General features: G+C 34.1%; 50 protein-coding genes and 1 tRNA gene (1 of these 51 only partly in view). 20 read left to right on the top strand and 31 right to left on the bottom strand.

Going from position 1 to position 57,671, the window contains the following annotated elements; all coding sequences use genetic code 11:
• Both ABDW27_RS03365 and ABDW27_RS03360 read left to right on the top strand, forming a co-directional pair.
• Window positions 1–142, top strand: the 3' portion of a protein-coding gene (locus tag ABDW27_RS03365) for a hypothetical protein (protein ID WP_056253946.1). The gene continues 134 nt to the left of window position 1, outside the view; the window shows 142 of its 276 coding nt (coding positions 135–276); its start codon lies beyond the left edge, outside the window; the stop codon is at window positions 140–142.
• Window positions 129–449: a hypothetical protein gene (locus ABDW27_RS03360; protein ID WP_256871169.1), complete on the top strand. Its 321-nt coding sequence runs from the start codon at window positions 129–131 to the stop codon at window positions 447–449. Before ABDW27_RS03365 ends, ABDW27_RS03360 begins: the two co-directional genes overlap by 14 nt.
• A gap of 40 nt (window positions 450–489) precedes the next feature.
• Here ABDW27_RS03360 and ABDW27_RS03355 read toward each other — a convergent pair whose 3' ends face one another.
• The 5 genes from ABDW27_RS03355 to ABDW27_RS03335 form a co-directional block, all read right to left on the bottom strand.
• Window positions 490–1,797: a site-specific integrase gene (locus ABDW27_RS03355; protein ID WP_179005354.1), complete on the bottom strand. Its 1,308-nt coding sequence runs from the start codon at window positions 1,795–1,797 to the stop codon at window positions 490–492.
• 292 nt (window positions 1,798–2,089) lie between these two features.
• Window positions 2,090–2,170, bottom strand: a tRNA-Tyr gene (locus tag ABDW27_RS03350).
• Between the two features lie 776 nt (window positions 2,171–2,946).
• Window positions 2,947–3,708: a DUF4369 domain-containing protein gene (locus ABDW27_RS03345; RefSeq protein ID WP_343694640.1), complete on the bottom strand. Its 762-nt coding sequence runs from the start codon at window positions 3,706–3,708 to the stop codon at window positions 2,947–2,949.
• A 260-nt stretch (window positions 3,709–3,968) separates the two neighbouring features.
• The gene (locus tag ABDW27_RS03340) at window positions 3,969–4,409 is read right to left on the bottom strand and encodes a KTSC domain-containing protein (RefSeq protein WP_179005358.1); all 441 of its coding nucleotides are present in this window, start codon (window positions 4,407–4,409) and stop codon (window positions 3,969–3,971) included.
• A gap of 357 nt (window positions 4,410–4,766) precedes the next feature.
• Window positions 4,767–5,012 (bottom strand): hypothetical protein, encoded by a 246-nt coding sequence (locus tag ABDW27_RS03335; RefSeq protein ID WP_343694639.1) that lies wholly within the window; start codon window positions 5,010–5,012, stop codon window positions 4,767–4,769.
• Window positions 5,013–5,098: 86 nt separating this feature from the next.
• Here ABDW27_RS03335 and ABDW27_RS03330 point away from each other — a divergent pair, with 86 nt between their 5' ends.
• From ABDW27_RS03330 to ABDW27_RS03290, 9 genes are all read left to right on the top strand, one after another.
• Window positions 5,099–5,641, top strand: a complete 543-nt coding sequence (locus ABDW27_RS03330) for a hypothetical protein (RefSeq protein WP_343694638.1) — start codon at window positions 5,099–5,101, stop codon at window positions 5,639–5,641.
• On the top strand, window positions 5,641–5,781 hold the full coding sequence (locus ABDW27_RS03325) for a hypothetical protein (protein ID WP_343694637.1): 141 nt from the start codon (window positions 5,641–5,643) through the stop codon (window positions 5,779–5,781). The genes ABDW27_RS03330 and ABDW27_RS03325 overlap by 1 nt, the downstream gene beginning before the upstream one ends.
• Window positions 5,782–5,865: 84 nt before the next feature.
• Window positions 5,866–6,102: a hypothetical protein gene (locus ABDW27_RS03320; protein ID WP_343694636.1), complete on the top strand. Its 237-nt coding sequence runs from the start codon at window positions 5,866–5,868 to the stop codon at window positions 6,100–6,102.
• On the top strand, window positions 6,089–6,469 hold the full coding sequence (locus ABDW27_RS03315) for a YchJ family metal-binding protein (RefSeq protein ID WP_343694635.1): 381 nt from the start codon (window positions 6,089–6,091) through the stop codon (window positions 6,467–6,469). The genes ABDW27_RS03320 and ABDW27_RS03315 overlap by 14 nt, the downstream gene beginning before the upstream one ends.
• A gap of 106 nt (window positions 6,470–6,575) precedes the next feature.
• On the top strand, window positions 6,576–7,694 hold the full coding sequence (locus ABDW27_RS03310; RefSeq protein WP_343694634.1) for a VWA domain-containing protein: 1,119 nt from the start codon (window positions 6,576–6,578) through the stop codon (window positions 7,692–7,694).
• A gap of 148 nt (window positions 7,695–7,842) precedes the next feature.
• Complete coding sequence (locus ABDW27_RS03305) at window positions 7,843–9,306, top strand: AAA family ATPase (protein ID WP_343694633.1); 1,464 nt, start codon at window positions 7,843–7,845, stop codon at window positions 9,304–9,306.
• Between the two features lie 172 nt (window positions 9,307–9,478).
• Complete coding sequence (locus ABDW27_RS03300; RefSeq protein WP_343694632.1) at window positions 9,479–10,330, top strand: DMT family transporter; 852 nt, start codon at window positions 9,479–9,481, stop codon at window positions 10,328–10,330.
• Between the two features lie 443 nt (window positions 10,331–10,773).
• Window positions 10,774–12,060: a Glu/Leu/Phe/Val dehydrogenase gene (locus tag ABDW27_RS03295; RefSeq protein ID WP_343694631.1), complete on the top strand. Its 1,287-nt coding sequence runs from the start codon at window positions 10,774–10,776 to the stop codon at window positions 12,058–12,060.
• Window positions 12,061–12,166: 106 nt separating this feature from the next.
• Window positions 12,167–13,390 carry a sterol desaturase family protein gene (locus tag ABDW27_RS03290; protein WP_343694630.1) on the top strand — a complete coding sequence of 408 codons (1,224 nt, stop codon included), beginning with the start codon at window positions 12,167–12,169 and terminating at the stop codon, window positions 13,388–13,390.
• Between the two features lie 222 nt (window positions 13,391–13,612).
• Here ABDW27_RS03290 and ABDW27_RS03285 read toward each other — a convergent pair whose 3' ends face one another.
• Window positions 13,613–15,211, bottom strand: coding sequence for a DUF6377 domain-containing protein (locus ABDW27_RS03285; protein ID WP_343694629.1), 1,599 nt, complete (start codon window positions 15,209–15,211; stop codon window positions 13,613–13,615).
• A gap of 474 nt (window positions 15,212–15,685) precedes the next feature.
• Here ABDW27_RS03285 and ABDW27_RS03280 point away from each other — a divergent pair, with 474 nt between their 5' ends.
• From ABDW27_RS03280 to ABDW27_RS03255, 6 genes are all read left to right on the top strand, one after another.
• Window positions 15,686–16,207, top strand: coding sequence for a DUF5004 domain-containing protein (locus tag ABDW27_RS03280; RefSeq protein WP_057123513.1), 522 nt, complete (start codon window positions 15,686–15,688; stop codon window positions 16,205–16,207).
• A gap of 8 nt (window positions 16,208–16,215) precedes the next feature.
• A complete protein-coding gene (locus tag ABDW27_RS03275) occupies window positions 16,216–17,298 on the top strand; it encodes a hypothetical protein (protein WP_343694628.1) in 1,083 nt (360 codons plus the stop codon).
• 28 nt (window positions 17,299–17,326) lie between these two features.
• Window positions 17,327–20,326 carry a TonB-dependent receptor gene (locus ABDW27_RS03270; protein WP_343694627.1) on the top strand — a complete coding sequence of 1,000 codons (3,000 nt, stop codon included), beginning with the start codon at window positions 17,327–17,329 and terminating at the stop codon, window positions 20,324–20,326.
• 24 nt (window positions 20,327–20,350) lie between these two features.
• The gene (locus ABDW27_RS03265) at window positions 20,351–21,865 is read left to right on the top strand and encodes a RagB/SusD family nutrient uptake outer membrane protein (RefSeq protein ID WP_343694626.1); all 1,515 of its coding nucleotides are present in this window, start codon (window positions 20,351–20,353) and stop codon (window positions 21,863–21,865) included.
• Between the two features lie 281 nt (window positions 21,866–22,146).
• Window positions 22,147–23,391: a glycoside hydrolase family 71/99-like protein gene (locus tag ABDW27_RS03260; RefSeq protein ID WP_343694625.1), complete on the top strand. Its 1,245-nt coding sequence runs from the start codon at window positions 22,147–22,149 to the stop codon at window positions 23,389–23,391.
• Window positions 23,392–23,416: 25 nt separating this feature from the next.
• On the top strand, window positions 23,417–25,441 hold the full coding sequence (locus tag ABDW27_RS03255; RefSeq protein ID WP_343694624.1) for a glycoside hydrolase family 97 protein: 2,025 nt from the start codon (window positions 23,417–23,419) through the stop codon (window positions 25,439–25,441).
• Between the two features lie 374 nt (window positions 25,442–25,815).
• Here the strand turns inward: ABDW27_RS03255 and ABDW27_RS03250 are convergent, their stop codons facing one another.
• Window positions 25,816–26,730 carry a hypothetical protein gene (locus tag ABDW27_RS03250; RefSeq protein ID WP_343694623.1) on the bottom strand — a complete coding sequence of 305 codons (915 nt, stop codon included), beginning with the start codon at window positions 26,728–26,730 and terminating at the stop codon, window positions 25,816–25,818.
• Window positions 26,731–26,950: 220 nt separating this feature from the next.
• Here ABDW27_RS03250 and ABDW27_RS03245 point away from each other — a divergent pair, with 220 nt between their 5' ends.
• Window positions 26,951–28,135 (top strand): hypothetical protein, encoded by a 1,185-nt coding sequence (locus ABDW27_RS03245; RefSeq protein ID WP_343694622.1) that lies wholly within the window; start codon window positions 26,951–26,953, stop codon window positions 28,133–28,135.
• A gap of 20 nt (window positions 28,136–28,155) precedes the next feature.
• Here ABDW27_RS03245 and ABDW27_RS03240 read toward each other — a convergent pair whose 3' ends face one another.
• Both ABDW27_RS03240 and ABDW27_RS03235 read right to left on the bottom strand, forming a co-directional pair.
• Window positions 28,156–28,590 carry a DUF6526 family protein gene (locus tag ABDW27_RS03240; RefSeq protein WP_343694621.1) on the bottom strand — a complete coding sequence of 145 codons (435 nt, stop codon included), beginning with the start codon at window positions 28,588–28,590 and terminating at the stop codon, window positions 28,156–28,158.
• 365 nt (window positions 28,591–28,955) lie between these two features.
• Window positions 28,956–29,438, bottom strand: coding sequence for a DNA-deoxyinosine glycosylase (locus tag ABDW27_RS03235; RefSeq protein ID WP_343694620.1), 483 nt, complete (start codon window positions 29,436–29,438; stop codon window positions 28,956–28,958).
• Window positions 29,439–29,620: 182 nt separating this feature from the next.
• Here ABDW27_RS03235 and ABDW27_RS03230 point away from each other — a divergent pair, with 182 nt between their 5' ends.
• Together ABDW27_RS03230 and ABDW27_RS03225 are read left to right on the top strand one after the other, a co-directional pair.
• Window positions 29,621–30,643 carry an AraC family transcriptional regulator gene (locus ABDW27_RS03230; RefSeq protein ID WP_343694619.1) on the top strand — a complete coding sequence of 341 codons (1,023 nt, stop codon included), beginning with the start codon at window positions 29,621–29,623 and terminating at the stop codon, window positions 30,641–30,643.
• A gap of 579 nt (window positions 30,644–31,222) precedes the next feature.
• On the top strand, window positions 31,223–32,170 hold the full coding sequence (locus ABDW27_RS03225; RefSeq protein WP_343694618.1) for a bifunctional helix-turn-helix transcriptional regulator/GNAT family N-acetyltransferase: 948 nt from the start codon (window positions 31,223–31,225) through the stop codon (window positions 32,168–32,170).
• 85 nt (window positions 32,171–32,255) lie between these two features.
• Here ABDW27_RS03225 and ABDW27_RS03220 read toward each other — a convergent pair whose 3' ends face one another.
• The 22 genes from ABDW27_RS03220 to ABDW27_RS03115 all read right to left on the bottom strand — a co-directional run bounded on the left by ABDW27_RS03220 (window position 32,256) and on the right by ABDW27_RS03115 (window position 57,606).
• Window positions 32,256–33,455, bottom strand: a complete 1,200-nt coding sequence (locus tag ABDW27_RS03220) for an FAD-binding oxidoreductase (RefSeq protein ID WP_343694617.1) — start codon at window positions 33,453–33,455, stop codon at window positions 32,256–32,258.
• Window positions 33,452–33,943 (bottom strand): low affinity iron permease family protein, encoded by a 492-nt coding sequence (locus ABDW27_RS03215; RefSeq protein WP_343694616.1) that lies wholly within the window; start codon window positions 33,941–33,943, stop codon window positions 33,452–33,454. The genes ABDW27_RS03220 and ABDW27_RS03215 overlap by 4 nt, the downstream gene beginning before the upstream one ends.
• 10 nt (window positions 33,944–33,953) lie before the next feature.
• Window positions 33,954–36,773 (bottom strand): AsmA family protein, encoded by a 2,820-nt coding sequence (locus ABDW27_RS03210; RefSeq protein ID WP_343694615.1) that lies wholly within the window; start codon window positions 36,771–36,773, stop codon window positions 33,954–33,956.
• 18 nt (window positions 36,774–36,791) lie between these two features.
• Entirely contained in the window at window positions 36,792–37,598 is an 807-nt protein-coding gene (locus ABDW27_RS03205; protein WP_343694614.1) for an MlaD family protein, read from the bottom strand.
• 22 nt (window positions 37,599–37,620) lie between these two features.
• Window positions 37,621–38,400 (bottom strand): ATP-binding cassette domain-containing protein, encoded by a 780-nt coding sequence (locus ABDW27_RS03200; protein ID WP_343694613.1) that lies wholly within the window; start codon window positions 38,398–38,400, stop codon window positions 37,621–37,623.
• Window positions 38,401–38,402: 2 nt separating this feature from the next.
• Window positions 38,403–39,161 carry an ABC transporter permease gene (locus ABDW27_RS03195; protein ID WP_343694612.1) on the bottom strand — a complete coding sequence of 253 codons (759 nt, stop codon included), beginning with the start codon at window positions 39,159–39,161 and terminating at the stop codon, window positions 38,403–38,405.
• Window positions 39,162–39,453: 292 nt separating this feature from the next.
• Entirely contained in the window at window positions 39,454–40,698 is a 1,245-nt protein-coding gene (fabF, locus tag ABDW27_RS03190; RefSeq protein ID WP_343694611.1) for a beta-ketoacyl-ACP synthase II, read from the bottom strand.
• Window positions 40,698–41,255: a TetR/AcrR family transcriptional regulator gene (locus ABDW27_RS03185; protein ID WP_343694610.1), complete on the bottom strand. Its 558-nt coding sequence runs from the start codon at window positions 41,253–41,255 to the stop codon at window positions 40,698–40,700. The genes fabF and ABDW27_RS03185 overlap by 1 nt, the downstream gene beginning before the upstream one ends.
• A 223-nt stretch (window positions 41,256–41,478) precedes the next feature.
• Window positions 41,479–43,749 (bottom strand): glycosyltransferase, encoded by a 2,271-nt coding sequence (locus ABDW27_RS03180; protein WP_343694609.1) that lies wholly within the window; start codon window positions 43,747–43,749, stop codon window positions 41,479–41,481.
• Complete coding sequence (locus ABDW27_RS03175; RefSeq protein ID WP_343694608.1) at window positions 43,730–44,809, bottom strand: pesticidal protein Cry7Aa; 1,080 nt, start codon at window positions 44,807–44,809, stop codon at window positions 43,730–43,732. The genes ABDW27_RS03180 and ABDW27_RS03175 overlap by 20 nt, the downstream gene beginning before the upstream one ends.
• A gap of 336 nt (window positions 44,810–45,145) precedes the next feature.
• On the bottom strand, window positions 45,146–45,619 hold the full coding sequence (locus ABDW27_RS03170; RefSeq protein WP_343694607.1) for a DUF1440 domain-containing protein: 474 nt from the start codon (window positions 45,617–45,619) through the stop codon (window positions 45,146–45,148).
• A gap of 14 nt (window positions 45,620–45,633) precedes the next feature.
• Window positions 45,634–46,143 carry a DinB family protein gene (locus ABDW27_RS03165; RefSeq protein ID WP_343694606.1) on the bottom strand — a complete coding sequence of 170 codons (510 nt, stop codon included), beginning with the start codon at window positions 46,141–46,143 and terminating at the stop codon, window positions 45,634–45,636.
• A 20-nt stretch (window positions 46,144–46,163) separates the two neighbouring features.
• Window positions 46,164–46,538, bottom strand: coding sequence for a VOC family protein (locus ABDW27_RS03160; RefSeq protein ID WP_343694605.1), 375 nt, complete (start codon window positions 46,536–46,538; stop codon window positions 46,164–46,166).
• 77 nt (window positions 46,539–46,615) lie between these two features.
• Window positions 46,616–46,825 carry a hypothetical protein gene (locus ABDW27_RS03155; protein ID WP_343694604.1) on the bottom strand — a complete coding sequence of 70 codons (210 nt, stop codon included), beginning with the start codon at window positions 46,823–46,825 and terminating at the stop codon, window positions 46,616–46,618.
• Between the two features lie 11 nt (window positions 46,826–46,836).
• Window positions 46,837–47,217 carry a DoxX family protein gene (locus ABDW27_RS03150; protein ID WP_343694603.1) on the bottom strand — a complete coding sequence of 127 codons (381 nt, stop codon included), beginning with the start codon at window positions 47,215–47,217 and terminating at the stop codon, window positions 46,837–46,839.
• Between the two features lie 369 nt (window positions 47,218–47,586).
• Entirely contained in the window at window positions 47,587–48,318 is a 732-nt protein-coding gene (locus ABDW27_RS03145) for a GNAT family N-acetyltransferase (RefSeq protein ID WP_343694602.1), read from the bottom strand.
• Between the two features lie 71 nt (window positions 48,319–48,389).
• Window positions 48,390–48,995: a Crp/Fnr family transcriptional regulator gene (locus tag ABDW27_RS03140; RefSeq protein ID WP_343694601.1), complete on the bottom strand. Its 606-nt coding sequence runs from the start codon at window positions 48,993–48,995 to the stop codon at window positions 48,390–48,392.
• Window positions 48,996–49,390: 395 nt separating this feature from the next.
• Complete coding sequence (locus ABDW27_RS03135; protein ID WP_343694600.1) at window positions 49,391–50,809, bottom strand: TolC family protein; 1,419 nt, start codon at window positions 50,807–50,809, stop codon at window positions 49,391–49,393.
• Between the two features lie 128 nt (window positions 50,810–50,937).
• The gene (locus ABDW27_RS03130; protein ID WP_343694599.1) at window positions 50,938–54,102 is read right to left on the bottom strand and encodes an efflux RND transporter permease subunit; all 3,165 of its coding nucleotides are present in this window, start codon (window positions 54,100–54,102) and stop codon (window positions 50,938–50,940) included.
• A 12-nt stretch (window positions 54,103–54,114) separates the two neighbouring features.
• Window positions 54,115–55,332, bottom strand: a complete 1,218-nt coding sequence (locus ABDW27_RS03125) for an efflux RND transporter periplasmic adaptor subunit (RefSeq protein WP_343694598.1) — start codon at window positions 55,330–55,332, stop codon at window positions 54,115–54,117.
• A gap of 240 nt (window positions 55,333–55,572) precedes the next feature.
• A complete protein-coding gene (locus ABDW27_RS03120) occupies window positions 55,573–56,166 on the bottom strand; it encodes a TetR/AcrR family transcriptional regulator (RefSeq protein WP_343694597.1) in 594 nt (197 codons plus the stop codon).
• Between the two features lie 516 nt (window positions 56,167–56,682).
• Complete coding sequence (locus ABDW27_RS03115) at window positions 56,683–57,606, bottom strand: SMP-30/gluconolactonase/LRE family protein (protein ID WP_343694596.1); 924 nt, start codon at window positions 57,604–57,606, stop codon at window positions 56,683–56,685.
• Window positions 57,607–57,671: the final 65 nt, after the last annotated feature.

The raw sequence follows: 57,671 nt of genomic DNA, 5'->3' as shown, positions 1-57,671 counted from the left end.
TGTCCGCAGGATGCTCGACATTTCTGCCGGATCTGTTCAGACTCTTAGAACATCACAAAAAGTACGTTTTAAGAAAGTGCTTGGATCCTATTATTACAATAGAGAAGATATTCAAAAACTTTTTAGGGATGAAAAAGACTAAGAAATTAAAAGAAAGCAATATCATGGAATATCTTTCAGTTTATATTGCTGATCCAAAGCTTAATGTGTGGCATTTGTCAATTTTAACGGCAATATTAGGATTGGGTTACAGACAGGGGCAGGGTAGGAGGATACAAGTCAGCCGAAGTAAAATTATGGAAATGGCGCATGTAAATACACTACCCACTTATCACAAATATTTTAAACAGCTGCAGGAATTAGGTTATATTAAATACAGCCCGTCTTATCATCCGGGTTATAAAAGTGTAGTTAAACTATATAAAAAGAGGCTATCTCAGAATTGTTGAGATAGCCTCTTTGATTTTAATTACCATCTGAAAGCAAGTTTCAAGAAGTTATGTTGTATTTCTTTTTAATTGCCTGGATTTCTTTTTCAAGTCTTCCGAGAACCGCTAAGTCCGGTTTTGAAATCTTGGAAGCGTTTTTGTTCAGCTTTTTATTCAGAATTGACATTTCACGACCGATTGTAGCCTGCTCAGTTATAGCATATGCCTCAGTCTGTTTTACCGATGCATGACCCAGCAGTTCTTTAACTACATTAATAGGGACGTTGTTATTTAATGTCACAGTGCTTCCAAATGTACGGCGGGCCATATGCGTGTTTAATGTAAAAGGAAAGCCACACAAGACTGCCACCTCTTTTAGATACTCATTCATTTTCTGGTTGGATGAAACAGGAAGCACGGTTCCGCGCTGGATACACAGCGGGTGCTCTTTATATTTTTCAACTATTTTCAGTGCTTGGGGAAGAAGAGGGACATTAAATGATGAGTTTGTTTTCTGCCTTTCGGACATAATCCATAGATTTCCATCAATGCCTTCTTTGATATCCGTTTTCTTTAATTGATAAGCGTCTATGTAAGCCAGGCCAGTGTAGCATTGGAAGACAAATACATCCCTTACTACGTTGAGCCTGTCAGTTGTGAAATAATGACTTTCAAGTTCGTACAATTCCTGTGCGGTGAGTGGTTTTTTTACCAGTTTCGTTTTACGTCCCTTAAAGTTCTTAAATGGGTCCTTGGTGATTAACTCCTTATCAATGGCGCGGATTACAATCTTTTTGAAATTTGCAATGTATTTGAGGGTGGTGTTGTTGCTGCAGTCGCGTACAGTTCTAAGGTAAAACTCGAAATCCTTTACAAACTCAAGATTCAAATCCGCAAATTCAAGATCGTGCTTTTTAAGCTTGAATTTTATAAACGCAGTCAAATGGTTTTTAGTAATGGTAAACCGGTCAAGGGTGCCTTTTGCATAGCCTTTTCCAAGAAGCGCCTCCATTTCATCATTATGCTTTTGAAATTCCTCGAGCACCTTGATCTTCGGCGCTGTCCTGCCGAGAACCTCGTCCATAATTTTCTCAGCGGTTATGAGTTTGCCGCTGTACATCATTTCGGTTTTGATTTCATTGATTTTTAAAGTCAGCGAATCCAAAAAGAAGTTCAGCGACTTTGCATCTTCCTTTGAGCCGACCGCTCTTTCGAACCTTTGATCCCATCGTGTACTATCCCATTTTCTTTTGGTTGAGCTTTCCTTACGGATACCGTCAACAGTTATTCTGAAATACACAATCCATTCTTTACTTTCTATTTTGGGTCTTTTTAAAAAGAATCCCAAACCAAAACTGCTTTCCAACATAATCCTACTTTTTAAATTAATAAATGTAGAATAATATTACTGCCAAATCAAGTCGTTAATCTCGTTAACCCCCTGTAGTATAAGGGATTTTTGCTGTTTCTGGTGCACTTTTCAGCGCGCCGGAAAGTGCACCGATTCTGCACCTTTAATTTTGTGAGGATTTATAAATATTGAAAACAGGCCTAAAATAAAAAAAACCTGCAAATCCTTGAATTTGCAGGTCTTCAGACATTTTTTTTGGCTTTTTGAAAAGAATGAAAACTTTAAGTTTTCCGCCTTTTAGGCCTTTCCGTGGGGAGAGCAGGATTCGAACCTGCGAAGTTTTCACAGCAGATTTACAGTCTGCCCTCGTTGGCCGCTTGAGTATCTCCCCGACTCTCTAGCGTTGTTGCTTATTGTTCTAAGCGGTTGCAAAGATAGGAACTCTTTCTACATATCCAAACAAAAAAAGCACTTAATTTTAAGTTATTTTAAAGTTATTTTTTAATTCGCTGGAATTGAATAAAATAAAAACCTCCTAAAATATATTTTTTTAAGTTTATTTTTAAAAGTAGGATTATTTTTATATTAAATATTGAGTTTTTTGTTTAAATTTTACTTTAAAAAAGTCTTTAGGTATTGTTTTTATTGACTTATTAAATACAAATTGAAGAAAAAAACTGTTTGAAATTGTTTTGAGATTCTCTGTTAAAACAAAAAAAATCTCCACGAGGGAGATTTTTTGGTTTATTGTGAAATACAGAATTATTTCGAAAGTAATTCTAAGATTTTTGCTCTTAGTTCCGGACCTCTTAAATCTTGTGCAACTACTTTTCCTGATGCATCAAGAATAAAAGTTGCCGGAATAGATTCAACATTATATTGTTTTGCAATTGGCTCATCCCAGAATTTAAGGTTTGAAACATGAGTCCATGTTAACCCGTCAGCTGCGATCGCTTCTTTCCAGTGTTCAGCATCTTTATCCAGAGAAACACCTACAATATTTAATCCTTTAGAATGTAGTTCTTTATAAATAGCTACAACGTTTGGATTTTCTTTTCGGCATGGTCCGCACCATGAAGCCCAAAAATCAACAATTGTAACTTTACCTAAGCTTTCTTTAAGCGAAATTACTTTTCCCTGCGGATTAGGAGCCGAAAAATCTGCTCTTCATTTAGCGCTGCCAACAGGAGGAGCTGTTGCACCAACCGCAGGCATTTTTGCTTGACCTAGTCTGTTTTTGATTTCTTTACCAGGAGTTGTATTTTTTAAAGACTCATCTAAAGCATTGTAAATACTTTCAGTTTTCTTAATATCATTGCTTGGGTCATTAATCATACCTTGAACAATTAATACAGAAATGAAAGATTTTGGATGACTTTCAGCGTAAGCTAAATATTTCTTTTTGCTGTTAGCCTGAACTTCAGTTTGAATTTCCATGTATTGTTTCATCAAACCATTGATAGTTGCAGTATCCTGAGCTTTTTGAGCTTCCTGCATTTTTGTTGTATTTTTTTTCTGGAAATCAATTAAGCTTTTTTGAGTTTTTGTAAGCTCTTCATTGAATTTTGAATATTCGTCATTATTGTAAGTTCCGGAAACTTTAGATTTGTGAATACTGTCTTTGTCAATTTCGATATTGATTTCTCCAGTTTCTAATATAAATGGGTAAGGTTGATTTGCTCCTTGAATAATTAATGTATGGAAAGCTGGCTCAGTTACTTTTCCTTTGATTTCAAATTTTCCATTTTCAACTTTTACTGTATCAAGCGCAACAGCCATTCTTGTAGTTGGGTCTTGACCTTGAAGAATGATAGTTTTTCCGTTTTCAATTCCTTTTGCAGTACCAGTAATAAGGTATTCTCCGTCTTTAACTTTGCTGCAAGAAATAATAGCTGCAGAAGCTGTTAGTAAAAAAAGTATTTTTTTCATTATAAAAAATTAATTAGTTAATTGATTTGTGCAACAAAAGTATCTAAAATTATAGAACATATAGAATTTTGTAACCTAAAATTTTGTTATAGTTTTTTTATATCTAATCGCCCTGTAATCAAGTGTTTTGATGCTTTAATTTGACTTAAAACTCTTGTTTATTTTTTGTTTAGAATGCTAATATAGAGTTTTTCCTAATAGTAAACCACAAAAAAAGCACTCTGTAAGAAGAGTGCTTTTGAAATATTTTCAGAACAAATTTATTCTTGATTTGTTTTCTTTCTCCATGTAAAAGAGTTTAAAATGTGTCTTTTTGCAAATCTTCCAGGAGAATCTGCATTTACCATTTTCACGTAAGTAGCTTTAGGTACACTAATGTATTCGTAAACACTTCCGTTAGAAAAATCAATAATCAAACGACCTTCTACAAATTTATAATCTGTAATAGTACAAGTAGTAATTGTTTCTGTGTACTCAGGTAAATTAAGTTTGATAGTATCAGGGTGAATACTTACTAAAAAGTGGTAAGCTTCGATGATAGTTTTACTTTTTTCTTCAGCAGCTTTTAAACCAGCTTCATCTCCTACAAATTTATCAGGATGAGATTCTTTCATCGCATTACGATAAATTGTTTTCAAATCTTTTAATTCTGCAGTTTTCTCTACGTTTAGTAACTTGCGGTATTCAACTATTTTTTTCATAAATAAAATGTAACTACTTGTCTATTAGTTTGAAATCGATGTTTTTTAGTTCAAATCGACAAATTTTTTGCAAAGGTACACTTTTTTTTAACTTTTTACTTTTCATCTAAAAAATATTCAGGAAAGTTATTTGTTTCTGTTTCAGGTTAAGGGTAGAACGTTTTTTTAACGCAAAGCACGCCAAGATTTTTCTATAAGCATGTTTTTATAAAAACGAAAGTTCGCAAAGCTTTACGTTAACAGCTTTGCGAACTTTGTATTATCAATACCGCTTGCAATACAGTAAAAAAAATCTTGGCGTACTTTGCGGTTAATTATCCACATTTAAACTTGAAACATTAAACCTGAAACAAAAACTTATTCAGGCTTACGATTCGCTTTATCGAAGTTTCTGGATTTTTTAGGATATTTATCGTAGCTGATGTCACTTGGGTTTTCAATTACAGATTTAATAGTAATCCAGTCACCAATTTTAAAATTGGTATGAGCAATTTTATAATCTAAAAGATATTCTCCACAGAAATAATTGTTGTTTTCATCTTTTTCGATAATGCCGGTATAAACTCCTTTTTGAGGCATTTTTTCTTGTGAATCTTTAGACATAGTTTTTTATTTTAAAATTGAAGTGACAAAGTTAATCAATTTAGGTTTGTTTTAGGGAGTTCGCGACAATCTGAGTATATTTGCATATGCAGAAAAATTTTAAACCCCATCCTAATTCTTTCAAGAATACTTTTTGTGTTTTTAAAGAAGTGCTTCCGGATGAAATTAAAGGATTAAAAAAACAATTCGAAAGCAAAGCGGGAAGTTCTTATTATTATACTGAGGCAGGAATGTATCGTGTTTCAAATCACTGGGGTAGATTAGCAAACAGTAAATGGCGCTTAATTGCCCGTGAACCTGAAACCGAATCGAAAACAAAAATTGGTTTTGCTGCCTGGGAAGAATTTTATCCTGATAATACCGAAGAAAAACTCTATTATATAGATGCCGACTTCGAAAAAAATCTGGCAAATTATCAGCATAAAAATAATCCGCAATATGACGGAAAAGCGATTTTAAGAACCAGTTTTGAAACAATGAAACGTTTAAAACAAGTTAGGAATCTACAGCAATTAACTTCCTGGGCAAAATATTTTGACTATGATGACATAAATGAGTTGAGAAAACAGATTATCACCGAATTGATTTTTACCGAAAAAAGTCTTGAAGAAATTAAAAGGGAAATATAATGGGACGCAACAACGAAAGAAATATAAAAGCTCACAATGACAAATTGCACAAAGCCCAGGCGAAGAAAAAACAAGCCGAAGTTTCGCGCAAAGAAAAGCTAAAAGAAATTGTGAAGAAATTCAACGAAAATAAAGAGTAATAAAAATATAGTTTCAAGTTTCATGTTTTAAATTTCAAGTTATTGGAACGAAACCTGAAACCTGAAACTTGAAACAAAAAAACAATGAATAGTAAATTTGAAACTTTAAAAGCGAGCGTACAGGAAATCATTGATTTAATCGTTGCAAAAAATAACAGAGAAGCCAATAATAAACTTTTAGAAGTAAGTGAAGTATTAGACGAAATGATTGATTTTGCTGAAGAAGATGAAGAAGTGAGAGAAATCAGTCGTTATCAGGTTTTGTTAAATCAGCTTCATGTAAAAATTAACGGAGAAGAAGAAGTAGATGGCGACGCATAAATGCTTTTGCGATACAGGATTACAGTTTGATGATTGCTGTGGATTATTTCTTGAAAAAAATCAAAAAGCACCATCAGCTTTAGCTTTAATGCGTTCAAGATATTCTGCTTATGCAACTCATAATGCAGATTATCTTTTAGACACAACTTATATTTCTGAAAGAAAATATTATTCGAAAGCAGAAATTCTAAAATGGGCAACAGCAAATAAATGGCAGAAATTAGAAATTCTGAGTTTTGCCGAAAATACAGTCGAATTTAAAGCGTATTTTTTAGATTCAACCCAAAAACCGCAGGTACATTACGAATTTTCGACTTTTAAAGTTCAAAATGGCTCATGGTTTTATGTTGATGGAAAGTTTGAATAATTGTTACATCTAACGCTGTTAGCTGTAGATTTTGGTTAAATATTTTAACTAAAAATTAATAAACGTTTCTATTTTCATAATTCTAAAAAGCCTTAATTTTAAAATTATGAAAAACGAATTTAAAAAAGGTTTTTATTTTAAGTCCTACGAAGCTCCTTTTCAGACTCCGTTTGAAAAACTTTTTGTCATTTTCAAAGAGTTAATCACCCACACTTCGGGCGATTTCGACGAAGCAATTAACTGGCTTAGGGAGCTGGACGTAGAGTATAAACTGACCGACGAGAACTACACAATAGATGATTTTATTGAAGATTTAAAAAAGAAAGGTTACATAAAAGACGAGGTTAAGGAAGACGGAACGAACGGCTTTGGAATTACGGCTAAAACAGAACGTGCAATTCGTCAGCAGGCTTTAGATCAGATTTTTGGAAACTTAAAACGTTCCGGAAACGGAAATCACAAAACAAAACATGCCGGAAACGGAGATGAACATACCGGAGAATTTCGCGAGTACAATTTTGGTGACACTTTAGAAAGAATATCTTTAACAGAAAGTCTTAGAAACGCACAAGTCAATAACGGTGTTGAAAGTTTCATGCTGACTGAAAATGATTTGATCGTAGAAGAAACGCAGTACAAAGCACAAATGAGTACCGTTTTGATGATCGACATTAGCCACAGTATGATTTTGTATGGAGAAGACCGAATCACGCCTGCCAAAAAAGTAGCAATGGCTTTGGCTGAATTAATTACAACCCGTTATCCAAAAGATACGCTTGATATTTTGGTTTTTGGAAATGATGCCTGGACAATTCCAATTAAAGATTTGCCTTATCTGCAGGTTGGTCCGTACCATACCAATACAGTGGCAGGACTACAATTGGCGATGGATATTTTACGCCGAAAACGAAATACCAACAAGCAGATTTTCATGATTACCGACGGAAAACCAAGCTGCGTGCGTGAGCGAGACGGTTCGTATTACATGAACAGCAACGGTCTCGATGAATATATCGTAGATAAATGCTACACGCAGGCACAGCAAGCCAGAAAATTACACATTCCGATTACGACTTTCATGATCGCAAACGATCCGTATTTACAGCGATTTGTAAATCATTTTACAGAAGCCAATCAGGGAAAAGCATTTTATACAGGATTAAAAGGCCTTGGCGAAATGATTTTTGAAGATTATGAAACGAATAGGAAGAAAAGAGTGAGATAGTTTTCAGTCGCAGTATTCAGTTTCAGTTGTCACGCTGAGCGAAGGCGAAGCGCTGCTTAAATAATTTATACACAAGAAAGATAATCGTAGAGACGCATTGCAGTGCGTCTAACACAATCAAAATAACAACACCCATATTTCAATAAAAATGGAAATTAACAATATAAAAACATTAGGACAGTTAAAAGCAGCCGGATATAAAAGCACAAGTATAAAGGACGAATTGCGAAATAATCTTCGTGAGAAAATCAAATCTGGAAAACCGGTTTTTGAAGGCGTTCACGGATTTGAAAATACGGTAATTCCAGAACTGGAACGTGCAATTCTTTCTCGTCATAATATCAATTTATTAGGTCTTCGAGGACAGGCAAAAACACGTTTGGCTCGCAAAATGGTAGAATTATTAGATGAATATATTCCGTTTGTAGCGGGTTCAGAAATCAATGATGATCCGTTGAATCCAATTTCACGTTTTGCAAAAGATTTAATTGAAGAAAAAGGCGATGAAACTCCAATTTCATGGTTACACAGAAACGAACGTTTCTTCGAAAAATTAGCAACGCCGGATGTAACCGTAGCCGATTTAATTGGTGATGTTGACCCAATCAAAGCCGCAAATTTAAAATTATCGTATGCTGATGATCGCGTAATTCACTTCGGAATGATTCCGAGAGCAAACAGAAGTATTTTTGTTATCAACGAATTACCTGATTTACAAGCGAGAATTCAGGTTGCATTGTTTAATATTCTGCAGGAAGGTGATATTCAAATTCGCGGATTTAAATTAAGAATGCCGCTTGATATGCAGTTTGTTTTTACTGCAAATCCGGAAGATTATACAAACAGAGGAAGTATAGTAACGCCTCTTAAAGATAGAATTGGTTCGCAGATTTTAACACATTATCCTGAAACAGTTGAAATTGCACGAACCATTACACAGCAGGAAGCAAAACTAGACGAAAACCAAAGTGATATCGTTTATGTACCAAGTCTAGCCAGAGATATTTTAGAGCAAATAAGTTTTGAAGCACGCGAAAGCGAATATATTGATAATAAAAGTGGAGTAAGTGCCAGAATGAGCATTACCGCTTTTGAAAATTTAATAAGTTCAGCAGAGCGCAGAGCTTTAAAATCAGGTGTAGATCAAACAAACCTTCGTTTATCTGATTTTATGGGAATTATTCCGGCGATTACCGGAAAAGTAGAATTGGTTTATGAAGGAGAGCAGGAGGGAGCAGCTGTAGTAGCGCAGTATTTAATAGGTTCGGCGATTAGAACTTTATTTCCAACTTATTTCCCTAAGATTGAAAAATTAGAGAAACAAGGAGAAAAAACGCCTTATTCTGATATAATTGAATGGTTTTTTGCAGAAAGCGGTTTCGAATTATTAGACGATGCTACAGATGCTGAATATCAGGCTATTTTAGATGAAGTGACTCCTTTGGATATTTTATTAAAAAAATACCAGCCGCAATTAGATAAAAGAGATCAGTATTTTGTAAAAGAGTTCGTTTTATGGGCTTTAGTAGAATACAAAAAACTGAGTAAAGATCGTTTTGCTCAAGGACATCAGTTTAAAGATATGTACGGAAGTTATATTAGTAAATTGTAAATTATTAATTGTAAATTGTTAATGATTATATAGTGATGTAAACCCGACAGGTTTTTAAAACCTGTCGGGTTTCTTATGTTCAGCAATCTTTGTCAAAATTTTAAACTTTGACAAAGATTTATAGCAAACCAGATATTATAAAAACCTACTTTTGTAATCAAAATTTAATTCTATGTTGTTTCTTATTCTAAGCATTTTGTGCAGTGTTACGGTTGGTGTAATCTTCAAAATAACCCGAAAATACAATGCAAATCCAATTCAGATAATTGCTTTTAATTATGTAATGGCAATAGCACTTTGCTATTTTACTTTTAGCCCGGATTTGAATGTTGTTCACGCTGATGCGCCCTGGAATATTTACACTGCAGTTGGTATTTTGCTGCCAATAGTTTTTCTGTTTTTATTCACTTCTATAAAATATATGGGAATTGTAAAAACAGATGCAGCACAACGTTTATCTTTATTTATTCCTATAATTGCGGCTTGGTTGATTTTTAAAGAAGAATTCAATCCTTATAAAGTTATTGGATTGATAATAGGATTTATAGCGCTTTTATTCATCTTAAAAAAACAATCAGGAAACGATCAAAACAAATGGATTTATCCAACAGCAGTTTTTTTAGGTTTCGGGATAATTGATATTCTTTTTAAGCAAATTGCACTTTTTACAGCTTTGCCTTATACAACGTCTTTATTTATCGTTTTTGATATTTCATTGGCCGTTTCTTTATTGGTTGTAGTTTATGATGTTGTTATAAAAAAGGTAAAACTGAATTACCAAAACATTCTTTTTGGAGGTTTAGTCGGAATCTTCAACTTCGGAAATATATTATTTTATTTAAAAGCACATAAGGCTTTCGCCGAAAATCCATCAACGGTTTTTGCCGGAATGAATATGGGGGTTATAGTTTTGGGAAGTCTGGTAGGAATGCTTTTCTTTAAAGAAAAACTCTCTAAAATCAATATTTTAGGTCTCGTTTTAGCTCTAACAGCCATTGTTTTTATCGTTAAATCACAATTTTAGTACTTTTTTTTAATTTCTTAAAGTGTTAATTTACAAGGGTTTTAATGTTAATTTTATATTTTATTTAAATAAACTCGACTAATTCTATAGAATTTATAAATAATATTTTATAGATTTGCAATAACAATGAAAAACTATGTCCAAAATATCATCCCGTTTATGTGCAGTTTGACGATGTGCTGCATGTCGACCTATGCGATGAAATGGCGTTAATAGAGAAAGTACTTGTTAGTTATTTTTTTTTTAGCCTTTCATGCACCATGAAAGGCTTTTTTTAGGAACTATTAAATAAAAATAAAATGAGATCGAATAGAAACATACATAGTAAGATGCATTGCTGCCAGACGAAAATTCCGTGTTGCATGTGCTGCTGTTAATTTTATTCAGAACAAAACATTTTATTAAACCCAAATCGATAAACCAAAAAATTAAAAATAAATACTATGAGTGCAGAAATTATAAAACAGAATCCCTTTCAATCTATGATTGAAAGGTTTAATATAGCAGCCGATATTCTAAAATTAGATGAATCTATCAGACAAAAGCTGCAGCGTCCGGAAAAACAAATTGTGGTCAATTTTTCTATAACATTAGATAATGGAACCGAACAAAATTTTGAAGGATATAGAGTAATTCACAACACGGCTTTAGGGCCGTCAAAAGGGGGAATTCGTTACGACAATGCTGTAAATCTCGATGAGGTAAAAGCACTGGCAGCCTGGATGACATGGAAATCTGCCGTAACCGGAATTCCGTTTGGAGGAGCAAAAGGAGGTATTATTTGTGATCCGAAAACACTTTCTAAAACTGAATTAGAAAGAATTACAAGAGCGTATACAAAAGCTTTGGCAGATATTTTTGGTCCTGAAAAAGATGTTCCTGCACCGGATATGGGAACTGGTCCAGACGAAATGGGCTGGCTGATGGATGAATTTTCATTGGTTCACGGAAAAACAATTCACGCCGTAGTAACCGGAAAGCATTTGCATTCCGGAGGTTCGCTTGGAAGAGTAGAAGCAACCGGAAGAGGTGTAAGTATTATTACTTTGCTGGCGCTTGAAAAATTAAAAATCAGACCGGCAAGATCAACTGCTGCGATTCAGGGATTTGGAAATGTTGGTTTGCATTCGGCTTTGTTTTTATATGAAAAAGGAGTTAAGATAGTTGCGGTAAGTGATGTTTCGGAAGCGTTTTTCAATCCGGATGGAATCAATATTCCGGAGTTGATATTGTATTATAATCTCAATAATAAAACGATAAAAGGATATCCAAATTCAGTAGCTATAAAACATGAAGAATTATTGTTTTTAGATGTTGATGTTTTGATTCCGGCTGCAAAAGAAGATGTTATTACAAAGAAAAATGCAAATGATGTTCGTGCTAAAATAATAATCGAAGCGGCAAACGGACCTGTTTCTTCTGATGCTGATGAAATTTTGCAAGGTAAAAATGTATTAGTGGTTCCGGATATTTTGGCAAATGCTGGCGGAGTTACGGTTTCTTATTTTGAATGGCTTCAAAATTCACTTTTAGAATCCTGGAGAATTCATCAAATTAATAAACGTTTAGAAGACATTTTAGAAAAAGGTTTTGAAACTGTATTTAGAGTTTCAGCAAAATACGATGTAAGTCCGAGAATTGCGGCTTACATAATTGCGCTGAAAAAAGTAGCTGAAACACAATCTGTTAAAGAAGTAGCTTTAGAGGCTCCAAAATTTAAGCAGAATTAGAATTTTTAAAATAAAAATCCAGATAATTTTCATCAGTTAAAAACGTTTTTTGACTGATGAAAATGCCTTTTTTTAGTTCATATCAATATTAAAGTAATTTTTAAAAATGAAAAACATTAATTTTCTTGCCTTTGCAATGCTCGCTTTCTTCCTGTTTTTATTTCTGGAATATAAGCTTGCACAACGAAAAAAGAGACCTGAAATTTTTAATTATGAAAGTTCTGTATCTAATATCAGTATTGGAATTGCAGAACGGTTGATTAATTTGTTTGTTGCCGCAAGCTTCTATCAATTGTATTATTTGATTTATGACGATTACAGGATTTTTGAAATTCCGAGTAATTTTTTAGTCTGGATTGCCTTAATTCTTGCCACAGATTTTGTCTGGTACTGGTATCACAGATTAGGACACGAAGTCAATTTTTTCTGGGCAGCACACATTGTACATCATCATAGTGAAGAATTCAATTTTACAGCTGCGGCCAGAATTACGACTTTTCAGGCCATAATCCGAACGGGATTTTGGTGTGTTCTTCCGCTTGTTGGCTTTCATCCCACTATGGTAATTACGATGTTGATTGTTCACGGAGCATATTCTTTCTTTACACATACACAGCTCGTCGGTAAAATAAAATGGCTCGAATATGTTTTCGTAACGCCTTCTGTTCATGGTGTTCATCATGCATCTGACGAAAAATACCTTGATAAAAATTATGGCGATATGTTTACATTTTGGGATCGTCTTTTTGGAACTTTCCAGGCAGAAGAAGAAAAACCAAAATACGGATTAACACATCCGCTAAAAAGTTATAGTTTCCTTTGGCAGCATTTTCATTATTATTTTGAAATCTACGAATTATGGCGACGTTCAAAAGGTTTTAAAGCCAGATGGAAAGCCGTTTTTGGAAGTCCCGCCCACATGGATCAGGATATTCGTCCAATATTAGAAAAACGCTTTTTACAAGATAAAAGCAATCCGCATCAAAGACTTCGATTTAGAAATTACCTTTATATTCAATTAGGAGTCTGCACTTTATTGCTGACTGTTTTTACGTATTATTTTGATGTTTTAGAAGCTTACGATAAGATTTTCGTATTGTCGATTGTTATTATCACGTTAATAAACTGCGGTGCCATATTAGAACAAAGAAAATGGATTTATTACCTTGAATACACTCGAATTTTTATGATTACGACCTATTTTTTATACGAAAGAGATCTAACCATGTTTTTCTTTATTCCGCTGGCCGTTATGATATTTGCTGAACAATTATTCTCGTTGAGTAAATATTATCAAAATATGATTTTGCAGTTAGAATCTGCTGAATAAATAAAAAGCGACAGTAAATGTCGCTTTTTTTATTTTTCACACAATCTTGTCATTCTGAGGAACGAAGAATCTTCGCAAGCAGCTCCATAAAGTATGTCGCCAATCTTTGTAGAATTACTCTCGAAGATTCTTCGTTCCTCAGAATGACAAAGATTACCGATGTAAAATAAAAAGATTGCAAAAAAAACTTAGAACCTTAGTATCTCAGAATCTTAGTACCTTTTAAATCGTCTTTATCGCCATAATCTTTTCTTCAAAAGTATCTTTAAAGTCTGATTTACTTTTAATTCTTGTTTTATAAGTATAGATGGTAGCCACAGAAAGTTCCAGAAATTCAGCCATTTGACTGCTGTCCTGAATTCCTAATCTATACAGAGCAAAAATGCGGAGTTCCGTATTCAAAAGTTCACCTTTCTTTACAATGCATTTATGATCATTTGGAAACAAATGATTAAAATCTGTCACAAAAGTTGGGAACAATTTCAGGAAGATTTCATCAAATTGATGAAAAAGATTTTCTCTTTCTTCCTTAACATTATAGCGTTTTAAACTCGCAATAACTTCATCGGTTTTCTTAGTAATAATTTTGTGAAGCGTACTTTTCTGAATGTGATCAATCTTATTAATAAAAGCTGAAGTTGCTTTAATAAAATAGGTAATATATTCTTCTTTAATCGCATTTGCCTCGCTGAGACTTATGTTCATTTCCTGTAGCTGTGCGTATGAAGAAGCCATTATTTTTCTGGCTTTGTTTTTTTCTTTTAATTGTTTGAAGATAATAATCGAAAACAAGATAATAATGAACGTTAAGATCGTTAAAAGAATAATAATCCTTTCAAGCTTATCATTTTTATCTTTTACGTTGTTTAGCTGTGCTTTTTCTATAATGGGTAATATGGATGAAATTTCAATTTTACGGTGTCTGGCGTTATAAAAAGTCGCATCATCCATCGCAATATTAATATATTCGTTGGCTTTGTCCAGATATCCCATTTTAAAGAGTTCATTGGCCAGATTTCGAAGTGCCACAGTTTCTTTGGTCGCATTTTTTACATCGGCAATGGCGGCGAGAGCGAGATATTGAATCGCTTTTTTAGTATATCCTCTTTCAGAATAAATATAACCAAGACTTGAGGTTGCAATTCCGTAATAATCCGGAGGTAAATCATAATTGTTGATCCAGTAACTAAAGGCAAATTCGGCGCCGCGCCAGTCTTGCTGTTTTAAACGTTTTAAACTTTCGGCAGCCCAGTATTCATTCGTATTGGTTCCTATTAATTCTAAAGCTTTTTTTAGGAAATGATTTCCCTGCTGTACATAATGAATATTAAAACGCTGATCGCGGTTATAATCGGCTAAATCATAATAAGCTCGGGCTTTAATATTATAGTATTCAAATTTGTTTTTTTGATCGAGTTTTTGATCGTCGATTACATTTAGTGTATCAATTGCTTCTTTAAATAATCCGGACGAAAGCAGTACAAAACCTTCTTTAATTCGGCTTTTGGCCAAATATTTAGGATCTTTTAAAACCTTGGCTTTGATTTTTGCTTCTTCTAAATAATAATAGGCCGAATCGTATTTGAATGATTTGTATTCTTCAAACAACGACATATAAGTATTGTAAAGGTCTTCATTATTTTGACTTACAGTAAATTTTGAAACATTTCTTTTTAACGCTTCAATTTTGCGATATTTCTGTTTTAAGTAAACTTCTTTTTTGAGCAGTACATTATCTAATTCTTCAAGAATTGGATTTGTCTCTTTCGCAGTTAGAGAAAAACCCGCAATGAAAAAATACAGTACAAATATTTTTTGCATGGTTTGGTTGTGGTTTTAGGGTAAGATAATTTATGGTTGAGTTAATTCGTTTAAAGCAAAATTAATTAAAAACTGATGATTAGCAGTTTTAGAAAATCGGGAGCAGTTTTTTTAGTTTTTCTTTTAAAATACTGCTGTATAAGGTGCTAAGCAGTCTTAAAATGTTAAAAGCACTCTAATAATTTGCAATTATACAATAAAAAGTGGTTATATATATGTATAGTGAAAAAATATTCACATAAAATTCGCATATTGTCATATTTACCATTATTTAAGTACCACTTTTCATCTAAACAAGACCTTGATTTTTGTGTTTTTTACTAAAATATAAAATATTGATAATCAAATAATTAATTACGAAAACGTTTGAAATTTATCTTGATTTTTCGCAGATATTTTTTTTTAGATTTATTTAACATCTAGTTTCGTAGTGTCCTTTTAAAGGGATGAAAAACTAACAAAAACCAAAAATTTATGAGAAGTAAAAGTTATTATTGGTTAGCTTTATTAATGTGTTTTTTCGCAATTAGCTGCGACAATACAGAAGACGGAAGCTACGTTGATCCGATTACGATTTATGAGAAAGTAAATGGAAATTGGGGACTAACAAATCTGAAAATGGTTGACGAATTTGCCAAAGCAAATAAGATCGAACCAAGTGAAGAGAACTTGAGTACTTTTTTTAACTACGAAGATTTTAAAATCAACTTTAGCGTAGACGAAAAAAACAGACCAACAAGTTATGAAGTGACGGGAAATGTTCCGCCTTTATTTGCTCCAAAAGGCTATTGGGAATTAAGCTCAGATTTCCAGCAGACCAATGCAAGTGCAGTAAGAATCTACTTGTACAGCGATGCTGCAAAAACTCAAAAAACAGACGAACTTAGAGTAACATCAGTTCCGGGAAGCAATGACGAAATGGAATTTCAGTTAGTGCATTCTTCTGGAGGAACTCCGTTTGTGACTTATGTATTCAAATTAAATGCTATTAACTAAGAAGTAATATGAAAAAATTTCTATATACAATTTTACTTGCCCTTTTGATGGCTCCTAATTTTACAAAGGCACAAGAAGCCGCAGGAGCTGTGGGACCGATGTCATCATTTCCGGTTGTTTACAAATATGACGAGCAGGTTACTTGGTACTTTGATCTTTCTGGAACTACGTTTTTAGAAAATGAAGATTTATATATCTGGATTTGGTCTCCATCTGAACCGGATGCAGGAAACTGGGAAAACTCATCTGATTTTGCCAAATTGCATTATGAAGGAAATAAAATGTGGAGTTTTACTTTAACTCCAACAGCTTATTTTTCTAAAACTCCTGAAGAAATTGCAGCAAGCGCAGGATTTTGGTTTCGTTTAAAAAACAAAAACGGATCTAAACAAAGCGACGTGGCGAATATGCCTTACACTGATTTTTCATCTTTTTACACTGCAAATGAGTTAATCAGAGCTTATCCAACAAAACCAACTTTGGATAAAGGTGTAAGTATTTTATTCAATGCCAATTTAGCACCGGGATTTGCAGGCGCAACAAGCGTACACATTCATAGTGGATTAAACAACTGGGATATTAAACAAGAATACCAATCTTGGTTACCAGACATTGTTGAAAAAACCAAACTAAAAGACTTAGGAAACGGATTCTACAAAATGGATTTGGTTCCAAAAACATACTACAATGCTCCAGATGGTTACGTCATGGAAAATTTAGTTTTCCTGATGGTAAAAGACGACTGGGCAGGAACAATTCCGGATCAGGTTTTATATGCAGGAGCTTATGAGCCGCCACCAGCGCCGGTATTTGGATTTTTCCCTTTACAAATCAGCCAGAAAGATTTCTTAGGAATCTACAGAAAAAACAACGAGCCGGGTGTAAATAAATTAATTTATACCATTACAGCTGGTGCAAAAACAATTTCTGGTGAGTTTAGCGGAGGTACTGCAGAGATAAAAGGATTTGTCAATTTGGTTTCAGAACTTAAGGATTCTCCTGTTTTAAGTGAAATTCATGTTTTAGTTAAAGATAACAAAGACAAAACAATTTCAGACACGACGATTCCGCTTAAAACCTTAGACAAATAATTCACTATCAAATTAAAACATCATTCTAATGAATAGTAAAAATAAAAGAATAGTCCTGCATCAAATGTGGACTACTAAATCGCTGGTATTCATGATTTTCATGCTTTTTCTTTCGGCAGGAATGTTTGCTCAGGGAAAAAAGCTGGTAACGGGTACCGTTTATGACAATTCAGGTACTGTATTGCCGGGAGCATCGGTAATAGAGTCTGGAACAAGAAATGCAACGACTACAGATTTTGACGGGAAATTTAGTCTTGAGGTAGCCGTAGGAGGTACAATCGAAGTTTCATTCATCGGTTCAACCACTCAAAAAGTGCAGATCACTGCCGCTTCTTCAAAATTAGAAGTTCGTTTACAAAATGACGGTTATCAATTAGCAGAAGTTCAGGTGGTTTCTGTTGGATACGGAACACAAAAGAAATCTGATTTAACGGGAGCAATTTCTACAGTTACATCTGATAATTTAGTAAAAGGAACCATTTCTTCTACAGAGCAGGTTTTACAGGGAAAAGTGGCCGGATTAAACATCATTCGCCCTTCTGGAGATCCTGCTGCAGGTTCTACAATTCGTTTACGTGGAGGAACTTCATTAACAGCAAGTAACAGTCCGCTTATTGTAGTTGACGGAATTGCAGGTGTAGATATCAACGTGGTTCAGCCAGCTGATATTAAATCGGTTGACGTTCTTAAAGATGCTTCTGCAACAGCAATTTATGGTTCTAGAGGAGCAAACGGAGTTATTATTATTACAACAAAATCAGGAACAAAAGGTGTTTCTGTAGTATACAATGGTTCATCAAGTATTGGTTATGTTGCTGATAATTTAGATCTTTTATCTGCAAATCAATGGAGAGGTTATGTTCGCCAAACAGGAAACATGGACGCTGTTGATTACGGTGGAAATACAAATTGGCAAAAAGCAATCGAGCAGACAGCAGTTTCTCAATCTCATACTTTAAGTATCAATTCTGGAAAAGCTGACAGCGGTTTTAGAACTTCTATCGGATACTTAAATAATGAAGGAGTTATTAAAAAATCTGGTTTAGAAAGAATTAGCGGAAACATAAGTGCTTATCAATTTCTTGGAGACAACAAAGATGTAAAATTTGATGTGGGATTATTTGCCAATATCGACAAATGGCACCCAATTGATTACAGAATTTTTGAGCGTGCTTACAACTTAAATCCAACAATTCCGGTTTATGATGCAAATGGAAACTTTACATCTGTTGGAGGAAATATCTACGAAAACCCAGTTGAGATTCTAACAAACAGAACAGTTGATAACGAAAGACACAGACTTTTAGGTTATTTTAAAACTGAGGTTAAATTCTTAAATGATTTTCAGGCAGTTGCTAATATTTCGTTAGAACACAATGCAGTAGCGGGTGGAACTTACAAACCAACTTATGCTATTATGGAAGGAAGAACTGAAGCTGGTTACGCACAAAGAACTTATGCAGAATATACAAATGCACAAGGCGAACTTTATGTAAATTATTCTAAAGTGATTGATAAACATAATATCAGCGCATTGGCAGGTTATTCTTATCTTGAAAATATTTACCAAGGTTTTGGAGCACAGCGTTCAGGTTTCGTAACAGATGCTTTTAGCTACAATAATTTAGGGGCAGGTTACAACTATCGTTTAGGAGATGTTTATTCTTATAAAGGAAAATCAAACCTTGTTTCATTCTACGCTCGTGCAAATTACAATTACGACGGAAAATATCTGCTTACTGCAACAGTAAGACGTGATGGATCAAGCCGTTTTGGAGAAAACAATAAATGGGGAACTTTCCCATCTGCATCTGCAGCATGGAAAATTTCTAACGAAGATTTTATGAGCGGTACAAAAGACTGGTTAGGATCTTTAAAATTAAGAGTTGGTTATGGAGTTACAGGTAATCAGGACGGAATTGGTGAATACAAATCACTTTCAATCTTAGGAGTTGGAAATGACAGTTACTATGATCCGGTTACAGGAACATGGAGTTTAGCTTATTCTCCAAAACAAAACCCAAATCCTGATTTGAAATGGGAATCTACAAGACAAATCAACGTGGGTATCGATTTTGGTCTTTTTGACAGAATTACAGGTTCATTCGAATGGTACCAAAAAAACACTCACGATTTATTATATACTTACGAAGTGCCTCAGCCTCCATATTTAGTAGGAACAATGCTTGCGAACGTTGGTGAAATGTCAAATAAAGGAGTTGAACTTACTTTAAATGCTGATATCGTAAGAGGAGATAAATTTACATGGAATGCTAATTTAACATTGGGACACAACGTTCAGAAAATCGAAAAATTATCAAACCCAACGTATAAAACAGATGTTATTTACAGCGGTTCATTACATGGTTTAGCAGGTATGTCTGGTCAATATTCTCAGGTTATTGCTGAAGGATATCCAGTTGGAACTTTCTGGGGATTCAGAAATGCGGGTCTTGATGCAAACGGAAAAATTCAGTATTACAATGCTGCAGGAAATGTTGTGGCAGAAAGTGCTTTAGTTGACGCTGATAAAACTGATTTAGGAAATATTCAGCCAGATTTGACTATGGGTATTGGAATGAATTTTACTTACGGAAATTTTGATCTTGGTGTGACAGGTTACGGAATGTTTGGACAAAAAGCTTTAAACGCTACAAACATGATGCTGAACGACCCAACAAGATTACCATCTTACAATGTACCGGATGATTTCTTAGGAAGCGGAATCACTTCTTCTCCTAAATATTCAGATTACTGGATCGAAGATGCTTCTTTCTTTAGATTACAAACACTTTCACTTGGATACACAATGCCGTTAGGTTTCAAAAATTCAAAATTAAGAATGTACATCATGGGAGAAAATCTTTTTGTAATTACAGGTTATAAAGGAGTAGACCCGGAGATTGGTTTAAATGCTCAGGATGGTGTTGATCAAACAGGATTAGCAGCGCCTGGTATCGATAAATACAACAATTATCCAAGACCAACTACAATTTCTGTAGGATTAAATTTCACGCTGAATAACTAAGCGATTAACTCAAAAATATAAAAAATGAAAATCAAAATAACAGCAGCAATATTAGTAAGCATGCTTTTTACGATATCATCTTGTACCGATTTGGACGAACAATTATATGATAGAGTAGAAGATGGAAATTTTGGAAATACGCCAAAAGAAATTGATGCATTAGTTGGAGGAGCATATTCTTCATTAAGAGGTTTCGCTGATGGAATTTCAAACAATTACCCAACCTGCGAATACGTATTCTTTTTGAATGAAACCGTTTCAGATGAAGCTACAATCCCTACAAGAGGAACAAACTGGTACGATGGCGGACAATATCAGGATGCACAAAGACATACCTGGAAAGCAGACAATCGTATGATTCTTTCGGCTTGGCGTTACAACTATACCGGAATTGCAAAAATCAACTCTATCATTTATCAAATCGATAAATCATCATTGACAGACAATGCAAAAGCACCAATTTATGCTGAGTTAAAAGCGCTAAGAGCCTATTACTATTACAATCTTTTAGATTTATTCGGAAATGTGCCAATCGTAGTAAACTTTGAAGATACCGCTTTGCCTTCAAACTCTACAAGAAAACAAGTTTATGATTTTGTAGAAAAAGAGTTAACAGACGCAATTCCGCATTTAACTGGAAATGTAGTGTATTCAAAAATGACAAAAAATGTAGCTTATGCACTTTTAGCAAGATTATATCTTAACTCAAAAGCTTTCATAGGAACAGAACGCTGGCAGGATTGTATCGATATGTGTCAAAAAATTTCAGGGTACACATTAGCACCGGATTTCTTCGCCAATTTTGCAACTCAAAATGAGAAATCTCCTGAAATTATTTTTGCAATTCCTTACGATTCAAAAGCAGGAACTGTTGGAAACTACATGAACTCAATGTCATGTCATTACCTTCATAAATTAACAGTTTCTCCAGTTGGAGATTATCCTTGGAGTGCAAACGGAATGTGTGCACAGCCGGGAGTTTATTCTGCTTTTGCAGATACAGACAAAAGAAAAAAATGTATGGTGGCCGGAGATCAGATCAATTTAGCAACAGGAACTGTAATAACAATGGATAATGGAGAACCATTAACCTATACAGAAGAAGTTACAAGTATTACTGATGCTAAAGAAAACGAAGGTGTTCGTTTAGGAAAATATGAAATGAAAGCCGGAGAAACATGGGAACGCGATCACGATTTAGTAGTAATTCGTTATGCCGAAATTTTAATGATGCAGGCAGAATGTTACGTTCGTTTAGGCTCTCCAGACTTAGCAAAACCTTTTGTACAACAAGTTACAGCCCGTGCCGGAGAAGAAATGCCGGCAACAATCGATCTTAACTTTATAGATCAGGAATTGCTTAAAGAATTCACTTTTGAAGGAAGAAGAAGAACAGACAACATTCGTTTTGGAACATTCTTCCTGCCTTGGTGGGAAAAAGGAGCAACACCAGCTTACAGAGCGATTTTTCCAATTCCGAGTACAGTTTTAACTACAAATAAAAACCTGGTACAAAATCCTGGGTACCCGGTAAATTAGAACTGAGTGTCAGTCTTCCATGTTGGTTAGTCGTGGAAGGCTGACATATTTTTAAAGAATAATTTTTACCGCAGTAAAGGCTTAAAAAGATTTAAAAAAAATGTTTCACGCAGATTTTGCAGATCAAAGCAGATCTAATTTTAATGTATAATAAATCTGCACAATCTGCTTAAATCTATTGAAATCTGCGTGAAATAATTTAATCACAGATTGTAATTAAAAATACAATAAAAAAATCCTTTTTAATCCTTTAATCTGTGGCAAATAAAACAAACATCAATATGAAAAGATATATCACATTATTGTTTTTTGGGATAATGAATCTTGTAGTCGTTTCCGGATGCAGCAGCGATGACAAAAGTCCCGAAGAACCAGTAAAACCAGAAGTACTTAAACCGGTTGCCGTTGAAAAAACAAACAGCACCAAAATTTATGTACACTATATGCCCTGGTTTGAAACCAATGAAAGCAGTGCCGATAAAAAATGGGGATATCACTGGACAATGGCAAACAAAAATCCAAATACTATAGGCGCAAACAACCGCAGGGAAATTGCTTCTTACTATTATCCTCTTATTGGTCCGTATCATTCCGGAGATAAAAATGTGATTGAAAATCATTTATTATTGATGAAATATTCAGGAATTGATGGTGTTTTAATTGATTGGTACGGAACTTACGACGTTAACGATTACCGAATGGTAAAAGAAAATACAGAACAGCTTATTGCCATGCTGGATAAAGTGGGTTTAGAATATGCCATTGTTTATGAAGACAGAGTTACAACAAATGTTGTCAATGCCGGAAAAGCAATTTCTGTAACCAGCGCAGCAAAAACCGATTTAGCTTATATGGAGAAAAATTATTTTGATGATGCAAACTACATCAAAGTAAACGGAAAACCATTGTTGTTGAATTTTGGACCAATAGTATTGCAAACGCCTGCCGAGTGGACAAACGTTTTCAATACTTTGACTACAAAACCTACCTTTTTAACCCTTTGGGACCAATCTGTAGAAGCCGGAGCAAATGCATCTGGAGAATATGCGTGGGTTTATAAAAACAGTACATATCTAACAAATTTTTATACCAATACAAAACCAAAACTTTCTGTAGCAATAGGAAGTGCTTATCCTGGGTTTAAAGATTTTTATGCCGAAGGCGGAGGCGGAGCAGCAATCGGGTGGACAATTGACCACAACAACGGAGCAACGCTCGACGAAACTCTTTCTCTGGCTAAAAATGCCAATTTAAATTACCTGCAGTTAATTACCTGGAATGACTTTGGAGAAGGAACTATGTTCGAACCAACAGTAGAATTTGGTTACACCTACATCGAAAAAGTAAAAGCATTTGCAGGAGTTAAAAACACAGAATCTGTATTTCCGGATATAAGCAAAATGTATAATCTGCGCGTAGAAAAGAAAGGCAATGCCGATGCTCAGAATAAACTGGATCAGGCTTTTAATTATTTTGTTTCAATGCAGCCAGCAAAAGCAAAACAGTTAATAAACGAAATAAAATAAGAGTTGTAATTAATACAATTAAATAATGAAAAACATAAGATATAGATACTGTATAATTGCTTTAGCGTCAATATTAATTTACGCCTGCAGTGCTGGTACTAAAAAAACATACAAAATCAATTCGCCTGGAAAAGTAACAGAACTCACCTTTGAATTAACTGTTTCAGGGCAGCCTCAGTACAGTTTTACTTCTAACGGAAAATCGGTTATAGAACCTTCTTTAATGGGATTTGAATTTCAGGGAATTCAAAAAATGACAGAAGGTTTTGAAGTGGTTTCCACCGAAGAAAAATCTGCTGATGAAACCTGGGAACAGCCTTGGGGAGAATTCAAAAAAGTTCGTGATCACCATAACGAATTGATTGTTCACTTAAAAGAAGCAAAAGGAGAAGAGCGTTTAGTTGATATTATTTTCAGGGTTTTTGATGACGGAGTAGGATTTAGATATGAATTTCCAAAACAGCCGAATTTAGGAAAAGTGAAAATTTCAAACGAAATCACACAATTTACTTTTAAATCAAATAATGATGTTTGGTGGATTCCGGTGCACCGTGAAAACAGTTATTACGAAAGTGAATACCGCAAAACGCCAATCAGTAAAACAGATACCATAAATACTCCGGCAACTTTTGAAACAAAAGAGAATTTATACGTGGCGATTCACGAAGCCAACTTAACAGATTTTGCTTCGATGACACTTTTAAAAACAAGTGATAAACAATACAAAAGCGATTTAGTACCGTGGGCAGATGGTGTAAAAGTATATGCTGAAACACCTTTTAAAACGCCTTGGAGAACCGTTGTTGTTGGGAAAACTCCCGGAGAAGTTGCAACTTCTACAATTATGCTGAATTTGAACGAACCTTCAAAAATTGAAGATCTTTCGTGGATTACGCCTTCTAAATACATCGGAATTTGGTGGGGAATGCACTTAGAAAAATTCACTTGGGGGCAAGGACCAAAACACGGTGCTACAACAAAAAATACAAAAGAATATATTGATTTTGCTGCGAAAAACAATTTTGACGGCGTTCTGGTAGAAGGCTGGAACGAGGGCTGGGACGGCGACTGGACTGCCGATGGAAAAGCATTTAGTTTTGTAAAAGCTTATCCAGATTTTAATTTGGAAGAAATTACAAAATATGCTGCCATAAAAAATGTTCGATTAATAGGTCATCATGAGACAGCTGGCGCTTCTAAACATTATGAAAGTCAGCTGGAAGATGCCTTCAAGCTATATCAAAAAATGGGTGTAAACTCGGTTAAAACAGGTTATGTAAACAAATATTTGGACAAAAAAGAATGGCACGACAGCCAATATGCGTCTCGTCATTACAGAAAAGTAATCGAAACGGCAGCCAAATATCATATTATGATTGATAATCATGAACCGATAAAAGGAACCGGAATTCAGCGTACGTATCCGAACTTTATGTCTCAGGAAGGTGGAAGAGGTCAGGAATACAATGCGTGGTCTGTAGACGGCGGAAATACGCCTCAGCATTTAACAACTTTACCATTTACAAGAATGCTTTCAGGTCCGTTTGATTACACACCAGGGAATTTCAATTTTGATTATAAAACACCTTCGGGAGCAAGAGTACAAACGACTTTGGCAAATCAACTGGCATTGTATGTAATTATTTTCAGTCCGCTGCAAATGGCATCAGATTTACCTGAAAATTATGTTGATAAACCTGAATTTCAATTCATAAAAGATGTTCCATGCACTTGGTCAGATACAAAAGTTCTGGATTCTAAAATTGGAGAATACACCACAATCGTTCGTAAAGACTGGGACGAGAAAAACTGGTATTTAGGTTCTATTACAAACAAAGATGCGAGAGATCTAAAAGTAACGTTATCTTTTTTAGACAAAGGAAAAGAATACGAAGCCGAAATCTATACAGACGGAGCAGGAGCAAACTATAAAACAAATCCTTATCCGGTTACAATTTCAAAACAAAAGGTAAATAACCAAACCGTTTTAAATATCAAATTGGCAGCTGGAGGAGGAACAGCTATAAAATTTACTCCGGTCGAAAAATAAGTCAGTTTTAGTTTATTTTTGAGTTAAGTTTGAGTGGATGAACCCGATATCTTGAAAAAGATGTCGGGTTTGTTTTTTTTTTGATTAAACCATATAAGTTATATAAGTTCATTTAAATATCTGTGCATAATTTTTTTTACCGCAAATAGTGCTAAGTTTTTTACGCAAAGGGCGCTAAGATTTTTTAATATGTAGGGTTTTATAAAACGGCAAAGTTCTCAAAGCTTTGTGTTGATAAAGCTTTGCGAACTTTAGCATTGTAAATGCAGCTTATCAAAAAACCTTAGTGTGCTTTGCGTAAAAAACTTAGCGAACTTTGCGGTTAAATTTTAAATTCCTATAGGAACCTGAAACTTAAAACTTTAAACAAAAATTTAATGCTTATAAAACTTCACATGGTTTCCAAAACTATACGTTGCTGCTAAAGTAGGGCCATTGTAACCCCATTTAAAGAAACCATCAATTCTTGGTCTGGTAACATCTACTCTAATATTTAAACCAGTATATCCCGCAGTCAAACTAAAATTTTTATAGACATTATACAAAACCGATAAATTATAACTGATAATTCGACCATCAATATCGTTAACTTTAAGGGCAAAATAATTTACGTTTGCATATAAACCTACTTTTCTTCCAAGCACAAACTCACCCCAAATTCCAATGTCAGGTAAAGGTGCAGTAAAATCGACATTATCGTGATATTCTAACGCCTGAGTATTAGCTTCTAATCGCATTCCAACATCGGCAAGCATTACATGCGCACCAATCAATAAACCCAACTCATATTTGGGTTTCGAAACGATAGCATATCCATAGGCAAACCGAATCATTTCATTATCCATAAAAGCCGAAACTCTTGCATCGACAGGATAAGTATGATCCTGAAAGTTGATTTCTTTTTGAAGTGTTTTTTCTGAAGATCTTTTTAAATAAAAATATTCCAGATTAAAACGTGATCTGCGTGAAGCACGCCATTCAAAAGTTCCGAAAAAAGAAACGGTATTATTTTGAAAACCTAAATCTTTTTCAAAATCAATATCGGTTCCGATATTTCCGTTTGTTCCGTTAACTTCAATTTCGGTATTGTTTACAGGAAAAAATGCACCGGCTGTAACTTTAAATCGACGCCCGTGCCAGGGCAGATCGTCATCCTGATAATTCAGCATTTTTCTGTCAATGTTTTGAATTTCGGTTAAAGTATTTTCTTCGGTTATTTCGGCTGTGGTTTGTGCATTAACCGAAAAATAGGAAAGGGGTAATATCAAAAAATAAACTAATTTTTTCATGGGATTGATTGTTAGGTTTATTAATGAATTTTTAACAACTAAAGTTAGTAAAAAATTTCATACATATCGATTTGTTGAGAGTTATTATTTTGGTTTTCAGTTAAATACGTTTTCTTTTGGATTTTAAATAACAAAATCACCACTACAATTGCAATTGACATTGAAATTGTCATTGATATTCTCATTACCATTGACTATATTTGAATATAAACCTTGAAATATGAATAAAACTCTAAAACAATACTTCGTTAAGTCTTTTATTATTTTAGCAATTATACATTTAGCATATTTTTTATACGGCTATTTTACATTTGAAGGCATTAAAAAAATTGATATCTATTCGGAGTTTTACAGGTTTAAGTTTTATGATGATATTTCGATTTCCCACTTTTTTGTAACCTGTTTTTTCTTGTTTTTCTTTCTGATTTTTTTGCTGAAGAATCATGCCAGACAGCAATATTCTTTTGGAAAACTGCTTCAGATTGGGTTTGTACTTTTAGTGTTGTCGTTTGCCTCTCTAACTTTTTTCATAAGCTTTAGTTTTGGACAAAATGCAAAATTGAAAAGTGAACTATCTGAAAAAAGTTATAATAAAGACAAAGAACTGCTGAATGTTCTAAATCCGTTTTTATACAATTACACTTCGTATTATTCTGAAAGACTTTTTAATTACGAAAATATCTTATACCCAAAACCTTATCCGGTAATTAAAGAAGAAAAACAAGTATTGCTTTATCACGATCAGTTTAATATCGAAACGACTTATTACAGCATTGATACACTCAAAGTTTTAACTGAAACGTATAACAAAGTCGCTAAAAAAACAGATTCTATTTTTGATTTTACGGGATTGGATATCAATATCGTAAAAGAGCGAATTATTAAAAAAAATGTTGTTGGAGACAGCACACAAATCATTTTTAAAGGTGTTGAAGTCAGCCCCGAATACGACAAGGATATTTGTATTTTTCTTGAAAATAAATCACTCTACAAACCAATAAATGATCTGCCAATTGAGAAACAGCAATATGAAACAGCCGTAAAGCGATATAATTTGTTGTATAAATTTAAGCAGGATTCGCTAAAAAATCAATTTCAAAAACTGGATACTTTATTTAAAAAATATAATATTCAATCCAGTATTGTTCCTAAGAGATTGACTTCGCAGATTTTTTACTACGCTAAAAATCAGGAAAGACGTTTAAATGGAATCGAAAATTACTTTGACAGAAAAAAACTAAACGAAAAATTTCAGACTTTAGAACGTTACTTTTACGAACCCAATTATCTGCATCCTAATATTTTGCCAATATTTTTTGTCGTATTAGCGATTGTATGGCTGGATATATTTATGTTTTATATTCTCTTTAATTATAAAAAGCCAAAAACAGAATCTAAAATCTAAAATCAACAATCTAAAATAACTTAAACTCTGTTATAATCAGCACGCCAGTGTACGATTGCTTTTTTTATAGCATCTCCGCTCAGGTTATTTTTTAAGGCATCGTCTAGCAGCGGAAGAATTTCATCATCTGGTGCAAATCTAAGTGCAAAGATTTGATCGTCAGTGAGTTTGTGTTCAAATTCTTCTAACCTTTTTCCGGTTAAAGTAAAGAAACGATAGCGAAGTTCCAGGCGTACAATTCGGTTTTGTAGAATTAGGGCGTAATGCTGGCGAAGCATAAAAGCCAAACAGAATAAAAACACCCAAACTGCACTTATAAAAGACCAAATAAGAGTATCCGGAGTTGTAAAGGCAAAATAAATACTAAACACAAGAAACACAGTTAAAACCGGATAATACACAAAATGATGCGGAGTATAAAACCGAATGTGGTTGTAATAGGTTTGAATTTTCATAGTTAGGATATTTGTATTAAAATTAAAAAAAGAAAGCTACCCTAAAAATTTAGAATAGCTTTTTTCTCAAAAATAAACTAACATAACCAATGTTCTTTTTATAATCTAAACTTGTAATAAGTTTGTCTTAGTAATATCTATAATTTTAAAAAGCCTTTTCTTCATCAATCCTTCTAAATTCTGGCTTTGATTTCTTAATTGTAAAATTATAGTATGTTGAGAAATTTCGTGTTATATTTTAAAGTTCAAAAGTTATATTATTTCAACATTTAATTTTTTATCGGCAAGAATCCTCAAATTTATTTTAATCATGAATTGCTTCATCTTTTTTTTCTATTCCTCTAATCGTGACTATTAACTATATATCACAATGAGCTGATAATTTTCCATTCATCTAATTTTGACTGAAAAGTTTTACCAGCATTTGCCGGACTTGTCGATGGAAGTGTAATAAGTGTATAGTCTTTTTTTATATGAACATATTTTTTAAAGAAAGCCGCCGCTTTTTGTCCGTTAAATAATATGGTATTTATTTTTGGATGTTGTTTTAGAAATGTTTCAAAATCATTGGCGATTTCATTTTTAATAGCACTGTCTAAACTTCCAACCCGGTCACAATATTGCAGAACATCCCAAAGTGCAATTTGATTTTTAAGTAAAAGGGCTTTTTTATTTTCATAATCTGCTGAGAAATCTTCATTAAAAATAGCAAATAAAAACTTCCAGAAATTATTTTGGCTGTGTCCGTAATATTGATTCAGTTCTAATGATTTAGTACCGGGCATTGTGCCTAAAATCAATATTTTAGAATCTTCTGAACTTATAGGAGAAAACGAATAGCTTTTCATTTATTGAATTAAGAAATATTTTATTTGAGTTACAATTATCATAGATAAGTAATTATAAAACAATTGTGAGAAATTATATAACATTTTTGGCTGGCGATTGAACGAACTTTGAAAATGCTTTTTAAACGTAATAATGCGGTTAAGAATCCTACTTTAAAATTACTGAATTAAAATCAAAAAAAATGAAAATAGTTACTATACATACAGAGAAAATTCAAAACATATTTGAAGAATTAAACACAAACTTAGGAGGAAAAGTAACTTTTGATGTTGATGAATATAAACTTGAAGTAAATAATAATTTTGTAAAAGGATTTATCAGCGGAGCCTCTTTTAGTGATGATATTTCTTATGTTCAGTTTGATATGACTTTTTCGGCAGATGTAAAAATGAACGTTATCAGCGAAAAAGCATCACCAATATATTTTGCTTATTGTTCTAAAGGTAATCTTTCGCATAGTTTTGGCATTAATGGTGAAGAACATAAATTAAAAACTTTTCAAACTGCAGTTGCCACTTCAAAATTAAATAAAGACAATGTATTGTATTTTGAAAAAGATAAAAAAACAAAATTTACTTTAATAATTGTAGGCACTCAATCGCAGCCAGGTCAGGCAAACTCTTTAAGCCAAATGGTTCGCGAAACTTTTTTTCAGGAAAACTTAAAGGAAGAATTCTTTTATGCCGGTTCTTATAATTTAAAAATAGGTGAAAAAATAGAACAATTAAATGCCATTACACAAACCGGAGTGGTTAGAAATTTGCTAAAAGAAGGAATTTTGAGAATCATTCTTGCTATGGAAATTCAGCAGCATACAGATGATTTGAATGCCTTTACAAAAGAAACAAATTGTTTGAGTTTAAGAGAAATGGAAGAAATAAAAGAACTTTCTGAAACCATAAAAGCAAATCCGGAAGAAGCTTTTACAATAAAATCTCTAAGCAAAAAATCCGGGCTTTCTCCAAATAAACTTCAGGAAGGTTTTAAAATGATTCACAACCGAACTGTAAATGATTATATTACACATATGCGTGTTTTAAAAGCCGAAATTTTGATCAGAACTTCTGATTTGAATATTTCAGAAATCGTGTACTGCATTGGTTTTACAAGCAGAAGTTATTTTTCTAAAATCTTCAAACAAAAATTTAACTGTAGTCCGAAAGAATATAAATTTAATTTGAATCCGATGGCTATAACGGCGTAAGGTTCAAAGGCTGAAATGGACAAAGTGACAAAGTGACAAAGGAACAAAGATTTTACGGGAAAGATATAAAACTTAAAGCTTTGGGAATAAAACCTTTGAACCCTTGCAACTTTGAATCTCTGTCCCTTTAAAAAAAGATAATCGTTAGCTATTACAGCATTATATATACAGTACAAAGTCGCAGAGGTTTAAGTTTAGAAACTTAAATTCAGGATAAAGAAACAAAGAATAAACCTTTGAACCTCTGCAGCTTTGTATCTCTGAACCTAAAAAAAATATATACAGTACTGAGATTCTAAGTTACTAAGAAACTAAGATAATTTCTTGGTTTTTAGGATTTAGAGTCTTAGTTTTTTAAAGTGCTAAGATCTTGAGTTGCTGAGGTTCTAAAAGTTTTAGAGGCTCCATACTTGGGATCTTAGTTTTTTTTGAAAAGAGACAAAGGTTCAAAGAAACAGAGTCACAAAGTTTAAACTCTTTGTCGCTTTGTTACTTTGAACCTTTGTCGCTAAAAAAATCTTTTGCCAAAAAAGTTTTTTTTTATACATTTGTATAACTAGTTATATAATTAATTATAATATGGAATTTTTTAATAAAGTTGGAAAATCGGCTTTGGGGAGCCGTTTGCGATTAATGACGGCAGTAATTACTGATGATGCTGCTAAAATTTATGAGTTGTATGGTGTAGATTTTGTTCCGAAATGGTTTCCGGTTTTTTATACGCTTACTGAAGACCGCGAACTGACTATTACCGAAATAGCTAATGAAATTGGACATTCACAGCCATCTGTGAGTAAAATTATTCAGGAGATGATTACTGCAGGGATTGTTCAGGAAAGTAAAACGGATGATAAACGAAAAAACAATGTTGTTTTAACTGAAAAAGGGCTTTTACTTTCTCAGAAAATCAAACAACAATTGAGAGATATTGAAGTAGCGATGGATACCTTAATTTCTGAATCTAAACACAATCTTTGGGCTGCTCTTGAAGAATGGGAATTTTTATTAGAGCAAAAATCGATGTTTAAAAGAGTAAGCGATCAGAAAAAAATCCGCGAGAGTAAAGACGTCAAAATTGTAGAATACAAACCTGAATATCAGGAAGCTTTTAGAGCGCTAAATGTAGAATGGATTTCGACTTATTTTGAAATGGAAGAAGCAGACTATAAAGCTCTCGATAATCCGGATGAATATATTTTGAACAAAGGTGGAAAAATTTTGGTGGCTTTATACGATAATGAGCCTGTAGGTGTTTGCGCACTCATAAAAACAAATGTTCACGATTATGATTTTGAAATGGCAAAAATGGCCGTTTCACCAAAAGCACAAGGAAAAAACATTGGCTGGTTGTTGGGCCAGGCAATAGTTGAAAAAGCAAAAGATTTAGGAGCAAAAAAGATTTATCTGGAAAGCAATACGATCTTAAAACCGGCCATAAATTTATACTACAAACTAGGTTTTGAAAAAGTTTTTGGTTTGGAAACGCCTTATAAGCGTTGTAATATTCAGATGGAGTTGGTTGTTTAAAGTTTCTGAGTTTTTGAGGTTCTGAGATGCTAAGATTCAAAGTTTTTTCTTAGCAGCTTAGAACCTTAGCATCTTAGTATCTTTTTCAACGCCCAAACCTATAATACTCCAAATCCGGATTGTTTTTATTTTTGATAGAATCAACGATGGAATTCATAGCCATAACGCTGAAGGTAATTCCGTTACCGCCGAAACCTAAAACATAATGTTCATTTTTATTCGGGTCCGGTTTTCCAAAATAAGGAAGTCCGTCTTTGGTTTCGCCAAAAGTTCCGGCCCAGGAATAATCCAGTTTAAAAGTCACGTTCGGGAATCGTCTTTTAAACTGTCTCATTAATGATGCTTCTTTTTTAGGAATTAATTTGTCGCGTTTATTGGTGTCTCTAAATTCTTCGTCGCCTCCGCCCATAATAATTCGATTGTCTGAAGTAGCGCGATAATAATAGTAAGGCGAAGAGGTATCCCAGATTACGGCATTTTTTAGTATTGTGGGAATTTCAGGCACAGCTTCAGAAGCCAGAGCATATGTGCTTTTTAAATCGACAATTTTTTCTTCGACTGTTTCAGTGCTTTCGTAACCGCTGCAGCGTATTACATGATCGGCTGTTATGTTAAAACCATTTTCGGTATGCGCAATACATTTTCCTTTTTGCTTTTGAACAGAAGTAATATTGGTGCGGTCAAAAACTTTCATTCCGTTTTGATAACAGTAATACAATAAATCACTTGCCAGTCTAAACGGATCCATAACGGCAGCTGTTTTAGATTCTATGGCTGCAAGACCATTTAGCCCCATTTTTTCCAGATCAAATTTATTAAGCCAGGTTACATCAAAATCATATTGTTTACGGGCTTTGAATTCGTTTTTTAAAAACGGAATGTCTTTTTTGTATGAAGTAAAATAAATGCTTTTTTTGAATTCAAAACCGCAGTCACTTTCTACCGTATCAATAATATTGCGAAGATCAAAAATTGCTTTTTTACCATTTCTGTAACTGTCAACAGCACATTTTTCGCCTCTAAGTTTTATAAGCTGATGCAGCGGAACATCAATTTCATATTGAAGTAAAGCGGTACTTGCGGCTGTACTTCCGTTGGCTATGTCGCGACGGTCAACTAATACTATTTTTTTTCCTGCGGTAATTAATTTATAGGCCATTAAAGCGCCTGTTATTCCTCCGCCAATAATTAAGATTTCGGTATTAATATCTGAATCTATAGAAGGATAACTGGTATTCATGGCGCTTATTAGAGGCCAAAAAGTTTCTGTAGAGCGTAATTTCATTTTTTAGTAGTGTTACGGGCTGCGTGATTTTTGCTTCGGTTTTTATCTTTGTACTCGTGCTGCGAATGTGCTTCGGCAATAGAGTGCGATGTTCTTATGCCTTCGTCTTTTTTGGCGAGTTCAGCTAAACGATGGTAATATTTTTGAATGATAACCATTTCTTCCTCGGTCATGTTTTCGATATCGACCAAACTATTACTCGAGCGTTCATTAGAAGCTACTAATTCATTTAATTTTAGCTGAATGGCAAGTGAATCTTTATTTTGTGCTTTCTGAATTAAGAAAACCATTAAAAAGGTAATAATTGTCGTTCCGGTATTGATAACCAGCTGCCATGTTTCAGAATAATCAAAAAAAGGTCCTGAAACTGCCCACACCAGCACAATTGTAAAAGCGCCGATGAAAGCAGCAGTGCTTCCGGCAGCTTTTGAAACTTTTGAAGCAAATTTTTCAAAAGCACTTGGGCCATTTTGTTTCTTCTTTTTCATTGTACTTATATTAAGATTTTTTCTTACTTGCTTTTTCTTTTTTTATCACTTTATTATTCTTTTCATCATAAACAGCTCCAATAATTTTTTGACCTGTTTTACTGAAAATTTTAATTTTTGGATCTTCGTGTGTTCCGGTAATTACAATCGGGAAACCAATAATTCCGCCTGGAGGAAGTCCTAAACGCATTCTTAAATCGAGAAGTCCGTCAAAACTTGTGGTTCCTTTGATTGTTGGTTTAAAACTGGCAACGCTAAATGTAAAAGGCTCAATAGAAATCAGATTATTATCAATAGTTGATTTAATTTCAATTCCTTCCATTTTAGGATCGTCTAAACTTTTTTGTCCGGTTTGAGAACCTACGCTTTCAAATAATTTCAAACCTTTAATTTTTACATCGCGCAGATTAATTGTTCCGCCTCCTTCGAGTGATTCATAAATTGGTCCCATATTTCCGTTTAAATCACCTTTTATTTTATAGTCGACAGAAATAATTCCCTGTGCTTTTTCGGCAGCCGTAACCATATCATGAAACATCGGAATTTCTTTGTAAGCGCGTTGTACGCTAAAATCTTTGGCTGTAAAATGAGCATCAAAATGGGCAGAAGTTGGTGTTTCGTCTTTGTATCCAGCATTGACTCCAAGAATACAATCAATAATATTAAATGTTGTATTTTCTAAATAAAAACCGCCTTTTGAGATTCCCACTTTTCCGTTAAGTTTATTTAAGCTCAATCCGTTATATTCGACTTTATCAGCATTTGCGATAAGCGAAACATTCAAATTTCCTGGCACCATAACTACGCCGCTCATTTTTGGATGATCTTCTTTGGCATAATCAACTTCGAGTTTTCGGTCTTTATTTTCGCCTTTTTCGAGCGCCATAAATTCATCAACATTAATGAGTTTAGATTTTAAGTTGAAGTTTCCGCTTAACGTTCCGTGAGATTCCAAAAAGTAATTAATGGTGTTTAAAAGATATCCGTTAATATCAAAATCTGATTTTCCGTAAGAAGCATTGAATTTCTCAAACCACATTTTTTCATTTTGAAAACGGAAATTTCCTTGTTTAATGAAAAAAGCTTTTGGAAATAATTCTGACGTTGCCTTGATATTCTTTAGGAGAATTGTGCCGCGATTATCCAGTTTATCATATTGTCCGGTTGTGGCGTAGCTTTGTTTTCCTTTAAGGGATAAATCAGCTTTGGCGTAGCCGGTTATATCAACACCTTTTTGAGAAAATACCTGATAGATTCGGCCAACATTCAATTCGCCTTTGATTTTTGCATTATAAGCCAAATCATTAAAATCTGATAATGTAGCATTTACATACATCGGGTTTCCTTCAAAAACAAACGAAGCGGGCGCAACGGCCACAATTAAATCTTCATACGTTCCGGCTTTGTTTAAAACATTGGCAATAAACGTAATATCTGTAATTGGGTTAGGGTAGGAGTCTGTTTTCAGCCATCCGTTTCTAAGCGAAATACCGCCAATTGTTTTAGGAAATAATTTTTTTGAAGTGCTGAAAAGCCCGCGTGCCTGAATATTGGTTTTTAAAATTCCTTTTAAATCAATAGTATTCAAGCCAAGTGCAGCATCAACAACGGCAAGGTCAAGGGCACCTTTTACGCTGGCATTAATGTTCATTTCACTCAAACCTTTGCTGTGCAGATATGCATTGAAATAATCTTTTTCACCTACTTTAAATCGTAAGGTTCTTAGGTTTACCAATAATTGTTCCTGATCCAGCGAAGGAAGAATTGCATTCAAATCCATTTGAAAATCGTTTAACGGAACAGGTGCACCCTGATAATTTACCGCACCATCCTTAACTTTTAAATTGAATGCTAAATTTGGTTTTTGTTTTTTGGGAACATTATAATCGCCTTTAAAAGAAACTACAAGATCACTTCGACCGGAAATTTCTGTTTTATCCAGCCAGGTTAAATATTCCGGCGGCATTACAGAAAGCAGATCTTTAACGGTTGTATTTTCTGAAGCAGCTTTGATATTGATTTTGTAACCGTCTCTTAAAATGGTAAATAAACCGGTAAATTTTAGTGGTAATTCGTTGATTTTTAATTCGTTTTTTTGAAGAATAAACGAAAGCGCATGCGTATTAATTCGGGTAATTAAATCGGCTCTAACGGCTTTTTTTCTCAAATAGGCTGTTCTGTTATAATAAAAATCCAGCGTATCAATTTTAGCATCGGTATTCAGATCAAAGATATCATCGCTTAGATTTCCTTTTCCTATGTAATTAAAACCTTTGGCGTCGACCAGAACTTTTGCCGAACGATCGTTGTATTTTACATGACAGTTTTCGAGATCAATTCGTTCCAGTTTTATGGCTGTTCCTTCTTCGGGAGCATTTGGATCTTCTTTTTCATTTTTTCGATCTTCGGGTGCTACATAAATATTGTAATTGGCTTGTCCTTTTTCATTTACCATTACATTTATTAAGGCATTAGAAACATACAATTTATTGATTTTTACTTCACTGTCAAAAAGAAGTCTTTTCAGGTTTATTCCAAAGGCAACCTGATCTGCTTTTAATAAAGTATCATTTCTAAACGGTGCAGAACCTGTCACTGACATGTCATCAAGCGAAACGGTAAGCGACGGAAAATGAGTAAAAAACGAAAGTTTAGACTTAGAAAAATCTAATTTGGTGTCTAAACGTTCGTTTGCGATTTTCTTAACTTCCGAAGCAATTTTACCCGGAAACATAATAGGAAGTAAAAAAAGTAAAAGCAGAATTCCTGCTATTACTATTCCTGTCCATTTCAGGATTTTAAGGCTTATATCTTTAAATGAGGCTTTCATGGCGTTGAAATTTTATGTTTATTTTTTTTCAGGCTCTTTTTTAGTTTCTTCCTGCTTCTTTTCTTCTTTGGCTTTTTCTTGTTTTTCTTTCTCTTCTTTAGCCGCTTTTTCCTTTTCTTCTTTTTTCTCTTTTATTTCTTCCTGTTTTTTCTCTTTCTCCTTTTCTTTTTTCTTGAAATATCCTCTAAAAAGGAAATTGCTTTTTGCGGCTTCCATGTTTTCGCTGAAACCTTTTGTTCCGGTTTCCAGATTTGAAAGGGTATTAGAAACGCTGTTGGCCATTTTATCATCGCGGACTAATCTTGCAAGAGCCCCGTTTCCGTTATTCATACTGTGGCTGAAAATGGCCAGCTCATCAGAAATAACGCCTATGTTGTCAACGCTCTTTTTAACGCTTTTCATAATATCGTTCATTTCGATTCCGTTAATAGAGGCAATAGCTCCGTTGTTTTCTACGACTTTTGTCGATTTTACGCCTGGAGTAATCGTAAGCACTTTGTCGCCCATTAATCCGTCTGATCCAATGCTGGCGCGGGCATCTGTTTTTATAAATTCGCGAACTTCATCTTTTATGACCATCGCCACAACAACTGATGAATCATTAATTAGCCTGATTTCCTCAACAGTTCCGATATTTATGCCCGAGAAACGAACGTTGTTTCCAACTTCTAAACCGCTTACCGTTTTAAATTTTGATGTGATGTGAAATGTTGAACCAAATAAATTTTTTTGTTTTCCAATAAAATAAATGGCCATTATAAAAAGTAACAGTCCCCCTGCTACAAACATTCCTAATTTCCAAGTATATCCAGATTGCTTCTCCATGATTTCTACTATTTATTTTGCTTTATTCAAAAAATGAGCGTACCCATTCGTCTTCATCTTTTTCCAGTTCTTCATAAGTTCCTTCGGCATGAATTACACCGTCTTTTAGAACCATTATTCTATCTGCCGTCATTTTGGCACAAGCCATATCATGTGTAATAATGATAGACGACGTTTTTTGTTTGTGTTTTATATCGAGAATCAATTCACTGATTTCTCTTGAAGTAATGGTATCTAAACCTGTTGTTGGCTCGTCGTATAAAATGATTTCAGGTTTTAAAATCAAGGTTCTGGCAAGGCCGATTCTCTTTCGCATTCCGCCTGATAATTCAGATGGCATTTTATCAACGGCATCGCTTAAACCAACATTTTCAAGTGCTTCCAAAACTTCTTTTTCAACTTCTTCAGCAGTTAAATCTCTTCTATGGGCTTTAAGTGTAAAGGCCAGATTTTCGCGAACTGACATTGAATCGTATAAGGCGGCACTTTGAAACAGGAAACCAATTTTTACGCGTATTTTGTTTAATTCTTCTTTTGAAAGATTCAATACATTTTCGTCAAAAACTTTTATTTCGCCCTGGTCCGGTTCGATTAATCCCACGATACATTTTATCGTAACCGATTTCCCTGAACCAGAACGGCCTAAAATCACTAAATCTTCGCCTTTGTTTACGGTTAGATTTACACCTTTTAAAACTTCGTTGTCTTTACCAAAAGTTTTATGCAGATCCTTAATCATAATGATTGGAGTCTGTTTTTTATCCTTTGATTTTGGTTCAATATTTTTCTCTTCTTTAATCATCTTTAATAAATTAAATCAGTTAATTGTACTGCGACCATATCGATAATAAATATGCTTAAAGAAGCTGTAACTACCGCTGAGTTGGCAGCGCGTCCTACACTTTCAGTTCCGTTTGAGGCATTAAATCCTTTATAACAGCCAATCATTCCAATGAAATAGCCGAAGAAGAATGTTTTAATAGTAGCCGGAATCAGATCTGAAAATTCTAAAGACTGAATTATCTGCGTTAAATAGCGATAGAAATTGACATCACCATGAATGTTTATTCCAACATAACCGCCAACAATACCAATGGCATCGGCAAAAAACACCAGTATAGGCACCATTAGCGTACAGGCTAAAATCCTGGTCACTACAAGATAATTGTATGGATTAATAGCAGATACTTCCATGGCATCAATTTGTTCTGTTACTTTCATGGATCCTAACTCTGCACCTATTCCGGATGAAATTTTTCCGGCGCAGATTAAAGCGGTTATAACTGGCGCAATTTCTCTAATTAAAGAAAGTGCCACCATTCCGGGAAGCCAGCTTTCGGCACCAAATTTTACCAGAGTTGGTCTTGACTGAAGCGTAAGAACTAATCCCATGATAAAACCGGTTATCGCTACCAAAGGCAGTGATTTGTAACCAATGTAATAACATTGTTTTAAAAATTCCCTGACCTCATAAGGAGGTATAAAAACTTCCTTAAAAAATCTTTTGGCAAACAATGTGGCATCTCCAATTTGTGCGAATGTATTTTTTAAGCTGAGAATCAAAATGTTTTATATTTAAGTTAGATTTTGTTTTGTAAATCAATTATTTAACAGTTTTGTCTGCTTTTTAATTGATATATGAAAGTTACTTCTATACTTGTTAAATTACTTTACAAAACTTTTTTTGAGCCTTATATAATTTTCATGAAATCACAATATTTATAATCAATTGACGTTGCTGGTATGCAAACAAAAAGAAGGGCTGTCTCAACATTCGAGACAGCCCTTCTTATTTTAGGTTTTTATGTTCTTACTGAATAAAATCCAGTGAAATGAAAAACTCCGTTTCTATTTCTTACTCTGTAAATTTCTTAAAAATTGAACTGGCTACATGACCGCCAAAACCAAAAGTATTACTCATGGCATAATTAACTACTCTTGATTGTGCTTTTCCGAGAGTTAAATTAAATTTATCAGCAAATTCAGGTTCAACATTCTGAGTGTTAATAGTAGGCGGTACAATATTCTCCTGAACGGCTTTTATACAGGCAATAGCTTCAATTGCTCCGGCGCCGCCAAGTAAATGTCCTGTCATAGATTTTGTAGCACTTATATTGGCATTAGGATTTATTCCGAATACTTTTTCTACGGCTTTAAGTTCACTTAAATCACCAGTTGGAGTAGAAGTGGCGTGTGCATTGATATAGTCAATCTGGTCTGGTGTAATTTCGGCTTCTTCAAGAGCAAGTTCCATTCCTATTACGGCGCCTTCTCCTTCAGGATGCGTTCCGGTTAAGTGGTAAGCATCTGCAGCCAAACCTCCGCCTACAATTTCAGCCAAAATTATGGCGTTTCTTTTTATGGCATGTTCGTAGCTTTCTAATATAACAACACCGGCACCTTCGCCTAAAACAAATCCGTCTCGTGTTACATCAAAAGGACGTGAAGCTTTAGCATAATCTTCATTTAAAGTAGATAACGCTTTTGAAGCATTAAAACCACCAATAGAAGATTCTGAAACAGAGGCTTCAGAACCTCCGCTGATAATCATATCGGCTTTTCCCCAGCGAATGTAATTGAAAGCATCTATAATTGCGGTATTGCTGGCAGAACAGGCTGCAGCAGTTGTATAATTAATGCCGCGAAGTCCGTATTTAATTGAAATCGCACCTGAAGCAATATTGACAATTCTTTTTGGAATGAAAAACGGACTAAATCTTGGCACACCATTTCCGGAAATATATTCGCCTATTTGTTCTTCAAAAGTTGAAATTCCGCCATCACCGCAGCCCCAGATTACTCCAATTCGGTTTTTATTTAAAGTATCAAAATCAATATTGGCTTGTTTTACGGCTTCATCTGCTGCATACAAAGCATATTGTGTAAAAAGATCGTATTTTCTAATTTCATTTTTTTCAAAAATAGGTGAAGCGTCAAAGTTTTTAACTTCACAGGCAAATTTGGTTTTGAATTGTGTGGTGTCGAATCTTGTTATCGGACCTGCGCCGCTTACTCCATTAATTAATGAATTCCAATATTCCTCAACATTATTTCCAATGGGAGTTACGGCTCCTAATCCAGTTATTACTACTCTTTTCATTATTTTTTAGGTCTTAATTCTGTTAATATTGTTTGTCTTACCAATTCAAAATCGTCATCGTTTGTAAGTCTTGAAAGTTGTACAATGGCAATCATATTGGTAATTATCATTATGGCTTTTGTTCTGGGCAGAATATCAAAATCAAATATGCCCATTTTTTTTCCTTCAATTAAAATTTCAGTAATCCAGTTAAGTACAATTTGGGCAAATTGCTGTAGTTCTGCTTTTATAGATTCATCTAAAGTGTTCAAATCAGTAGCTAATGAACCTACAATACAGACTTTATTTTCTCTTTTTATCTGTGCCTGTACCTCTAAGAAAGCTTCTAGTTGAGTTAAAGGCGATTCATTGGCCACTTTTTCTTTTAAAGCTACACATCGGGCGATATGTTCTTTGATGGTTGCTACTCCAAGATCTGATTTTGTAGGGAAATGATAATGAATTGAAGCTGTCTTGATGCCAATATCATTTGAAATATCTTTAAAACTAAAGGCATTGTAGCCTTTATTTCGAATTAATTGATCTGCTTTGTCTACAATATTTTCTCTTGTTGTCATGCCTGCAATTTTTTTGACAAAGATACTACCTATTAGTAGATAGGCAAATTTATTTGTTTATTTTTTAACATAACAAAAAATCCCTTTCTTAGAAAGAAAGGGATTTTCCGGGTTGAATAGAATTTTGGCTAGTCTATTGCTTTTAAAAAATTTCTAATTTTTGAAATTCCAAATTCCAAACGTTTAAATCTAATTCTAAAATTGGAATTTGGAATTTATATTTTTAAGAGTTTATTGCGATACCAGTTCTTGATTTTAGTAAAGGTATAACTTTTGGCTCAGATAAAGCAAATTTTTCCATTAATAATCTTGCAGTTAGATAACAAACTGTTGATTCTGCTCCTTGATTTAAGTTTATATTATCTTTTTCAAGACCGTCATAACCACCACCGCTTACAGGATTATACATAATTTGGTTTAAGTGATTTTTTCCTAAAAACCAGTTAAATGCAGCTTTCATTTTCTTTTTATATTCCGGAGTTTTAAAAGTGTTATAAAAAGCATTTAAAGTTTGAATGGTGTACGTAACATCAATTGCCTGTTCGCCATATAATTCTGGTTCTGAATCTTTATGCAGCCAGCTTTTGTTTGAAATAGCTTTGAAATTTCCATCAATAAATGTTTTCGAAATTAAAAAGTCCATAGAGTCAAGTGCTACTTTTTTGTAAACCGGTTTATTGGTAATTAAATAAGCATACAGCATTGATTCAGGCAGAATCCCGTTTCCGTACGTTAAATAATTTTCAAACCACTGCCAGTTTTCTGTAGCTGTATCTTCGTAATTTGCTAATAGTTTTGCATTTAATTTATTGATAATTGCGGCAACATATAAATTAGGAATGGCATTGTGATATAAAAATAACCCTTTTGTAGCAAAGCCAATTGCTCTTGGTGATTGAATATTTTCTGCCCATTTTAAGGAATCCAGAAAGCATTTTGAAGCTTTTTTCGAAATGTTTTCAGGCAGGATATCAGCATTTGAAATTACGGTACCCAATGCCCAGATTGCTCTTGCATTAGAATCTTCAAGATTAACTTCGGCATTTTGTTCTACGTGTTCGCGATTTTCCTGATCGACATAATTGATAAAATCACCTTTTGGTCTTTGGCATCTTTCGATGAAATCCAGATAAATTAAAATATACGGAAGATCGTCTTTATCTCTCGTTAATTTATAGTGCATACAAAATGCAATTAACGCGCGGGCATTGTCATCTAAAGTATATCCTGATTCCAGATCTGGAATCGAAATTTTGCTAAACTGTATAATACCAAGATCTGTGGTTAATCTTTTGATATGGCGTAACTGAATATCCGGATAGTTATATTTAATATCTGACGGATTTTCGATCAGTTTTTTATACGTATCCATGTGAGTTAATGCTGCATTTTCCCAAGACGAAGCTCTCATTTTAGTAAAAGCATTGATTCCCATTTCATGTCTAAGCTTTTCATCGGCAATCAATTGTAGAGTTTGTTCGGCAAATTGATCTACGTTTCCAATGTCAACTAAAACACCACAGTCTGAAGTTAAAACTTCTCGTGTATGTGGGATTTTTGATGCTACCATTGGACACGCGCAGCTCATTGCGTAGGCAAAAGTGCCGCTTACCGCCTGGTTTGGATCTTTTGAAGTAAACAAATAAATGTCTGTAGCTTTTAAATAGTCTAAAAGTTCTTCGGTATCTAAATATTTATTTATGAAACGAACATTGTCATGTAAGTTTAATTCGTCTACAAGAGCTTCGAGTTTGCTGCGATAAGTATCAACACCGTCTTTAATTAAATTAGGGTGTGTACTGCCAATAATCAAGTAGAGAACATCTGGTTCTGTTTTGACAATTTTTGCAAGTGCCTGCAAACCGGTTTCGATATTTTTTCCTTCGCCTAAAAGTCCGAAGGTTGATAAAACAATTTTATTTTTAATTCCGAATTTTTCTTTTGCCTGTTCAGGAGTTTCATAAATAACAATATGAGTTCCGTGCGGCACGCAAGTAATTATTTCTTCATTGATATCATAGTCATTTATCAAAATTTCTTTTGACTGGTTAGTCATTACAAAAACAGAGTTGCTGTAGCTTAAAAGCAGTTTTACAAAAGTTCGTAATTCATTATTCGGGTTAGGAATAACGCTGTGAAAAGTATACGTAACAGGTTTTTTAATGACATTTAAAAAATCTAATAAATAGTCGCCGTAATTACCGCCAAATAAACCAAACTCATGTTGTATGTGAACTAATTTCACACTTTCATCATCATTAATTTCTTCGGCAACTTTTGCGTATTCTGCTTTGTCTTTTGTATTTAATGTAAAGGCCTGTGTTGGGTTTGCCTTTGGCTTATCGACCAATTCGCAAATTTCACAAGTTATGGATTTACCAAAAACATCGGTAATACCTTTTATTGTATCTTGAGTATAAGTTGCGATTCCACATTGTGTTGGTGGAAATGTAGAAAGAAAAACAATTTTCGATTTATTTGATATCTTCTTCATGGGAATTCTGTTTTAGTTCGGTTAATAAGTCGTTTAGGTTCAAAGAAGCCACCGCAATCTTGTCATCGGCGGCACCGTAATAAATATATAATTGGTCATCAAAAATGGCTGTTCCGGTAGGGAATACAACATAATTTACATAACCGTGTCGTTCATAATATTCTGCTGGCGTGATAATAGGTTTAGTTAGTTTTCCAATTACTTTTTGAGGATTATTAAGATCCAGCAAAGCTGCGCAGGCATGATAAACAAGTCCTTTTTCGCGCTTTTCGGCAGCATGATAAATTAAAAGCCAGCCGTCTTTTGTTTCTATTGGCGGAGCTCCGGGACCAATATGGCTGGTTTCATGTTCGTATTCTGGCTCCATTACAATATAATCCGGCAGATTTTTAAGATATTCTTTCCAAAAATCAACCGTCAGGTCTTTTTTCTTTTCAAAAGAAACTATTTGAATCGAAGGAAATAAGCGGTGCAATGCCACGAATTTTCCATTAATTTTTTTAGGAAAAAGAACTACGTTTTTATCCCATACAAATAAGTTTTCTTTTATCGTTTCGCTCAAAGGATAACTTCTGGCGGTATTAAAAGCTAATATTTTGGCTATACTTGGGTTTTGTAAATGTTTGCGGACCAAGTTTGTGAATTCGTTTAAAATAAATTTAGGCGTTATAATTCCTTTCTTTTTAAATGAAGTCAAATCTTTTGAAACTGCAATGGCTCCGCATGCGTTAATACCATCGTATGTTACATACGTCATATAATAGGTGTCATCAATTTTTGTAATTCGCGGATCTTCGACACCATGAATTTCATAAATGTATTCAGGCTCAAAAATAGGTTCAGTACGACGTTCTGCTAAAGTGGTCGGACCTTCTAATCTGCAATAACCAATTGTTGAAAAGTTGCCTCTTTTTGCAGCTCTGTAAAACATATGAACATTATTTCCGTCTTGATATACTGCAGGATTCAATACACCTAATTCTTCGAAAGCCCTATCTGATTTTTCTAAAATTACACCATGTTTTACGGCTATGGTGTGTTGGGTAACTGCTAATTCCATACTTGTTTTTTAATTTTGATTAAAATTACCCTGCGAACAGAGCGAGAATTAACTCTATCGATCAAAAAATTAACTCAAATGAGATTAGATGGGAATTGTATAAGGTTGAAATTGTAATTCTAAAAGTACGACATAAATTTTTGATTTTTAGTTAATTGTGAGAAAAATAACATTGTATGTATTAACTTTTTGTAAGTAAAGTCAGGATTTTGAAGAGAAAGAAAAATGAGCTTAAAAAATTTTTATTTCTGAAAAAAACAGGCACAAAAAAAGCGAAATCAATAATCGTATTGATTTCGCTTTTTTTGATATTTTTATTATTGTGTGTTCCTGAACCTAGATTACAACATTTTTATGATAAAACTTTTGTGTAATAAAAGCAATTGGAAGACCAATACAAAAGATTAGAATTAAGATAGAAAGTATCAATGGGAAATCAAATTCTTTTGACGGAAGCTTTGGAAATACCAACGGAAGTACAATAAGATTCATTACAATCCAGACAAAAATTCCGTACACAAAACCCGAAAGGAATATGTTTTTTCTTAGAAGCGGAACATGCGGGTATATTTTATAATAGAAATAGGCAAAAGCAAATGCAATGAAATAATGCAGAAGCAAGCCATACAAAATCATCTGCGACCCGCCTGTGTAAGCATTTTGTTTAAAGAGTCCGCTTGCTATTGATTGTATAATTTTTTCGGCTGTTGTTTTTTGTAAAATGACGGAGTAAATTAAAATTGCGGCCAAAATATCTAAAGTTCCGGCCAGTAAACCTGAAAATAAAACAATTCCTGATTTTGGTTTCATATAAATGTAGGAGATTAAAGTTTAGTTATATGCTGAAAAATAGAGTTCAATTGATGTGTATGTCTTTGAGTATGTACTAAAGCAAAATCGATCCATTCGTACATGGTAAAGGTATCAAAACCCGGAACCTGAAAATCAAGGCAAGTTAAGGTTAGATCATATTTTTCGGCACAATCTAATAATTCAGATTCGATTCTAAGCAATTCTAAATTCAGTTTGTTTTTGTTGTACTCTTTTTTCTCCGGTATTAAGAAAACGGGCGAATCCATTTTTATACTGAAGTTTAAAAAAAGACCTTCAATATCTTTTATTTTTTCATCAGGTTTTCGGGTTGTTTTTTCGGTTTTGCCTCCAAATAATTGAGGATATCCCGAACAGGCCAAAATAATATGCTGTACAACTTGTCCCGGTGTCCAGCTTCCCTGATACGGAATCTGATTTATTTCATTTTCTGAGAATTTTGAAAATATCTCATTTAATTTTTTGAATGTTTCAACAATATTTTTTTGAACGTTTGTTTCCATATTATTGATTTTTTAGTTGGTTAATTGACGGAAGTAATCCACCACACATTTCCAAACGGATCAGTTACACCGCAGGTTCTGCCATAATCCTGATCGCTCATTCCCATTAAAGAAACTGCTCCGTTGTCTAATGCTTTTAGATACGTTTTGTCTGCATTTTGAACATATACAAACAAATTAGCGGTTTGTTTGGGCCAGTCGCTGGTTTCTTCTGTAAACATGATGGTACTGCCGTTTAGAGTAATTTCGGCATGCATAATACTGCCGTCTTCGCGCAGCGCTTTTGTATGAGTTTCTGAAGCTCCAAAGACATTTTTTGTAAATTCTATGAATTGTGCTGCACCTTTAAGAATTAGATAAGGCATCACAGTTTGGTGTTCTGCTGGTAAATTCATTTTTTGATGGTTTAGAAGTTAGTCTCTCAAAAATACAATTTTTATTGCAATATTGTGTAAATCAATAAATTGTGGTTTTACGGAAGTACTTCGCAATGAAAACCATTTGAATTCAGTACTTCAATTATTTTTTGATTGGATATTGCAGGCGCATGAACCCGCAAAATTTTATCACAATCTTCGAGATCAAAATTGATAGCACTGTTTGGGAAATGTTCAAGAAGTTTCCCTACAATCATAATCGATTGCTCAACTTCCTGAACATTTGTTTTAAAAACTTCTATCATCGTTTTAGAATTTACAGCGCGATATTTTTGTATCGCTCTATTTTATGATAGTAGATATAAGATATTGCCAAAATCACTAAAAAGATTAAAGGAAAGAAACTTTGAATATTAATTCCGTCAACTGCAAAATGACTTATAGAAGCAAAGATAAAATCGAATCCAAATCCGGCATAAGCCCATTCTTTTACATTTTTAGGAACTGACGGAATCACTAAAATCAAAACTCCCAGAATTTTAAAAATTACTAAAGCATTTCCAAAATACTCAGGATATCCTAAATGTTTGATTCCTTCTTTGGCCATTTCCGTTTGGGAAGTAAAGGCCGGCATTACACCTTCGAATAGAAAAATAATAATTGTAGTAACCCAAAAAATAATTTTAGCGTTTTTCATGTGGTTTGTTTTTAAATAGTTATTAGTTAATGTATTACAAATGTACTATTCTTATTTTTTCATGAAATACCTATTTATGACTATTTTAGGGGCATTTGCGACAAGATGGGAGATTTTAGATTTTAGAGTGTAGATTTTAGATTATTGCTTGCTATAGTTTGTCATTCTGAGGAACGAAGAATCTTCATTAGTAATTCAAGAAAGATTGTCTATCCTGATTGAAGAGTTTCTTGCAAAGATCCTTCCTCCGTCAGGATGACAAAAAATATGACAAAATTGAAAGCTGGGATAAAATACCTTTGTCAAAGTTTCAAACTTTGACAAAGGTCTATCGTAATAATTTGGAATTTGGATTTTAAAATTTGGAATTTAAGTAAGCTGGTAATTCGTAATCACAAACAAATCTTCAAAACCTAATCTGGTATAAATTCCTTTTCCTAAATCTGAAGCTTGTAATTGAGCATATTCGCAGTTTTCATCAATCGCTTGGTTGATTCCGAATTTCATGATTTCTTCGGCTAAACCTTTTTTACGCATTTCCGGAATCACGCCCAAGCCGTGAATTCCCATTGTTTTTCCGGTTTGAAAAAGTGCCAGTGTTCCAATTGGTTTTTCTTCAAAATGAACCAAAAAATATTTTACATTCTCATAATTATGAACCAATGTTTCTTTACCGATTACATAATTAAATGATAACGGATAAATATCTGACCAGATTTTGGCATCTTCTTCATTTAAAACTCTTTTAAACGTAAGATGGTTTTGGAGTGTAAATTTGTCACCAAGTTTCAAAGCCATAGCGGTTAATTTATTTCGAATGACAAATCCGTTTTTTTCAAAAATTTCATTAGAATTACTTCCAAAAACATCCCAATACGGAACCACTAAACCGGGATTTTTTTCGATCGTTTCCAGAATCAACGGAAGATTTTCGGCAGTGATATCTTTTCTAAACCATAATCTGTTGGGCCAGCCTGCATTTTTTATTTGAGAAAATTCTAAAAAATCAGTTTTATGATAAGAAAGGAGAGGAGTGGCGGCGGTTTTCCACAAAGAGGTTAAATTATCGATATTGTCTTTAATAAGATCTATTTTGTTCATTGTAAATGCTGAATTAATTATACAAGCAAAGGTAAATGGAGTTTTTAAGGAAAGCCTTTACATATGTTGATTTACAAATCTTTTTCAAGATTTTTTCTGATTCGGCTTAACTGAGTTGGTGTAATGCCTAAATGCGATGCGATATGCAGTAACGGAACTCTATCGGCAATTCCCGGATTTTTTTCAAGAAGTTTTAAATATCTTTCTGTTGCATTCTGCATAACGAGCGCGACTTCTCTTTGTTCTTTTTCGATAATCCAGTTTTTCTCTAAATGGGTGATATAAAAGTTTTTGAGATCGTCATTTTGATTAATCAGCTCAATATATTTTTTGTAATTGAGGTTGATGATAATACAATCTTCTAAGGCTTCAATTGTAAAGTTTGAAGGCGTTTGCAGCATCAATGAAACTTTTGATCCGGCCAGAGTATTTTCGAGAAAAAGATTTTTGTTGTAAAAATTCCCAAGTTCGTCTGTAATAAAAGTTCTGATGATTCCTTTACCAATAAAATGAAGATTCTTGGCAATTTCTCCGTTTTGGAGTAATATTTCCCCTTTTTTAAAAGTCTGAAATTCGGTGATACTTTCAATCAGTTTCCAGGATTTATCGGAAATAGGGTAATAGCTTTCAATGGTTTGTTTTAGATTGTTGAGGTATATTTCTTTGTTGAAAGTCATGATTGAAAGTTTTTGCCACGAATTTCACAAATTTTCACGAATTTTTATTGTAATAAGTTTTATTAAGATTGAAGATTTTCTTTGTGGAGTTTCTTGCGGAGATCCTTCGTTCCTCAGGATGACAAGATTGTGGTAAATATGTTATTAATAATGTTTGTCAGTCTGAGCGAAGTCGAAGACCTTCTGTGAGATGAGAACACAGAATATTTTAAACTTTAATTAGTAAATGAGATTGCTTTGTTCTTCGCAATGACAAAAATCCGCATAAATCCGCGTTTTCGCAAAGCGAATCAGTATCATCCGCGTGCCATAACAGCCAAAACTAAAAAACGCCATGAAACCGAAGTTTCACAGCGCTTTCCTCTCAAAAAATAAATAATTAACTGTAATGGGTATTATTTCCAGCCGCCGCCCAGAGCACGGTATAGATCTGTGTTGGCTGTGAGTTGTTGTCTTTTAATATCGGCAAGCTCCAGTTCGCTTTGTAATAAGTTAGCCTGAGCGGTTAAAACTTCTAAGTATTCTGCCATACCGTTTTTGAAAAGCAGATTAGAGTTTTTAATTGCCTGTTGTAATGTTTTTACTTTTTCTTTTAAGAAAGTTTCCTGCTGTTGTAATTTCTCAACTTTAACCAAAGCATCCGAAACTTCGCTTACCGCAACCAAAACGGATTGTCTAAAAGCTAAAACTGCTTTTTCTCTTTCAGCAACTGCAATATTATATTGCGTTCTAACTCTTTTATTGTTTAAAAGAGGCTGTGTTAAACCACCTGCAACGGTTCCGAATAATGAAGCTGGAATATTGAACCAATTGCTGGTTTCAAAAGAGTTAACGCCGCCTTGAGCCGTAATTCTGAGAGCTGGGTATAAATCCGCTTTCGTGATACCGACATTTGCGTTGGCAGCTTTAAGAGCCAATTCGGCACTTTTTACATCAGGTCTTCTGCTTACTAAAGAAGAAGGAATTCCTATTGAAGTATTTTGTTTTACTTCAATTTCACTCAGTTTAACAGATCTTTCTTTTGCATTTGGGAAAGAACCCGTTAAAACGCTCAATGCATTTTCCTGAATGGCAATATTTTGTTCCAATAACGGAATCAATTGTGCTGCGTTTAATTTTTGTGCTTCTGATTGTTGAATTGCTAAAGTACTTACCTGACCCGCATCGTATTTTAATTTGATAATATTGGTTGTACTATCATTTAATTTTAGATTTTGTCTGGCAATATCCAATTGAGCATCAAGCATCAAAAGGTTATAATATCCTCTTGAAACATTGGCTACAATATTGGTCTGCAAAGCTTTTTTTACTTCGGCTGATTGAAGATATCCTGCATAAGCACCTTTCTTCTGGTTTTTGATTTTCCCCCAAATATCAGCTTCCCACGAAAGTGAAGCGCCTGCAGAATAATCATCAATATGTTTTGCTCCAATCGCCTGATTCAGGTTTAATCCTGTAAAACTATTATCAGACGGATTGCTTGTACTTGCGTTTACAAATAAATTAACCTGAGGTACATTTCCCCATTTTGATTGTGTAAAACGGTATTGCGCAATTTCAATGTTTTTTTCGGCAATCAACAGATCGTTGTTTTTGGCAACGGCACTGTCTATTAATTTTATAATATCTTTTTCTGTAAAGAAGTTTTTCCACTCCACATCAGCAATACTTGTTGTATCACTCGAAGTTGATGCATTCCTGAAATTTTCAGGAAATGCATCTTTTGGAGTTTCAATATCCTTCGAAACTTTACAGGATATTAAGGTCGTGATCAGAATGGCGAAGGTCACGATTTTGGTTATATGATTTTTCATTAGTCTTTTTATTTAATTTCTGTACAAGTATCTTGTCTGTTTTCAAGATCTTTCGAGATTCTGTACGATATATAAGCTATGCCAATTATAATGGCTACTAAGGCTGTGGTTATATAGTTTTCCATTTATTATTTTTCTTCGTTATGAATTACGGCAACTGGTTTTCCAGAAACCTTTTCTTGTAAATGCTGGAAGATGATGAATAAAACAGGAATGATAAACAAACCTAGAATTACTCCTGAAACCATTCCTCCGGCTGCCCCAATACTAATAGAGTGGTTACCTTGTGCAGATGGACCTTTGGCACTCATCATAGGTACTAAACCAACCACAAAAGCAAGAGACGTCATGATAATTGGTCGTAAACGTAGTTTTGCTGCATCTATAGAAGCTCTGACTAACGCCTGACCTGATCTTCTTTTTTGTGCCGCAAACTCGACAATCAAAATGGCATTTTTGGCAAGAAGTCCAATAAGCATGACAAGTGCAACTTGTACATAAATGTTGTTTTCAATTCCAGTTAAACCAATAGCGGCGAATACTCCAAAAATACCTGCAGGGATTGATAAGATTACTGCCAAAGGCAAAATGTAACTTTCGTACTGTGCAGCAAGTAAGAAATAAACGAATATCAAACACAGTAAGAATATAGTTGCAGATTGTCCTCCAGACGAAATCTCCTCACGAGTCTGGCCCGAGAATTCATACCCGTAACCTGCAGGCAATTGTTGTGCTGCTACTTCTTCAATTGCTTTAATAGCATCTCCTGAACTAAATCCTGGTTTCGGAATGGCATTAATAGAAATTGAGTTAAATAAATTGTATCTTGAAGCGGTTTCTGAACCATAAATACGAGTTAGTTTTACTAAAGTATTTATTGGCACCATTTCGCCGGTTTTGTTTTTTACAAACACTCTGTCGATTGCTGTAGGATCAGCTCTGTCCTGAATATCAGCCTGAACTACAACTCGGTAATATTTACCAAATCTGTTGAAATCAGATGCCTGCGCACTACCAAAATAAGCCTGCATAGTCTGCAAAATATCTTTTACATTTACACCTAATTGGTTTGCTTTTTCATCATTGATTTCCAATTGTAATTGAGGATAATCGGCTTTGAAACTTGTAAAAGCTACTGCAATTTCAGGACGTTTCATTAATGCTCCGATAAATTCCTGAGAAATGCCGCTGAATTTATCCAGTTTTCCTCCGGTTTTATCCTGAAGAACTAAATCTAAAGCCTCAACGTTACTAAATCCGGGAACAGTTGGGAAACTGAATACGAAGAAACTTCCGCCAGAAATAGCGCCCAGTTTGCCACGAACCTGATTCATGATTTCGTCAATATTTTTTACTTCCCCGCGTTCTTCGTTTGGTTTCAGCAATACGAATACAACCGCAGAAGATGGACTTGTAGAGTTCGTCAATAAGTTGAAACCAGAAATTGCGGTTACAAATCGTGAAGCGTCTAATGCTTTTAAAGTATTTTCAGCTTCAGTCATAACTTTTTGAGTTCCGTCTAAAGATGTTCCAGATGGTGTATTTACTGCAATCGCAATAAATCCCTGATCTTCTGTTGGAATAAACCCTGCAGGAGTTGTTTTTACCATTACAATTGTAGCAATTGTGATTACTGCCAATCCGCCTAAACTCAACCATTTTTTTCTGATTAAGAATTTAATTCCGCCAATATAACGGTTGGTAAGCGATTCAAAACTGCTGTTAAAAGCACTAAAGAATTTTTCTTTAAATCCTTTTTTCTCGTAAGGCGCATCGTGATCGTGAGATCCGTGATTGTCTTTTAAGAATAACGCAGCAAGCGCCGGACTTAATGTTAAGGCATTTACAGCCGAAATTACAATTGCAATTGCCATTGTAAAGGCAAACTGACGGTAGAAAACTCCTGTTGAGCCTTCCATAAAACCAACCGGCAGGAATACAGCAGCCATTACCAGCGTAATCGAGATAATAGCACCCGTTATTTCGTGCATTGCTTCATGGGTTGCGATTTTTGGAGACAAACGTTTGTGCTCCATTTTCGCATGCACGGCTTCGACCACCACAATGGCATCATCGACCACAATACCAATCGCCAGAATTAATGCGAAAAGTGTTAAAAGGTTGATCGAGAATCCGAATAACTGCATGAAGAAGAACGTTCCTAAAATTGCTACAGGTACAGCAATAGCCGGGATCAATGTTGATCTAAAATCTTGCAGGAATATAAATACTACAATAAATACCAGTATAAAAGCTTCTAGTAAAGTATGCTCAACTTGTTCGATAGACTGGTCAAGAGATACTTTTGTACTATAGAAAATATTGTGTTTTATACCTGTTGGAAAATCTTTAGAAGCTTTTTCCATCATCTTATTAATGGCAATCTGAATATCATTTGAGTTAGATCCTGCTAACTGGATAACCCCGATTACAATTCCTTTTTTACCATTTAAACGAGTTAAACTGTTATAAGAGTAAGCTCCAAGTTCTACTCGTGCCACATCTTTTAAGCGAAGTACTGAACCATCTGCATTAGAACGTATAGCAATATTTTCATAATCTTCAGGTTTAGTTAATTTCCCTTTATATTTAATAACGTATTCAAAAACTTCTTTACTTCTTTCTCCAAATTTACCCGGAGCCGCTTCCAAACTTTTGTCCTGAATGGCAGCCATAACTTCATTTGGAGTCACTTTATAAGTTGACATTTGTGTTGGATTTAACCATACACGCATAGAGTAGTCTTTTACACCACCAAAAATACTGGCAGAACCCACACCCGGAATACGTTTTAACTCCGGAATAATATTGATCTGTGCATAGTTGGCAACAAATGTCTGATCGTATTTTGCTTCATCATCGGTATACATACCAATTGCCATGATGAAAGAGTTTTGCTGTTTAGCTGTAATTACACCTTGCTGCACAACTTCGGCAGGAAGCTGGCTGGTTGCTTGAGCAACACGGTTTTGAACGTTTACAGCAGCCTGGTCAGCATCTGTACCCAGTTTAAAGAAAACGGTAATAGCCAAAGTACCGTCGTTACTGGCAGTAGAACTCATATATGTCATGTTTTCTACACCATTTATAGATTCTTCCAGAGAAGGTGCCACAGAACGTAAAACCGTTTCTGCGTTGGCTCCAGGATATACCGCCGTTACCAAAACCGATGGTGGCGCAATATCAGGAAACTGTTGTAAAGGCAGTTTAGTTAAACCTAATACTCCCAGAATTACCAATAAAATGGAAATTACGGTTGCCAGTACAGGTCTTTGTATAAATATTTTGAACATTGTGTTTTAGAATTATTTTTTATTAGTTACTTCGGCAACTTTGGTTGATTTTTCAGGCTGAATTGCTTGTCCGTCCTGAAGTTTGTCAATTCCGCTTAGTACGATTTGGTCGCCAGTTTTTACACCTTCTTTAATTAAATAGTTGGTACCGCTTTTACCTGCAACTACGATTGGCATTTTGGTTACTTTGTTGTCTTTACCTACTGTGAAAACAAATACTTTATCCTGCATTTCTACTGTAGCCGATTGTGGAACCAAAATCGCATCGTCATGCTGTAACCCTAAACGGATTCTTCCTGTGTTTCCTGAACGTAAAACACCGCCTTTATTAGGGAAAGTCGCTCTAATGGTAATAGCTCCGGTAGTTTTATCAAACTGTCCGTCTACCATATCAATTTTTCCGGTTTGCGGATAAGCATTATTATCAGCTAAAATCAAAGTAACAGGAGGCAGTTTTTTGATTTTATCACCAAGAGAAGTTCCGGCGTATTGCTCTTTAAAGTTGATGAAATCAGTTTCACCTAAAGAGAAATAAGCAAATACTTCGTGAACATCTGATAAAGTAGTTAAAGGCTCAACATCAGAAGCAGAAACTAAACTTCCTTGTTTTTTAGGTAATCTTCCAATATATCCGCTTACTGGAGCAGTAACATTAGTGTATCCTAAATTGATTTTAGCAGAACCTACCATAGCTTTTGCCTGTTCAATATTTGCAGCAGCAATTTTTTGTGAAGCTTTAGCTGTTTTTAACTGATAATCAGAAACTACTTTGTTTTGAACTAAAGGAGTTAATTTATCTACTTCTAAATTTGCGTTGATTAAAGCTGCTTCGGCTGCGTGTAAACTTGCCAATGCATTGTTTAACTGCTCACGGTACGGACGTTCGTTTATTTTGAATAAAGTTTGTCCTTTGTTTACATAAGCACCTTCATCAACAAAAATTCTATCTAGGTTTCCGCTTACCTGAGGACGAATTTCAACGTCAACAGTTCCTTGTATAGAGGCAGGATATTCAGCGTCTGTAGTAGTATTTGCACTTGTAATAGCCAACACAGGTAAAACCGGAGGTGGCGGAGCAGCAGGGCCTTGATTTTTATCGGCACAGCTGCTTAGTACTAATGCCAGAATAAAACTGGTTATAATTACATTTTTCATTTTCATTATGGTTTTAATTGGTTGAACATTTTCTCGTTTAAAAATTTTGGGTATTCTGACATTCTCGGGATTCATATCTAATTAAATTAAATTATCTAACATTGTTAAGTAAAAGAGCGCAAACTTCCTTTTAAATCTTCTTTTGTTGTGTTTTTAAATTGGTATTAAATTATTTATCACTGTTAAGTAAAAGAGTAAAAAAACTCGGATTACTTAGATTAAATTTTCTAACAGTGTTAAGTAATTGTTTCAAAAAAAAGGATTTTATGTTATCCTTAAATCATTTTACACTGTTAAGTGATATTGAAAATTTTTTTATTGTATTGATTTGATGATACCGCCAATGGCATCCTTCAAAATTTGATTGTTGATACTTTCTAATGCTCCGTTTCTGTTTATAATATTGATGGCAATTAAACCATGAATAATAGAGAAGAAAGTAAAATACTTTTGTTTAATAATCTCCTGATCCGGATTACTGTCTTTCATGACTTCAGCTATAACAGCTGTAAACATCATATAAGGCGAATCTGAAAGTGAACATTGCTGCGAACAACAATTCATCTGAACCCCAAACATTACCTGGTACATTTCAGTATCTGTAAAGGCAAAATCCCAATAAGCCATCCACATGGCTTCTAATTGATCTTCAGGTTTTTCAAATTTAGCTTTCGCCTTTTCTAATTCTTTTGCCAGTTTAATAAAACCCTGACTAGTTAATTCAGTCAGTATAGCATCTTTATTAGAAAAGTATTCATAAATGATAGGAGCAGTATATTCGATTCTATCAGCAATTTTGCGCATACTTAAACCATTCCAGCCGTCTTCTTTTACGATGTCATAAGCAGCCCCAAGAATGTTACTTCTTGTCTCTTCTTTTTGTCTTAAAATTCGATCTTTACTAGCCATTTTCATTAAGTATTAAATTGTTTAACACTGTTAGGCAAATGTATGGCGGTTTTTCGAATTACAAAATATTTTTATCATAATATTTTCTTATCGTACAATAAGTGTTTACAAAAAAGTTTGCGAAGCATTGATTTTATTGAGATTTTATCAGTCTTATTTTTTTAAGGAGCAGAACATTTTTGTTTTTTCAAGACCATTTGTCCAGCTCGACACTCTATTTTTTGTGGTCTAGTTTCTTTAATGAGACCGCAAAAGGATACTGTTTTCCCGATAGCGATAGGGAAGTCTGATAAAATCTTATCATTTTTCATAATTTTATGCAGCAAAACAAAATAAAAAAATTCTATGCTCAACTGGACTAAAGTCCAGCTCTACCATATGGGACATTCCTCAGGAATTTTTCTTGTTACTAGCACAAAAAAGAGCCAGCGGCTCTAACAATATTGTAGGGCTGGACTTCAGTCCAGTCTGAAAAAATAAATAAAATTTCAATCAAAATCTGGCAAGTATTATAAATTATTTCATTCCCCGAACGTTCATTTGTATCGTATAAACACTTTTACTGGCAGTAATGAATAATGTTTTAAATTTTTTTCCTCCAAAACAAACATTAGCTGTCCAAGGTTCAGGAACATCAATATGAGCTATTTTTTCTCCCTTGGGGTTGAATACGGTAACTCCATTTCCGGTTAGGTAAATATTACCGGACTCGTCTCTTGTCATTCCATCTGAACCTGATTCAGTAAAAAGCGTTTTTTTGCTTAAAGAACCGTTACTTTCAATTGTATAAGAGTACGTTTTATTGGCTCCTATATCTGCTACATATAAGGTTTTTCCATCCGAAGTTCCAATAATACCATTTGGTTTTACAAGGTTATTCGCAACATTGGTAATTTTGGATTTATCCGGAGATAAATAGTAAACACATTCTTTCTCAATTTCTTTGGAGGTATGTTTCCAGTAATCTCTTTGGTAAAAAGGATCTGTAAAATAGATACCGCCTTTTGGATCAACCCAAAGATCGTTAGGGCCATTCAGCCTTTTTCCTTCGAAATTGTTTAGTATTACAGTATAATTTTTGTTTTGGTCTATTTTCCAAAGCTCATTTTTTTCATCGGCGCAAGCCAAAAGATTGCCTGCGTGATCAAAATACATACCGTTAGCTCTTCCGGCATTTTCCATAAAAACAGAAAGTTTCCCATCAACCGACCATTTCATGATTCGATTATTAGGCTGATCCGTAAAATAAACATTTCCTTTCTTATCTACAGCAGGACCTTCTGTAAAACTGAATTGATCTGATAATTTTGTGAGAACTGCCCCTTTTGCTATTATGGAATGGCTTTTTTCTTTTGATGTCTGAGCGGATAAGAAATTTGTAAAAGTTAAAGAAATAACAAATATGAGGAGTGATTTTATTTTAAGTTGGAATTGGTTCATTATAAAAAGGGTTGTTTTTGAATTTTTTAAAAGTAGTTTTTATTTCTGACATTTTATTTTAAATG

The organism is Flavobacterium sp., assembly GCF_039595935.1.
Taxonomy (GTDB): domain Bacteria; phylum Bacteroidota; class Bacteroidia; order Flavobacteriales; family Flavobacteriaceae; genus Flavobacterium.
This window is presented reverse-complemented; position numbering and strand designations above follow the sequence as displayed.

Excerpts from the sequence above, each read along its gene's own strand:
- ABDW27_RS03360 (WP_256871169.1), top strand. The coding sequence starts at position 129 with ATGAAAAAGACTAAGAAATTAAAAGAAAGCAATATCATGGAATATCTT.
- ABDW27_RS03355 (WP_179005354.1), bottom strand. The coding sequence starts at position 1,797 with ATGTTGGAAAGCAGTTTTGGTTTGGGATTCTTTTTAAAAAGACCCAAA.
- ABDW27_RS03345 (WP_343694640.1), bottom strand. The coding sequence starts at position 3,708 with ATGAAAAAAATACTTTTTTTACTAACAGCTTCTGCAGCTATTATTTCT.
- ABDW27_RS03340 (WP_179005358.1), bottom strand. The coding sequence starts at position 4,409 with ATGAAAAAAATAGTTGAATACCGCAAGTTACTAAACGTAGAGAAAACT.
- ABDW27_RS03335 (WP_343694639.1), bottom strand. The coding sequence starts at position 5,012 with ATGTCTAAAGATTCACAAGAAAAAATGCCTCAAAAAGGAGTTTATACC.
- ABDW27_RS03330 (WP_343694638.1), top strand. The coding sequence starts at position 5,099 with ATGCAGAAAAATTTTAAACCCCATCCTAATTCTTTCAAGAATACTTTT.
- ABDW27_RS03325 (WP_343694637.1), top strand. The coding sequence starts at position 5,641 with ATGGGACGCAACAACGAAAGAAATATAAAAGCTCACAATGACAAATTG.
- ABDW27_RS03320 (WP_343694636.1), top strand. The coding sequence starts at position 5,866 with ATGAATAGTAAATTTGAAACTTTAAAAGCGAGCGTACAGGAAATCATT.
- ABDW27_RS03315 (WP_343694635.1), top strand. The coding sequence starts at position 6,089 with ATGGCGACGCATAAATGCTTTTGCGATACAGGATTACAGTTTGATGAT.
- ABDW27_RS03310 (WP_343694634.1), top strand. The coding sequence starts at position 6,576 with ATGAAAAACGAATTTAAAAAAGGTTTTTATTTTAAGTCCTACGAAGCT.
- ABDW27_RS03305 (WP_343694633.1), top strand. The coding sequence starts at position 7,843 with ATGGAAATTAACAATATAAAAACATTAGGACAGTTAAAAGCAGCCGGA.
- ABDW27_RS03300 (WP_343694632.1), top strand. The coding sequence starts at position 9,479 with ATGTTGTTTCTTATTCTAAGCATTTTGTGCAGTGTTACGGTTGGTGTA.
- ABDW27_RS03295 (WP_343694631.1), top strand. The coding sequence starts at position 10,774 with ATGAGTGCAGAAATTATAAAACAGAATCCCTTTCAATCTATGATTGAA.
- ABDW27_RS03290 (WP_343694630.1), top strand. The coding sequence starts at position 12,167 with ATGAAAAACATTAATTTTCTTGCCTTTGCAATGCTCGCTTTCTTCCTG.
- ABDW27_RS03285 (WP_343694629.1), bottom strand. The coding sequence starts at position 15,211 with ATGCAAAAAATATTTGTACTGTATTTTTTCATTGCGGGTTTTTCTCTA.
- ABDW27_RS03280 (WP_057123513.1), top strand. The coding sequence starts at position 15,686 with ATGAGAAGTAAAAGTTATTATTGGTTAGCTTTATTAATGTGTTTTTTC.
- ABDW27_RS03275 (WP_343694628.1), top strand. The coding sequence starts at position 16,216 with ATGAAAAAATTTCTATATACAATTTTACTTGCCCTTTTGATGGCTCCT.
- ABDW27_RS03270 (WP_343694627.1), top strand. The coding sequence starts at position 17,327 with ATGAATAGTAAAAATAAAAGAATAGTCCTGCATCAAATGTGGACTACT.
- ABDW27_RS03265 (WP_343694626.1), top strand. The coding sequence starts at position 20,351 with ATGAAAATCAAAATAACAGCAGCAATATTAGTAAGCATGCTTTTTACG.
- ABDW27_RS03260 (WP_343694625.1), top strand. The coding sequence starts at position 22,147 with ATGAAAAGATATATCACATTATTGTTTTTTGGGATAATGAATCTTGTA.
- ABDW27_RS03255 (WP_343694624.1), top strand. The coding sequence starts at position 23,417 with ATGAAAAACATAAGATATAGATACTGTATAATTGCTTTAGCGTCAATA.
- ABDW27_RS03250 (WP_343694623.1), bottom strand. The coding sequence starts at position 26,730 with ATGAAAAAATTAGTTTATTTTTTGATATTACCCCTTTCCTATTTTTCG.
- ABDW27_RS03245 (WP_343694622.1), top strand. The coding sequence starts at position 26,951 with ATGAATAAAACTCTAAAACAATACTTCGTTAAGTCTTTTATTATTTTA.
- ABDW27_RS03240 (WP_343694621.1), bottom strand. The coding sequence starts at position 28,590 with ATGAAAATTCAAACCTATTACAACCACATTCGGTTTTATACTCCGCAT.
- ABDW27_RS03235 (WP_343694620.1), bottom strand. The coding sequence starts at position 29,438 with ATGAAAAGCTATTCGTTTTCTCCTATAAGTTCAGAAGATTCTAAAATA.
- ABDW27_RS03230 (WP_343694619.1), top strand. The coding sequence starts at position 29,621 with ATGAAAATAGTTACTATACATACAGAGAAAATTCAAAACATATTTGAA.
- ABDW27_RS03225 (WP_343694618.1), top strand. The coding sequence starts at position 31,223 with ATGGAATTTTTTAATAAAGTTGGAAAATCGGCTTTGGGGAGCCGTTTG.
- ABDW27_RS03220 (WP_343694617.1), bottom strand. The coding sequence starts at position 33,455 with ATGAAATTACGCTCTACAGAAACTTTTTGGCCTCTAATAAGCGCCATG.
- ABDW27_RS03215 (WP_343694616.1), bottom strand. The coding sequence starts at position 33,943 with ATGAAAAAGAAGAAACAAAATGGCCCAAGTGCTTTTGAAAAATTTGCT.
- ABDW27_RS03210 (WP_343694615.1), bottom strand. The coding sequence starts at position 36,773 with ATGAAAGCCTCATTTAAAGATATAAGCCTTAAAATCCTGAAATGGACA.
- ABDW27_RS03205 (WP_343694614.1), bottom strand. The coding sequence starts at position 37,598 with ATGGAGAAGCAATCTGGATATACTTGGAAATTAGGAATGTTTGTAGCA.
- ABDW27_RS03200 (WP_343694613.1), bottom strand. The coding sequence starts at position 38,400 with ATGATTAAAGAAGAGAAAAATATTGAACCAAAATCAAAGGATAAAAAA.
- fabF (WP_343694611.1), bottom strand. The coding sequence starts at position 40,698 with ATGAAAAGAGTAGTAATAACTGGATTAGGAGCCGTAACTCCCATTGGA.
- ABDW27_RS03185 (WP_343694610.1), bottom strand. The coding sequence starts at position 41,255 with ATGACAACAAGAGAAAATATTGTAGACAAAGCAGATCAATTAATTCGA.
- ABDW27_RS03180 (WP_343694609.1), bottom strand. The coding sequence starts at position 43,749 with ATGAAGAAGATATCAAATAAATCGAAAATTGTTTTTCTTTCTACATTT.
- ABDW27_RS03175 (WP_343694608.1), bottom strand. The coding sequence starts at position 44,809 with ATGGAATTAGCAGTTACCCAACACACCATAGCCGTAAAACATGGTGTA.
- ABDW27_RS03170 (WP_343694607.1), bottom strand. The coding sequence starts at position 45,619 with ATGAAACCAAAATCAGGAATTGTTTTATTTTCAGGTTTACTGGCCGGA.
- ABDW27_RS03165 (WP_343694606.1), bottom strand. The coding sequence starts at position 46,143 with ATGGAAACAAACGTTCAAAAAAATATTGTTGAAACATTCAAAAAATTA.
- ABDW27_RS03160 (WP_343694605.1), bottom strand. The coding sequence starts at position 46,538 with ATGAATTTACCAGCAGAACACCAAACTGTGATGCCTTATCTAATTCTT.
- ABDW27_RS03155 (WP_343694604.1), bottom strand. The coding sequence starts at position 46,825 with ATGATAGAAGTTTTTAAAACAAATGTTCAGGAAGTTGAGCAATCGATT.
- ABDW27_RS03150 (WP_343694603.1), bottom strand. The coding sequence starts at position 47,217 with ATGAAAAACGCTAAAATTATTTTTTGGGTTACTACAATTATTATTTTT.
- ABDW27_RS03145 (WP_343694602.1), bottom strand. The coding sequence starts at position 48,318 with ATGAACAAAATAGATCTTATTAAAGACAATATCGATAATTTAACCTCT.
- ABDW27_RS03140 (WP_343694601.1), bottom strand. The coding sequence starts at position 48,995 with ATGACTTTCAACAAAGAAATATACCTCAACAATCTAAAACAAACCATT.
- ABDW27_RS03135 (WP_343694600.1), bottom strand. The coding sequence starts at position 50,809 with ATGAAAAATCATATAACCAAAATCGTGACCTTCGCCATTCTGATCACG.
- ABDW27_RS03130 (WP_343694599.1), bottom strand. The coding sequence starts at position 54,102 with ATGTTCAAAATATTTATACAAAGACCTGTACTGGCAACCGTAATTTCC.
- ABDW27_RS03125 (WP_343694598.1), bottom strand. The coding sequence starts at position 55,332 with ATGAATCCCGAGAATGTCAGAATACCCAAAATTTTTAAACGAGAAAAT.
- ABDW27_RS03120 (WP_343694597.1), bottom strand. The coding sequence starts at position 56,166 with ATGGCTAGTAAAGATCGAATTTTAAGACAAAAAGAAGAGACAAGAAGT.
- ABDW27_RS03115 (WP_343694596.1), bottom strand. The coding sequence starts at position 57,606 with ATGAACCAATTCCAACTTAAAATAAAATCACTCCTCATATTTGTTATT.